Origin of the sequence: Leptospira bourretii, from assembly GCF_004770145.1 — a bacterium.
GTDB classification, from domain to species: domain Bacteria; phylum Spirochaetota; class Leptospiria; order Leptospirales; family Leptospiraceae; genus Leptospira_A; species Leptospira_A bourretii.
On sequence record NZ_RQFW01000012.1, the window covers coordinates 344,890 to 400,498 of the forward strand.

The 55,609-nt window shown below is 37.5% G+C and carries 62 protein-coding genes and 1 other RNA gene (2 of these 63 running past the window's edge); 23 read left to right on the forward strand and 40 right to left on the reverse strand.

The window, feature by feature from the left end; all coding sequences use genetic code 11:
- Together EHQ47_RS09050 and EHQ47_RS09055 are read right to left on the reverse strand one after the other, a co-directional pair.
- Positions 1–1,204, reverse strand: the 5' portion of a protein-coding gene (locus EHQ47_RS09050; RefSeq protein WP_135749048.1) for a methyl-accepting chemotaxis protein. 788 nt of this gene lie to the left of the window's left edge; 1,204 of the gene's 1,992 nt are visible here — the first part of the coding sequence; its start codon is at positions 1,202–1,204; its stop codon lies off the left edge, out of view.
- A 243-nt stretch (positions 1,205–1,447) separates the two neighbouring features.
- Entirely contained in the window at positions 1,448–1,858 is a 411-nt protein-coding gene (locus EHQ47_RS09055) for a DUF3052 family protein (protein ID WP_135749049.1), read from the reverse strand.
- A gap of 276 nt (positions 1,859–2,134) precedes the next feature.
- On the opposite strand from EHQ47_RS09055, the gene EHQ47_RS09060 reads away from it, so the two are divergent.
- A complete protein-coding gene (locus EHQ47_RS09060; protein WP_135749050.1) occupies positions 2,135–3,700 on the forward strand; it encodes a methyl-accepting chemotaxis protein in 1,566 nt (521 codons plus the stop codon).
- Positions 3,701–3,783: 83 nt separating this feature from the next.
- On the opposite strand, the gene EHQ47_RS09065 is transcribed toward EHQ47_RS09060, so the two are convergent.
- Both EHQ47_RS09065 and EHQ47_RS09070 read right to left on the reverse strand, forming a co-directional pair.
- Entirely contained in the window at positions 3,784–4,644 is an 861-nt protein-coding gene (locus EHQ47_RS09065) for an alpha/beta hydrolase (protein ID WP_135749051.1), read from the reverse strand.
- Between the two features lie 41 nt (positions 4,645–4,685).
- Positions 4,686–5,282 (reverse strand): TetR/AcrR family transcriptional regulator, encoded by a 597-nt coding sequence (locus EHQ47_RS09070; RefSeq protein ID WP_135749052.1) that lies wholly within the window; start codon positions 5,280–5,282, stop codon positions 4,686–4,688.
- Positions 5,283–5,605: 323 nt separating this feature from the next.
- Here EHQ47_RS09070 and EHQ47_RS19915 point away from each other — a divergent pair, with 323 nt between their 5' ends.
- Positions 5,606–6,922 (forward strand): AAA family ATPase, encoded by a 1,317-nt coding sequence (locus EHQ47_RS19915; RefSeq protein ID WP_135749053.1) that lies wholly within the window; start codon positions 5,606–5,608, stop codon positions 6,920–6,922.
- Positions 6,923–7,016: 94 nt separating this feature from the next.
- Positions 7,017–7,595 (forward strand): LURP-one-related family protein, encoded by a 579-nt coding sequence (locus EHQ47_RS09080; protein ID WP_135749054.1) that lies wholly within the window; start codon positions 7,017–7,019, stop codon positions 7,593–7,595.
- 180 nt (positions 7,596–7,775) lie between these two features.
- Here the strand turns inward: EHQ47_RS09080 and EHQ47_RS09085 are convergent, their stop codons facing one another.
- The 3 genes from EHQ47_RS09085 to EHQ47_RS09095 form a co-directional block, all read right to left on the reverse strand.
- Positions 7,776–9,134: a Fic family protein gene (locus EHQ47_RS09085; RefSeq protein ID WP_135749055.1), complete on the reverse strand. Its 1,359-nt coding sequence runs from the start codon at positions 9,132–9,134 to the stop codon at positions 7,776–7,778.
- A gap of 114 nt (positions 9,135–9,248) precedes the next feature.
- A complete protein-coding gene (locus tag EHQ47_RS09090; protein WP_135749056.1) occupies positions 9,249–9,749 on the reverse strand; it encodes a DUF1579 domain-containing protein in 501 nt (166 codons plus the stop codon).
- A gap of 42 nt (positions 9,750–9,791) precedes the next feature.
- Positions 9,792–10,343: a dihydrofolate reductase family protein gene (locus EHQ47_RS09095; RefSeq protein WP_135749057.1), complete on the reverse strand. Its 552-nt coding sequence runs from the start codon at positions 10,341–10,343 to the stop codon at positions 9,792–9,794.
- Positions 10,344–10,920: 577 nt separating this feature from the next.
- Between EHQ47_RS09095 and EHQ47_RS09105 the strand changes: the two genes are divergently transcribed.
- Positions 10,921–11,616, forward strand: a complete 696-nt coding sequence (locus EHQ47_RS09105) for a DUF1554 domain-containing protein (RefSeq protein ID WP_244290275.1) — start codon at positions 10,921–10,923, stop codon at positions 11,614–11,616.
- Between the two features lie 138 nt (positions 11,617–11,754).
- On the opposite strand, the gene EHQ47_RS09110 is transcribed toward EHQ47_RS09105, so the two are convergent.
- Positions 11,755–12,510 carry an SDR family NAD(P)-dependent oxidoreductase gene (locus EHQ47_RS09110; RefSeq protein ID WP_135749058.1) on the reverse strand — a complete coding sequence of 252 codons (756 nt, stop codon included), beginning with the start codon at positions 12,508–12,510 and terminating at the stop codon, positions 11,755–11,757.
- 268 nt (positions 12,511–12,778) lie between these two features.
- Here EHQ47_RS09110 and EHQ47_RS09115 point away from each other — a divergent pair, with 268 nt between their 5' ends.
- The 3 genes from EHQ47_RS09115 (at position 12,779) to EHQ47_RS09125 (ending at position 14,906) form a co-directional block, all read left to right on the forward strand.
- Positions 12,779–13,660 carry an AraC family transcriptional regulator gene (locus EHQ47_RS09115; protein WP_135749059.1) on the forward strand — a complete coding sequence of 294 codons (882 nt, stop codon included), beginning with the start codon at positions 12,779–12,781 and terminating at the stop codon, positions 13,658–13,660.
- Positions 13,661–13,720: 60 nt separating this feature from the next.
- Positions 13,721–14,197, forward strand: a complete 477-nt coding sequence (locus EHQ47_RS09120) for a GyrI-like domain-containing protein (RefSeq protein WP_135777026.1) — start codon at positions 13,721–13,723, stop codon at positions 14,195–14,197.
- Between the two features lie 406 nt (positions 14,198–14,603).
- Positions 14,604–14,906 carry a hypothetical protein gene (locus EHQ47_RS09125; protein WP_244290276.1) on the forward strand — a complete coding sequence of 101 codons (303 nt, stop codon included), beginning with the start codon at positions 14,604–14,606 and terminating at the stop codon, positions 14,904–14,906.
- 72 nt (positions 14,907–14,978) lie between these two features.
- Here the strand turns inward: EHQ47_RS09125 and EHQ47_RS09130 are convergent, their stop codons facing one another.
- From EHQ47_RS09130 to bufA2, 3 genes are read right to left on the reverse strand one after another with little or no spacing between them, the layout of a single operon-like run.
- A complete protein-coding gene (locus EHQ47_RS09130; RefSeq protein ID WP_135777027.1) occupies positions 14,979–15,743 on the reverse strand; it encodes an HvfC/BufC family peptide modification chaperone in 765 nt (254 codons plus the stop codon).
- Positions 15,709–16,569, reverse strand: coding sequence for an MNIO family bufferin maturase (bufB, locus tag EHQ47_RS09135; protein WP_244290277.1), 861 nt, complete (start codon positions 16,567–16,569; stop codon positions 15,709–15,711). The genes EHQ47_RS09130 and bufB overlap by 35 nt, the downstream gene beginning before the upstream one ends.
- Before the next feature lie 5 nt (positions 16,570–16,574).
- Positions 16,575–16,829, reverse strand: a complete 255-nt coding sequence (gene bufA2 / locus EHQ47_RS09140; protein ID WP_135749063.1) for a BufA2 family periplasmic bufferin-type metallophore — start codon at positions 16,827–16,829, stop codon at positions 16,575–16,577.
- A 128-nt stretch (positions 16,830–16,957) separates the two neighbouring features.
- Between bufA2 and EHQ47_RS09145 the strand changes: the two genes are divergently transcribed.
- Both EHQ47_RS09145 and EHQ47_RS09150 read left to right on the forward strand, forming a co-directional pair.
- Positions 16,958–17,515: a sigma-70 family RNA polymerase sigma factor gene (locus tag EHQ47_RS09145; RefSeq protein ID WP_244290278.1), complete on the forward strand. Its 558-nt coding sequence runs from the start codon at positions 16,958–16,960 to the stop codon at positions 17,513–17,515.
- A complete protein-coding gene (locus tag EHQ47_RS09150; protein WP_135749949.1) occupies positions 17,512–18,156 on the forward strand; it encodes an NrsF family protein in 645 nt (214 codons plus the stop codon). The genes EHQ47_RS09145 and EHQ47_RS09150 overlap by 4 nt, the downstream gene beginning before the upstream one ends.
- 524 nt (positions 18,157–18,680) lie before the next feature.
- On the opposite strand, the gene ssrA is transcribed toward EHQ47_RS09150, so the two are convergent.
- Positions 18,681–19,032: a transfer-messenger RNA gene (gene ssrA, locus EHQ47_RS09155) on the reverse strand.
- A 97-nt stretch (positions 19,033–19,129) separates the two neighbouring features.
- Here ssrA and EHQ47_RS09160 point away from each other — a divergent pair.
- Genes EHQ47_RS09160 through EHQ47_RS19760 form a run of 4 tightly spaced genes read left to right on the forward strand, consistent with a single transcriptional unit; the run spans position 19,130 to position 22,312 of the window.
- Positions 19,130–20,272 (forward strand): LIC13341 family surface-exposed protein, encoded by a 1,143-nt coding sequence (locus EHQ47_RS09160; RefSeq protein ID WP_135746969.1) that lies wholly within the window; start codon positions 19,130–19,132, stop codon positions 20,270–20,272.
- 6 nt (positions 20,273–20,278) lie between these two features.
- A complete protein-coding gene (locus EHQ47_RS09165) occupies positions 20,279–20,932 on the forward strand; it encodes an FFLEELY motif protein (protein WP_135777029.1) in 654 nt (217 codons plus the stop codon).
- Entirely contained in the window at positions 20,929–21,666 is a 738-nt protein-coding gene (locus EHQ47_RS09170) for an OmpA/MotB family protein (protein WP_135777030.1), read from the forward strand. Before EHQ47_RS09165 ends, EHQ47_RS09170 begins: the two co-directional genes overlap by 4 nt.
- Positions 21,667–21,679: 13 nt before the next feature.
- The gene (locus EHQ47_RS19760; RefSeq protein WP_244290279.1) at positions 21,680–22,312 is read left to right on the forward strand and encodes an LA_2478/LA_2722/LA_4182 family protein; all 633 of its coding nucleotides are present in this window, start codon (positions 21,680–21,682) and stop codon (positions 22,310–22,312) included.
- A gap of 146 nt (positions 22,313–22,458) precedes the next feature.
- On the opposite strand, the gene EHQ47_RS09180 is transcribed toward EHQ47_RS19760, so the two are convergent.
- The 5 genes from EHQ47_RS09180 to EHQ47_RS09200 all read right to left on the reverse strand — a co-directional run bounded on the left by EHQ47_RS09180 (position 22,459) and on the right by EHQ47_RS09200 (position 26,940).
- A complete protein-coding gene (locus EHQ47_RS09180; protein ID WP_244290280.1) occupies positions 22,459–23,718 on the reverse strand; it encodes an SH3 domain-containing protein in 1,260 nt (419 codons plus the stop codon).
- A 185-nt stretch (positions 23,719–23,903) separates the two neighbouring features.
- Entirely contained in the window at positions 23,904–24,485 is a 582-nt protein-coding gene (locus EHQ47_RS09185; protein WP_135777031.1) for a DJ-1/PfpI family protein, read from the reverse strand.
- A gap of 9 nt (positions 24,486–24,494) precedes the next feature.
- On the reverse strand, positions 24,495–24,965 hold the full coding sequence (locus tag EHQ47_RS09190) for a hypothetical protein (protein WP_135746964.1): 471 nt from the start codon (positions 24,963–24,965) through the stop codon (positions 24,495–24,497).
- 29 nt (positions 24,966–24,994) lie between these two features.
- The gene (locus EHQ47_RS09195; RefSeq protein ID WP_135777032.1) at positions 24,995–25,582 is read right to left on the reverse strand and encodes a hypothetical protein; all 588 of its coding nucleotides are present in this window, start codon (positions 25,580–25,582) and stop codon (positions 24,995–24,997) included.
- Positions 25,583–26,223: 641 nt separating this feature from the next.
- Positions 26,224–26,940: an MIP/aquaporin family protein gene (locus EHQ47_RS09200; RefSeq protein ID WP_135747452.1), complete on the reverse strand. Its 717-nt coding sequence runs from the start codon at positions 26,938–26,940 to the stop codon at positions 26,224–26,226.
- A 134-nt stretch (positions 26,941–27,074) separates the two neighbouring features.
- On the opposite strand from EHQ47_RS09200, the gene EHQ47_RS09205 reads away from it, so the two are divergent.
- Positions 27,075–28,367, forward strand: coding sequence for a malic enzyme-like NAD(P)-binding protein (locus tag EHQ47_RS09205; RefSeq protein ID WP_135747451.1), 1,293 nt, complete (start codon positions 27,075–27,077; stop codon positions 28,365–28,367).
- Positions 28,368–28,493: 126 nt separating this feature from the next.
- Here EHQ47_RS09205 and EHQ47_RS09210 read toward each other — a convergent pair whose 3' ends face one another.
- On the reverse strand, positions 28,494–28,937 hold the full coding sequence (locus tag EHQ47_RS09210) for a DoxX family protein (protein ID WP_135777033.1): 444 nt from the start codon (positions 28,935–28,937) through the stop codon (positions 28,494–28,496).
- Positions 28,938–29,012: 75 nt separating this feature from the next.
- Positions 29,013–29,912 (reverse strand): AraC family transcriptional regulator, encoded by a 900-nt coding sequence (locus EHQ47_RS09215; RefSeq protein ID WP_135777034.1) that lies wholly within the window; start codon positions 29,910–29,912, stop codon positions 29,013–29,015.
- A 242-nt stretch (positions 29,913–30,154) separates the two neighbouring features.
- On the opposite strand from EHQ47_RS09215, the gene EHQ47_RS09220 reads away from it, so the two are divergent.
- Together EHQ47_RS09220 and EHQ47_RS09225 are read left to right on the forward strand one after the other, a co-directional pair.
- Positions 30,155–30,526, forward strand: a complete 372-nt coding sequence (locus EHQ47_RS09220) for a phasin-related domain-containing protein (RefSeq protein WP_135747448.1) — start codon at positions 30,155–30,157, stop codon at positions 30,524–30,526.
- A gap of 176 nt (positions 30,527–30,702) precedes the next feature.
- Entirely contained in the window at positions 30,703–31,539 is an 837-nt protein-coding gene (locus tag EHQ47_RS09225) for an LBF_0142 family lipoprotein (RefSeq protein ID WP_135777035.1), read from the forward strand.
- A gap of 85 nt (positions 31,540–31,624) precedes the next feature.
- On the opposite strand, the gene EHQ47_RS09230 is transcribed toward EHQ47_RS09225, so the two are convergent.
- A complete protein-coding gene (locus EHQ47_RS09230) occupies positions 31,625–32,011 on the reverse strand; it encodes a PIN domain-containing protein (protein ID WP_135777036.1) in 387 nt (128 codons plus the stop codon).
- Entirely contained in the window at positions 32,008–32,199 is a 192-nt protein-coding gene (locus EHQ47_RS09235; protein ID WP_135747445.1) for a type II toxin-antitoxin system VapB family antitoxin, read from the reverse strand. Before EHQ47_RS09235 ends, EHQ47_RS09230 begins: the two co-directional genes overlap by 4 nt.
- A gap of 230 nt (positions 32,200–32,429) precedes the next feature.
- Here EHQ47_RS09235 and EHQ47_RS09240 point away from each other — a divergent pair, with 230 nt between their 5' ends.
- Both EHQ47_RS09240 and EHQ47_RS09245 read left to right on the forward strand, forming a co-directional pair.
- Positions 32,430–32,669, forward strand: coding sequence for an AbrB/MazE/SpoVT family DNA-binding domain-containing protein (locus EHQ47_RS09240; RefSeq protein ID WP_100719865.1), 240 nt, complete (start codon positions 32,430–32,432; stop codon positions 32,667–32,669).
- On the forward strand, positions 32,666–33,061 hold the full coding sequence (locus tag EHQ47_RS09245; RefSeq protein ID WP_135747444.1) for a type II toxin-antitoxin system death-on-curing family toxin: 396 nt from the start codon (positions 32,666–32,668) through the stop codon (positions 33,059–33,061). Before EHQ47_RS09240 ends, EHQ47_RS09245 begins: the two co-directional genes overlap by 4 nt.
- Before the next feature lie 150 nt (positions 33,062–33,211).
- Here EHQ47_RS09245 and EHQ47_RS09250 read toward each other — a convergent pair whose 3' ends face one another.
- The 9 genes from EHQ47_RS09250 to EHQ47_RS09290 all read right to left on the reverse strand — a co-directional run bounded on the left by EHQ47_RS09250 (position 33,212) and on the right by EHQ47_RS09290 (position 40,929).
- Entirely contained in the window at positions 33,212–33,808 is a 597-nt protein-coding gene (locus tag EHQ47_RS09250; RefSeq protein ID WP_135747443.1) for an energy transducer TonB, read from the reverse strand.
- A gap of 1 nt (position 33,809) precedes the next feature.
- On the reverse strand, positions 33,810–34,232 hold the full coding sequence (locus EHQ47_RS09255) for an ExbD/TolR family protein (RefSeq protein WP_015677138.1): 423 nt from the start codon (positions 34,230–34,232) through the stop codon (positions 33,810–33,812).
- 1 nt (position 34,233) lies between these two features.
- A complete protein-coding gene (locus EHQ47_RS09260; RefSeq protein WP_004787714.1) occupies positions 34,234–34,653 on the reverse strand; it encodes an ExbD/TolR family protein in 420 nt (139 codons plus the stop codon).
- Positions 34,654–34,673: 20 nt separating this feature from the next.
- On the reverse strand, positions 34,674–35,513 hold the full coding sequence (locus EHQ47_RS09265; RefSeq protein WP_135777037.1) for a MotA/TolQ/ExbB proton channel family protein: 840 nt from the start codon (positions 35,511–35,513) through the stop codon (positions 34,674–34,676).
- 85 nt (positions 35,514–35,598) lie between these two features.
- Positions 35,599–36,375 (reverse strand): cobalamin-binding protein, encoded by a 777-nt coding sequence (locus tag EHQ47_RS09270; protein WP_135777038.1) that lies wholly within the window; start codon positions 36,373–36,375, stop codon positions 35,599–35,601.
- Between the two features lie 3 nt (positions 36,376–36,378).
- Positions 36,379–37,074 (reverse strand): potassium channel family protein, encoded by a 696-nt coding sequence (locus tag EHQ47_RS09275; RefSeq protein ID WP_135747439.1) that lies wholly within the window; start codon positions 37,072–37,074, stop codon positions 36,379–36,381.
- Between the two features lie 7 nt (positions 37,075–37,081).
- Positions 37,082–38,899 (reverse strand): TrkH family potassium uptake protein, encoded by a 1,818-nt coding sequence (locus EHQ47_RS09280; protein ID WP_135747438.1) that lies wholly within the window; start codon positions 38,897–38,899, stop codon positions 37,082–37,084.
- Positions 38,896–39,588, reverse strand: coding sequence for a hypothetical protein (locus EHQ47_RS09285; protein WP_135777039.1), 693 nt, complete (start codon positions 39,586–39,588; stop codon positions 38,896–38,898). The genes EHQ47_RS09280 and EHQ47_RS09285 overlap by 4 nt, the downstream gene beginning before the upstream one ends.
- Positions 39,589–39,618: 30 nt before the next feature.
- Entirely contained in the window at positions 39,619–40,929 is a 1,311-nt protein-coding gene (locus tag EHQ47_RS09290; RefSeq protein ID WP_135777040.1) for an amidohydrolase family protein, read from the reverse strand.
- Between the two features lie 56 nt (positions 40,930–40,985).
- Between EHQ47_RS09290 and EHQ47_RS09295 the strand changes: the two genes are divergently transcribed.
- Positions 40,986–42,302, forward strand: coding sequence for an MATE family efflux transporter (locus tag EHQ47_RS09295; RefSeq protein WP_244290282.1), 1,317 nt, complete (start codon positions 40,986–40,988; stop codon positions 42,300–42,302).
- A 15-nt stretch (positions 42,303–42,317) separates the two neighbouring features.
- A complete protein-coding gene (locus tag EHQ47_RS09300) occupies positions 42,318–44,069 on the forward strand; it encodes a patatin-like phospholipase family protein (RefSeq protein ID WP_135747434.1) in 1,752 nt (583 codons plus the stop codon).
- A gap of 17 nt (positions 44,070–44,086) precedes the next feature.
- On the opposite strand, the gene EHQ47_RS09305 is transcribed toward EHQ47_RS09300, so the two are convergent.
- The 5 genes from EHQ47_RS09305 to EHQ47_RS09325 form a co-directional block, all read right to left on the reverse strand.
- Positions 44,087–44,542 (reverse strand): PIN domain-containing protein, encoded by a 456-nt coding sequence (locus EHQ47_RS09305; RefSeq protein ID WP_135747433.1) that lies wholly within the window; start codon positions 44,540–44,542, stop codon positions 44,087–44,089.
- Positions 44,532–44,750 carry a hypothetical protein gene (locus EHQ47_RS09310; RefSeq protein ID WP_004787168.1) on the reverse strand — a complete coding sequence of 73 codons (219 nt, stop codon included), beginning with the start codon at positions 44,748–44,750 and terminating at the stop codon, positions 44,532–44,534. The genes EHQ47_RS09305 and EHQ47_RS09310 overlap by 11 nt, the downstream gene beginning before the upstream one ends.
- Positions 44,751–44,942: 192 nt before the next feature.
- The gene (locus EHQ47_RS09315; RefSeq protein ID WP_135777042.1) at positions 44,943–45,938 is read right to left on the reverse strand and encodes an SPFH domain-containing protein; all 996 of its coding nucleotides are present in this window, start codon (positions 45,936–45,938) and stop codon (positions 44,943–44,945) included.
- 26 nt (positions 45,939–45,964) lie between these two features.
- A complete protein-coding gene (locus EHQ47_RS09320) occupies positions 45,965–46,492 on the reverse strand; it encodes an LIMLP_15305 family protein (protein WP_135777043.1) in 528 nt (175 codons plus the stop codon).
- A gap of 1 nt (position 46,493) precedes the next feature.
- Entirely contained in the window at positions 46,494–47,564 is a 1,071-nt protein-coding gene (locus EHQ47_RS09325) for a zinc ribbon domain-containing protein (protein ID WP_135777044.1), read from the reverse strand.
- 76 nt (positions 47,565–47,640) lie between these two features.
- Here EHQ47_RS09325 and EHQ47_RS09330 point away from each other — a divergent pair, with 76 nt between their 5' ends.
- From EHQ47_RS09330 to gmd, 3 genes are all read left to right on the forward strand, one after another.
- Complete coding sequence (locus EHQ47_RS09330) at positions 47,641–49,479, forward strand: DUF1553 domain-containing protein (protein WP_135777045.1); 1,839 nt, start codon at positions 47,641–47,643, stop codon at positions 49,477–49,479.
- Between the two features lie 9 nt (positions 49,480–49,488).
- Complete coding sequence (locus EHQ47_RS09335; protein WP_135777046.1) at positions 49,489–50,778, forward strand: DUF1501 domain-containing protein; 1,290 nt, start codon at positions 49,489–49,491, stop codon at positions 50,776–50,778.
- Positions 50,779–50,926: 148 nt separating this feature from the next.
- Positions 50,927–51,943 carry a GDP-mannose 4,6-dehydratase gene (gene gmd, locus EHQ47_RS09340; RefSeq protein ID WP_135696004.1) on the forward strand — a complete coding sequence of 339 codons (1,017 nt, stop codon included), beginning with the start codon at positions 50,927–50,929 and terminating at the stop codon, positions 51,941–51,943.
- A gap of 213 nt (positions 51,944–52,156) precedes the next feature.
- Here the strand turns inward: gmd and EHQ47_RS09350 are convergent, their stop codons facing one another.
- The 5 genes from EHQ47_RS09350 to EHQ47_RS09370 form a co-directional block, all read right to left on the reverse strand.
- Entirely contained in the window at positions 52,157–52,462 is a 306-nt protein-coding gene (locus EHQ47_RS09350) for an STAS domain-containing protein (protein ID WP_004785107.1), read from the reverse strand.
- Positions 52,463–52,510: 48 nt separating this feature from the next.
- Positions 52,511–53,722, reverse strand: coding sequence for a Crp/Fnr family transcriptional regulator (locus tag EHQ47_RS09355; protein ID WP_020776694.1), 1,212 nt, complete (start codon positions 53,720–53,722; stop codon positions 52,511–52,513).
- 78 nt (positions 53,723–53,800) lie between these two features.
- Positions 53,801–54,331 (reverse strand): tetratricopeptide repeat protein, encoded by a 531-nt coding sequence (locus EHQ47_RS09360; RefSeq protein ID WP_208727417.1) that lies wholly within the window; start codon positions 54,329–54,331, stop codon positions 53,801–53,803.
- Between the two features lie 5 nt (positions 54,332–54,336).
- The gene (locus EHQ47_RS09365; RefSeq protein ID WP_135777048.1) at positions 54,337–55,428 is read right to left on the reverse strand and encodes a vWA domain-containing protein; all 1,092 of its coding nucleotides are present in this window, start codon (positions 55,426–55,428) and stop codon (positions 54,337–54,339) included.
- A gap of 32 nt (positions 55,429–55,460) precedes the next feature.
- Positions 55,461–55,609, reverse strand: the 3' end of a protein-coding gene (locus EHQ47_RS09370; protein ID WP_425269568.1) for an NUDIX hydrolase. Its footprint extends 475 nt past the window's final position; only the last 149 of its 624 coding nucleotides appear in the window; its start codon lies off the right edge, out of view; it ends in the stop codon at positions 55,461–55,463.

The following is a 55,609-nucleotide window of genomic DNA, read 5'->3' on the forward strand; positions in this document are numbered from 1 at the left end:
TTTCTTCAACTGTAGCTGACATCTGTTCGGTGGAGGCTGCTGTTGCTTGTGCCCCTCCGGAAAAACTATCAGAACTAGAGGAAAGTTGTCCTGCACTGGAAGCAAGTTCCTGCGAAATAAATTGAATCTCTGAAACACTTTTGCGAAGGCTCTGTAAAAAGAGATTGGTATCGCCACTGAGTTCTCCAATTTCATCATCGTGGATGATGGCGAGTGACTGGCTTAGGTCACCTGCAGACATTTTTTTGAAAAGATCTCTAAGTCCGGCAATGGGTTTCAGTCTTTGGGTGATCAATCGATACAATACAAAAACAGAAAGAGCCAAAATAAGAAAGGCAAAGATTCCTATCTTCAATAACATATCATGAACAACGGTAAGGATTTCACCTTTTGTGGCAATGGTAGCCAGTCTTATATTGTATTGGCCAACATCCATCACTGTTGCAATTTTTTCTTTGCCGAAAAAATATTCCATATGTTCATCGGATTTGAGAGAGAGTAATTTTTTTCCCCAATCTAATTTTTGGAGATCCAACTTTAAGATTAACGACTTATCCGGATGTCCAATCACTTGTCCTTCTTTATCTGTAATTGCAATAAAACCTTCTTTTCCAATTTTTACATCCTTTACGACTTCATCAGTTAGATGGTTGAGAGAAATCGCAAAGGCAAAGATTGCCACCACTTGTTTTCCTTGGAACACAGGCATGGTCAATACGGCAACTGGCTCTTGGGTCACAGGGGAGCGATTCACTTTACTCAAAAGAGGTTTTCCCTCGAGAACCGCTTTGATATTGGCATCAAAACCTGTGTTGCCCCATCGAAATCCAATGGCCTTACCCGTGGCATCGGAAAAAACCATTGGGTTCTCTTCCGCCGTGGACAAAAAAACATTTTCGTAAAAACCGAATTTATGACTGATATTGGCTAGGAGAAGATCTAGGTACTTTCGATCTTTTTTAATACAACGTTCTGCAAATTCAGGATTAGAAGCAGTTAGTTCCGCCAAAAGAAATTGTTCGTCAAAAAAATTCTGAATGTGTTTGCCGGAGAGCCTTGCGACGTTTTTCATTTCGCCGATATAGGCATTGACAATGTATTCTTTGCCAATGAAGTACGCAAACGACGAGACCCCTACAGTTAAAACCATAATGACTGAAACACTCAGGGTGATGATTACGATCTTTAGGCTATTGAATTTCATTTTCTCCTATCCTAACAAAAACAAATAGAATCATATGTCATGATCTTTCGAATTCATTTGTCAAACCACATATAAGGACGATTTGTACTAATCATTTCTATCCCAAATCTTTTTGGATTTTTTTGGAGATATGTTTTTGTGAACTATCTCTATTTTCGGAATCATTGGGTTGATTTTGAAATCTTAAAACGAATATAATTCGTTTTTGAGCTTTTTCACAATAGGAGGGGTAGGTTTTCTTTTTTATCGATTCTCTTTTCGGATGACCAATTTTAATCCAGACCAAGTTTCATCCACGGCACAAACTTTAATATCCACAAGTCCCAACTCCAAGGCAAAATCTCGGATTAGATTTTCATTCATATCGGAAGGAATCTTGGATGTTTTTTTCGGCCAAGAAATCCAAATCATCCCATTTGGTTTTAGGAATTTGATTAGTTTTGGTAGCTTTTCGTTGTACTCTTTGGATGTTGTGGTGAAAAAATGAATCATATCCATTCCGGATTTTGGTTTGTCTAGGATCTGGATTTGTTTGGGAAAGCTGCCCCAGGTTTTGGTAAAATCTCTGGAGGGAAGGTTGATAAAATGGAGGACCATATTTTCTTTGATCCCTAACTTTTCAACGAGTGGTTTTCCGGAATACCCTGCTGACATAACTTACTTCACCTTCCTTTTCATTTTTAGATGAGTCAATCATCTCGTATTTTCCCGAAAAGAGAAAATTAAGGTTTTAGATTCTTTCTAATGTCCCCACAAATTGGTGGAGGTTTGTCTGCCCGTACGGTTCGTTCCCGTTTAAAAAATGTAAATTTCTTAGAAAAATAGCAAAAATACAGATCATTTATAAGTGTTTTGATCCGTAGATGAATATTACCAATAAAATATTGCGCCTAATCACCATTCTGGTGATGTAATGAATCGAGGTATTTAGTGTTATCAATCGCAGATCTTTGGAAACAAGGGAAAATCATCATTAACAGAATCAGATTTGGTTTGGTTCTTTTATTCCTTCTCGCTATGATCGGGGCCAAGGACGAATTCCAACCAAAGATGTTTTTGATCCATATGATCGGAACATGCACCATGGGATTCTATTGTGCCGTTGCCTATTTTTTAGAAAGAAAATCAAACCCTCCTACTTGGTTCCATAAATCTTTGATATTACTTGATACATTAGTCCTTGGTGGAACCATCATTATGGACTGTACTCTTAGTTTAAAAGAAGCACAAGCGGCTCTTGCAAATGCTGTTGTGTATTTTATTTTCTTTTTTAACGCCATCTATTCTGGATTTTTAGGTGATCGAAAATTCGTTTTGCTAAATTCTTTTATTGGGGCCACCACTTCGGCTATTGCTTTGTACTGTGCTGTAACGATTGGGGGAATCAAACTTTCCGTTGACCCTGAACTTTCTCGCCAAATGGGTTATGTGGGTATGGCTGGTGAGGTGATGAAGCCGATTTTTATAATGATTGCCGGTTATATTGTAAGTTTATTGGTTCAGCTACTAACAAAAATTAGTTCCCTTGCTGAAATCAAAGCAGATGAAGCGGAACTTCTCTTAAACCAAACCAAAGAAAGAAATAAAATTTCAGCCAATGCAGCAGTCAAACTCGAAAGTTCTATCACCAACTTCAGTAACTTTGTTTCGCAAACTTCTGTGAAATTAGAATCGCAGGCCGCTTCCCTAGAAGAAATTACTGCTGTTATTTCCGAACTCTCCAGTTCATTCGAATCGAATGGATCTTCCATTGAAGAACAAAACAATAAAGTCCAAGGAATGGTAGCAGATACAGAAATTCTAAAAGAAACCGTGGACCAAATTCTTGTTCAAAGTGAACGACTTGTGGAAATTGCGGAGATCAACAAAAAAGAAAGTATGTCTGTAACAGAAGTAGCTGACCAAACGGCAAACCATTTGGAATCTATTCAATCTTCTTTTGACCAAGTAAACGAAATCAACAATATCGTTGCAGAAATTGGAGAAAAGACAAACTTACTAGCGTTAAATGCATCGATTGAAGCAGCAAGGGCTGGAGATGTTGGAAAAGGTTTTGCCGTTGTGGCAAATGAAGTGAGTAAACTGGCTGAGTTTACGAAAAACAACGTAAAACGAATTTCCGTCGTGGTTAAAAGTTCCAAAGAAATCATAACCAATGCTAGAAATGCATCCAAAGAAACAGGAGAGTTGGCAAAGTCACAAATTGATCGTTTGAACCAAACTTTGGTTGAAATCCAAGACATGAACCGCTTGTACATTGAACAAAGAAATACTCTCTCTGCCATTCTAACAGAACTGGGACAAATTCGCGAACTATCCAAACAAATTTCCGAATCCACCAAAGAACAGTTACTTGGTCAAAAAGAGGCTTCTAAAGGGATTGTCCAACTTGAAATGGAGGTCAACGAAATCAGCCGTGCCTCCAAAGACCTTGAAGAACATATCGAAATGATCAAAGATGAATCTAATAAATTGGCATCTATGAGCCAAAGTTAGATCTAAATTTTAAAATTTTGATCTTAACCAAGTGAAACCTAACTTTATTCTTTTAAGATTAGGTTTCACTTATTAATTTTACTTCATACTTCTTTTAAAAATCCAATGATTTCATCTTTTACACTTTCGGTTCGCAAAATCATTTTGTGACCAAGGCCTTTTGTCTGAACTAACTTAGAATTTTTCCAAGCCTTCGAAACCGCAAGCCCCATTGCAAAAGGAATCTCCAAATCATCTTCATCATGAATCACAAGAAGGGAATTATCAAATTTTGGACCCGCTTTTCCTAAATCCAAACTACTGAGAGGTTGTTTTACCTTTCGTTCTAAAATAATTCGCATGGATTCACTTTCATCTTCAGTCAACTGATAGTATGTACTAAAACTTTTCCTAAGAATTTCCAACCGTAAGGGTGGAGCAATGTAAACCAATTTATTGGCATTTACACCTAATTCTTGTGCTACGGTTGCGACAGCTCCACCAAAGGAATGTGTAATGATATAATCTGGATTTCCAATCTCTTGTACGAGTCTACGTACCATCTTTGCAGATAATACAATATTAGAATATCGACCAGAAGAAAAGCCGTGTCCAGGTAAATCAATTCCAATGACATTATAACCTTCTTCTATGAGGGCAGGAACAATTCTTGCAAAATTTCCAGTATGCCCATTCCAACCATGGACAAGAAGTACGGTTTCTTTCTCTCCCTTCCAGTGAAAGTATTGGATACGATGTTCTTTCTCTTGAAACTCTTTTTGTTCTGCTAGAGCTAACACATCCATTTCCTTTCTGGAAGGTTTTTGTTTTTGTGTGGATAAAAAATACCCAGCAGCCACATAACCTAAGAATTCCGGCCTCCTTCTTGCAAAGGCCCATTTTTCTTCCATGCTGAATGGGTAAGACCTATTTAAAGTACGAACGATCGTGCTATTTGTTTCCATAATTCAAAACCTCTTGTAAAAAATTCTCTCTCAATTCCTTTTCAAATATCGTATTGGTGTCGTTTGATTAATTCGTTAAAACTTTGTTTGGTTCTTTTTTCAGAGTTTTTGTCTTCCAAAAGTCGGTTATAAAAATGAAAACCTAAGATCAGTCCCCAGATCTCTTGCACCATTTTGTCTACATTTGTATTTGCATCTAACTCTAAAGTGTCTTTCGCATCTTGTACAAATTGTTTTAATGTTTTTTGCCAACTGAGTTGTGTTTTTTTCAAATGATCTCTTACCACACCGGGCCTGTCGTCAAATTCCGAACTAGATGACAAAAACAAACATCCTCCGGGTAGGCTATCCGTATTTGCCCAAGACAACCACATCTGAAATGCTGTTTTTAGTCTGGCCAATCCGGGTTTGGTTTTCAGTGCAGGATACACAACATTCCTTCGGAATAGTTCGCTTCCAACCCTAAGGACTTCGATTTGGAGATTTTCTTTGGATGCAAATTTACCAAAGAGTCCACTTTTGGACATTCCCAATTCATCAGCTAGGGATCCTATGGTAAGTCCTTCCAATCCTTGGATGCTTGCCATTTGGACCGCTTTGTCCAAAATCATTGATTTTGTGTCCTCTCCCTTACCCATAGATAAAAGTACGATCGTTCGTTTAATTATGTAAAGTATTTTTTGGAGATTCGGGAGCCTTAAATTGGTTTTTTTAACCCAGTTGGGTAAGCAAACAATCGAGCTTTTCGGGGTGTGCGTTCGCTCCCGTCTTAGTTTTTTAGATTTGGCATAGATGAATTTTTTTGTAACGAAATATAATCTTTAACTGCGGTAAGTGGAAGTAAATTTCTTGTTTTAATTGAATGGCAGGTTCCGATATGAAAGAAAATCAGTAAATTCGGTTCTTCTAAAGAATGTAATTATTTTTTTCACTGATAGATTTATAAGTTAATGGAGATAGAATGGTAGCAAAAAAAGAAAGTGAGTTCCCATCCATTATTCGTTTTTTAAAACAAAACGGGCGTGAATCAGAAGTAGAAACAAGACTAGTTCTCCCTTTAATCAAACATTTAGGTTATCAAAGAGAAGATTTTAAAGACAAAGTAACTTTAAAAAAATCAGGAGAAGCGGATTTTGTTTGTTTTGTGAATCAGAGTCCTTATTTAGCAATTGAAGTAAAATCCAATGTTGTCAATTTATCTGATCCTTCTGCCAAAACATACTTAGAAGCAAAGTTTCAGTTATTTGACTATATGAACTCTGGTGATTTACAAAAAGTGCAATTTGGTTTACTGATCAATGGTAAAAATGCCCAAGTCTTTCAACGTAAAAATAAAGTAATTTTCTCACTGACTGAAATTTTAAGCTTAGAAGAGGGAACTGACAAAACCATCGCTCTTCTCAAAAAACTTTTAAAAAAACCTTCCCTTTATGAAGATAAGAAGAGAGCTCTTATCGTTGCCATTTATAACAATAAGGGTGGGGTGGGTAAAACAGTTACAACTGGTAACTTTGCTGGTGTACTTTCTGAAAAAGGAAAAAATGTTTTACTGATTGATTTAGACCCACAACAGCGAGATCTAACAGATTCCTTTAAACTTGAAGTTAAAAAAACAGAAACACCGACAAGTGTCTTTGATATTTTGTTAGGGAAGGAAATTAAGGGAAGTATCAATACCATTCGAATCAGGAAAAATCTTCATATCATAAGGGGAGACGAACGTTTTGATAGTGCTGCTCATGCCACTAGAGCAATCACACAGACAATGGTAAGAAAATTTCGTAAACTACTCGATGCCTTTGGTGCAAAAGGAAATTTTGATTACATATTAATCGATTGTCCAACAAACTGGAGTTTCTTTAGTAAAATTGGAGTTTCTGTCTCCGATTCTGTATTAATTCCCGTAAATTACCAAGCAGCACAGGCCATTCATAATGCCGTCCAAGTATTGGAAAAATTCATTCCAGAAGTTTGGTCTGAAAGAAAAGGAAATGGACCAGAGGTTTTACCTATCCTTTTTAACAATGCCTACACAGATCCAACAAGTAAAAAACATTTTGATAATGTAAGAAGGGATGAAATTCGAAAGTTAACTAAAGACAAATGGTATACAAAACTATTTGATGAGGCTATAGAAATTAAACACCATCACGAAATTTCTACGTCTTTATTTTTGCATATTGATGAAGCCGGACCAGCACCTTATACATTAAAGAATAAACAGTCAAAAGTATTCAAAGAATATGAAGAAGTCTTAAATCAAATTTTCGGAATTTAAAACGATAAAGGTTGTATGGTTTAGTAATCAAAGCCGACTAATTTGAACTAATTTTTGACTTGAATTTGCTAAGGTTTTGATACAATCGAGGCCTATGCAACAGTACACTTTTAACAAATATTTTGCTAAAAAAAGTTTTTTGAAAATCTTTGGTGGTGAAATTCGTATTTTTGATGAAAACAAAACGAACCTTCTTTTTTTTGTGAAACAAAAGGCTTTTAAATTAAAAGAAGATATTACGGTTTATGCAGATGAAACAAAATCAAAAGAACTTTTAAAAATAAAAGCACGCAGTATGATCGATTTTTCTGCGATTTACGATGTTGTGGATGTTTCCTCGAATGAGCCGATGGGAGCACTTCGCCGAAAAGGTTTCAAATCAATACTAAAAGATTCTTGGGAAATTTTAGACACAAAGGACCAAGTGATTGGCTCTATTGATGAAGATAGTATGTTGAAAGCAATTCTTCGCCGTTTTTTAACTAATTTAATTCCTCAAACTTTTTTCATCACAATCAACAAGAATCAGGTGGGAGTATTAAAACAGACTTTTAATCCTTTTGTTCCACAGTTCAATATTGATTTTTCATCCGATAGTGCAAATGCACTAGATCGAAGAATGGGAATTGCAATAGTCATTTTGTTACAAATCATTGAGGGTAGACAACAATAGTATTTGAATTTGCAAAATAATTTTTTATCTCACGTTAAGGATAAGGTGGGACCTATCACCTGCTATCGTTAGATGGCAGGGGACGGGAGCGAAAACGCACCCCGAAGGAGCCTGGACCTTTGCAGGAAGAAAAGGGAGGGATTGGGATCGCCCAAAGCAAAAGAAAAACGGTTATTGGATTTAAGACTTACTGATTGCCTCAAGCATCGTAACCCATTGGCCTAGTAAATTCTTTGAAAAGGTCTTGATTTGTTCTTTCGAGATCCTTTGACTATATGGTAAAATAATTTCATTGATTTGGTGATTAGATAAATTCACTTTGTAGTTGTATTCATTAAATTGAATATATAAATAAGTTTGGATATTAAAGTCAGCTTTTTCGGCAGAATGTTTGTATCCATTTAAGTTGATTGAAACTGTAATCGACTTAGGAAATGAGTCGTCTAGGTTTCTTGCATAAGTTTGGTATGATTCCTTTAGTTGACTTAAGTTTTTAAATGTTTTTCTTGCGGATGGATCTAAAGGTATTGTAATCTCGTTAGAGATATTTAAAAAAAAGGAATTCATTTTAGGTAAGTTTGAAATTACTTCCTCGATCAATGGGACAATGGATTGAGCAACTGTTTCGAAAACATGGCTCGGGTCTCGTTTGACACGTACTACATTTTTTTTGTTTTCCTCTATCTGCCCAAGTAACAGTTTCAACCGTTTGTCGATATCATCATCTTCGTCAATGGATTCACCATTGGCACCCTTTAATGTCAATTCTAAAGAGTGAATTAATTGTTGGCCTATGTATTCAATAAATGGATTTAATTCACCACCGTCAGCTTGTCTTAGTGCGCGAAAGTAATTTTCTTTATCCTCTGTTTTAATGACCACAGGTGGATAACCGTTCATCATCAAAATTAAATTCATGAGGATTCGTGACATCCTTCCATTTCCATCATCGAAGGGATGAATCCGGATAAATTTGTAATGAAAGGTCGCAGCTAATATTAAGGTAGGGAGTTCGTTTTTTGTCTGATTTTCTTCAAACCACTTGAGGAGTTGTTCCATCTCCAGCGGAACAAGGTTAGGTTCGGTAAAATAAAATGTTTCACCTGTAGAAGTTAAAACATGATTGGGTTGCGATTTGTATTTACCTGGAACTATCTGTTTCGTTGTTTCCATTCCATCTTTAGTAAGTGCCTTTGTAGTGTATGGTTCTCCTAAAATCAATTGGTGGAAGCTGCGAATTTTATGTTCTGTGAGTTGAACCTCCCCTTTTACCATATCCTCTAAATCGAGTATTGCCTCGTTGTGACCTTTAATTTCAAGGTGATCTTTTAATGGTTTGCCTGAAGCGGTGTTTCCATGTAGTAAAAAGGTTTTGGTTTCACCGAAAGTGAGAGAGTTCCCTTCCATCGAATTGGAATGGTAGTTCCAATCGAGTCGAAACTTTTGCATGACCTTTGCCATTGTTTCCTCAGGAATGGGACGAATGGCATCTAACTCTGCTTTCAGTCTTAAGATTCTATTTAAATCTTCACTTAACATGTACAAATTATTTTTGGTACTGTTTTAAGTTTGTAAATCATTAAAAAATAGATCCATTTTTGAATTCAATTACGGATCATTTACCTATTTAGGAATTAACTCATTACTCTCCCCTTATCCCACTTTCCTATAAAATGTTTCCGTTGCTTTTGTTTCTTCGCCTTCTGGCGAAATATTAAAAGCCGTTAAGGAGAATTCTTGTTCACTGATAAACTGAATCTCAGTTCTCCAACCCCAAAGAGCTTCTCCATACTCAGGATTGCCATAAGAACCTAAGAGAGAAAATCCGTTTTCTTTTGATTCTCCGCTCGATAACATGATTTGAGTTCCCATATGAAAACTATCAATCCAAGAGCTTGTGTATCTTTTGTAAGGAATATCAAATCCAATGATCATCTTACCTTCGAAGGGTTTTCCCTCCAGGCTACTGCGGTAATCCAGAGAAATGAAACGACCACCAAACAAACTAGTGATGGTGATTTCTGCAGCCGATTCATCTACTAAAACATCTTTTTCAAACCAGGTTTTTGTGTTTCCTTGCCAATGGCCAAGGAGCCGTTGTAGTTGATGATGAGGTCCTTCTTTCAGAGAATCTTCAAATTTATTTGTCGTCATAGTAAAACTTCCTTTTAGCGAATCGATCCAGATTTTTTTTTCTTACGGTATATAGGTGAGAATTACGCCACCAGTTGAAAGTGGTTTTGTTTCGATGAGTTTCAACTCTTTGTTTGGAATTCCTTCTAGAAAAAGTCGCCTTCCTTTTCCTAAAAATGTAGGTGCAATGCAAATACGGTATTCATCAAATAAACCTGCTTTCATCAGTGATGCAGAAAGGATCCCACTTCCAAATACAAACATATCCCCACTCCCTTCCTTTTTTAGTTTAGAAACTTCGCTCACCGCATCTTTGGTGATGGTGGTATTTTTCCACTTGGTATTTTCAAGAGTGGTGGAGCAGGCAAGTTTCGGGAGTTCGTTCATGAATTTGGCAACTTCTCCCTCATCTTCTGGAGCGTTCGTCCAATAATCGGCCATACCTTGGTAGGTTGTGGCACCAAACACAAGCATGTCGGCTGAGCGAAGTTGGATTAGACTAAACTCTTCTAGTTCTTTTCCCCAAACAAGTCCATGAAAACCTAAGTCCCAGTTCTTTTCACCTTCGAAGTAGCCATCTAGTGTGATTACATTCCACATAATTAGTTTTCTCATCGTTGTCCTCTTTTGTTGTTTACCCTAATGGATGGAACGGGATTGAATTGAATCCGTTTTTTGGGGAGATAACTCTGGTTTGAAATCTCCTTCTGCCATTCGCAAATCACAGATATTGTTTTGAACAGTAGTGCTTGAGCGATCATTTCGGAAGTTGTATTGCCCTTTTCTGATTTGGTCAAGAATTTTGTTAACATCGTCTTTCTGAAGAATTGGTTTATATACTCTTAAAACTGCGTTAAGGATACGGAGGGCTTGGTCACCTGCCATCGTTAGATGGCGGGGGACGGGAGCGTAAGCGCACCCCGGAGTAGCCTGACCCTTTTAAAAATAAAATGTTTTTATAGATAGGGATTGGGAACGCCCCAAAAGCCGAATTTCTTTTTCAGGTTGGAAGGACTTTTGGTTTATGTACTAATTTTCAAAATTCATATAACATGTATTTTGTTATGAACAATGATCTTGGATTGAATGAATGAAACTTCAACTGATTCTATTGATCAATTGTTTTAGTATATAAAATCTTTCCAAACACAAGTTGAGAAATTCTATAGGAATGAATGGAATTCTTGGTTGATTGGAAATACAATCAGGATACAATGTAAGGATGCGTTTCGGTCTTCTCATTGTAATTGTTGCTTTCATCCATTGTACTGAACCAGAACTCAATAATCCAAAAGATTTTGAATCTGATTCTTTCCGAGCAAACGAAACACTACTTTGTCTCACGGGGCAAAGTTCTGGTTGCCAAACAGCGATTCCCGTTTGTACCGAATGTAGGTTTTATTCTACAGGCAATACCTATGATGGAAATAGAGGCGGGATCGCAGGAGCGGATGCGATTTGTATGAGTGATCCTAAAAAACCACCATTTCCAAGACTGGCGGTCTACAAAGCGTTTCTGGTAGATGATGTGAATCGGGTTGCCTGCACGACTTCGAATTGTAGTGGTGGAGTTTCCGAACATGTGGATTGGATTTTAAAGCCGAATACATCCTATTTTAGAGCTGCAGATTCAACAAAGTTTACAGTTACCGATAGTGTCGGAATTTTTAATTCACAGCTTGTTCATGTGGATGTGAACGTACTCACGAATACCTTAACGGGCCTTGCGACAGGTGGTTGGACAACTCGTACAAATAACCATTGCAATCGTTGGACAGATGGAACAGGAACTGGAAATGCAGGTGTTGCGGCAAATAGCGTTTCAGTCTTTACTTCTACATTAGGAAGTTGTAATGCTGCATCCGTTATCTTATGTGTGGAGCAGTAAAATCAACTTCGAAATCATAACAAAATGAAACCAAAGTATTTCCTGCGTTTAATCTGGAATGTGGTATGTTATCGATGAGCATTTAACAATTGCAAAAAACCCTCTCATCTAAAGAGGGCTTGTGATGTTTTAATCGTATTAGAGCAAATGTCCTCCGGAAACTTCAATGTCTTGAGCAGTGACCCAACCAAAATCTTCTGAGAGAAAATTGACAATGACCTTCCCAATGTCTTCGGGAAGTCCAATGCGTCTAAAAGCAGTTTGATCGGCCAAAGGTTTGATGTATTCAGGATATTTGTCAAATACTCCATCTCCGAAGTTACTATGTGTGGGGCCAGGCGATACAGCATTCACACGAATTTTGCGAGGTGCTAGTTCGTTTGCTAAATAACGAGTCCAAGTAGACAATGCTGCTTTTAAAGATCCGTAAATGGAATAACCTACAAAGGCTTTTGTGCTAGAAGAACTCGAAGTGTTTACAATCGCACCTCCATCTTCCATAAGGCCAATTAACTTTTGTGTTAAAAAGATAGGGCCTTTGTAATTGGTATTTAAAATTTGTTCAAAGTATTCTTCGGTTAAATCTGTAAATGCCATTGGCCCACCAATCCCACCGTTGTTGACAAGGTAATCAAAGCTAGTTCGGTTCCAAATGGTTTTAAGTTTGTTTTTTACCTCTTCAACAAACATGGGAAAGGTTTCCTTTTTAGTTAGATCCAACTTCAAAGCAATGCCTCGAACTCCCTTGTTCTTTTCAATTTCTTTGACGACTTCTTCTGCTCGGTCCCTATAAGAATTGTAAGTAAGGATTACACTGATTCCTTTTTTGCCAAGTTCAAGAGCTGTTGCTTTCCCGATCCCATTGCTACCACCAGTGATGATTGCTATTTTCATAATAAACTCCTTTTGTAAACTTGATTACCAATAAACACTTGTGATGTGGAAAAAGGATTTAGTCCGTTTCCATTGAAACAAGAATTCGTTGTTTGCAAGTTTTATGATAAGAAATATAACCGAAGGGAAGTTTCGTAACAAGATCCGATTTTACCAAATAATTGCCTAAAACTACCGATCCTTATTTTTTTGGTTTAAAAATATTCCGAAAAAGTGAATTTTTTTAGGAAAGAAGTGCCTAAAAGAATCTTTTGTGTTAGGATGGGTTGTGCAGAAAATATTAAATGAAATTGTGGGGCTTTGCCAAGGTGCCACAACCGAACCTACAAAAACAGGGCTTCCGCGTGTTCTCATGATCCAAGGGGAAGTGCCGACACACCAACTAGCGGCCGTCTATGAACCGTTAATTGGTCTTGTTGTCCAAGGTGGAAAAACCATTTCGATTGGTACACAGGTGGTTCACTTGGAAGGGCCATCCTATTTTGTCATCCCTACAGAAATGCCTGCAACGGGTTATGTAAGACAAGCCACCAATGGTTCTCCTTATTTGTCTGTTGCGATCCAGTTGGATCAAAAAGTGTTATTGGATTTATTAAAAGATATACCAAACACAGTCGGTGATAAAAAAAATCAAAACGAATTTTCTGCCTGTCCTGCCACCCTTCCTTTTTTAGAAGCTTGGTTACGAATGTTACGGTTAATGAAAACACCGGAACATATCAAAGCATTAGCCCCCGTCTACGAAAGAGAAATTTTATACCATGTGTTGATTGGCCCAGAAGGATGGCGGCTTAGGCAATTATTTCATTCCCATCAAAAAGGTTCGAGCATTCACCAATCAATCCAATGGGTCAGACAAAATTTTACCGATAGTTTTGAAATAGACCAATTAGCAAATAGAGCTTGTATGGGAATTACAACCTTTCATAGACAATTCAAATTCATTACTGGCCTAAGTCCGATTCAATTTCAAAAACAATTACGGCTCCTGGAAGCAAGAAAACTTTTAACGTATAGTGGTTATTCGGTCGCTGATGCTGCCTTAGATGTAGGTTATGAAAGTACATCGCAATTCAATAGGGAATATTCTCGATTTTTTGGAGCCTCTCCTGCGAAAGATGTTAAAAAATTAAAAGAAATGGAAGTATAGAGATTTAGAATTAAGGCAATAAGATATTGCTAAATAGGATTAGAATTTTATGTTATGTTTATGGATTCAGAAATAGTAGAAGTAAATCAAAAAATAATTGTTGGAATGAAATTAGAAATGTCTCTTTTGGAGAATCAAACCCAAACTTTGTGGCAAAGATTCATGCCAAAATTAAATTCTATTTCGAATCGATTGGACAACAATTTGATTTCCATGTCGATTTATTCTTCTGATTATTTTCAAAGTTTCAATCCATTGAATCGGTTTATGAAATGGGCCGGGGTCGAGGTGAGTGATGAGCAAACTTTATCCGATGGATTGGAAATCATAAAAATTCCACAGGGATCTTATGTTCGATTTTTGTATCAAGGTTTACCAAGTCAGGCAGGTCCTTTTTTCCAATCGATATTTCAGGAATGGTTTCCTAAGTCGGGATATAAGTTGGACCAACGCCCTCATTTTGAAGTGATGGGAGACAAATATAAAAATAATGATCCGAGTTCTGAAGAGATGATTTATATTCCTGTAATGAAGTAATTGGTAGCTGGTTCTATTTATGAAAAAGAAGATATCTTTTGTATAACTGGTTCAGTGGAATGTTTAGGTCATGGTTAGGACATGTGAAAGACTAAAATTCGATCGGCATATAAAAAGACATTTCAACTGTCGTAAAAGAAATCTTGTATCCGTTTTGTGATTGGGGACGATCGATTGGAGGAACCAGATTCTCCTTCACTTGCCATATTTATTATTTGCATCTGAGCCGGATTGAGTCAGCTAAAGTTCAATTTATGAGTATTGTTACTTAATTTCAAAAAATCATACTTGCCAACATGGTTTGGATCTTTAGATTTTATTCCATGTCTACTTCATCGAAACAATCCCTCTTCCATCGGTTTTTAGGTTTTTAGGTTTTTATTTTCGTTTAATTTGTATACTTGCAGTGGATTTAATTGTAACAATCATCAACGGAAGAGTATTGGGTCTTACGAGCGTATATGAAAAACCAGTTGTGACTTTGATTGGTATGGCTGTGATCTTATTACTTTTTTTCTTTTTGTTCTCTATCATTGATAGGCTCACTAAGATCGTTTTGAAAATGACTGTGGAAATGGGAAATCTTTTGGTCTTTCGGAAAACAGCCGTCTTTTTTATCTTATGCGGGATTTCATTTGGAATCTATATTCTTTATTATCATACCTGGTTTGGAGTATGGCCAAAGATTCAGTTTGGTTCTTTCCTTTGATGGAATTAAGATTAGGTTAAATCACTTTTTAAATGAAACGTTTTTAGAAATCAAAAATTCAAACTTGTGTTTTTACGTTTTTATAAAAATGTTTTTAATGATTCCTGAAGTTGATATTTTTCCAAAAAGATTGGATATGATTTCAGGATTTAATTGGAAATTTGAGTCTATTTTTTTCAATGAAACATTGATAGTTTCACCTTTATGTAGTAATTCCATAAAAAAGAATTCAAAAGGTTCTAGTGTAAGAACATAAATATTCGAATTTTGTTTGTATAAAAGTAGAAATTCTTGATTTTCGATTTTGGAAATATCTGGCTGTAGTTTTGATTTTCTATTTTTCCAAATTGAATAAATCGAAAATTGATTTTGAATGAGTTTTACTGATTCACCAAACTCAAAGACCGAATTTTCCAAATCGTATTGATTTTTAAGAACACTGAAATCATAACTCCGATGTTCTTTTGCGTGAAAACAATCAGTAAATTGAATTTCAAATTCAGCTAAATTTTTTAAAAAAGGGAATTCAGGAAACATTTCACTCAAAAAGGAGGGAAAATTTTCTCCGTATTTGGATAAATCATAAGACTTATGATTGTTTATTTGTATAAATTTTTCGATAGCTAAATCAAATAAATTTTCACCTAATACAAAATTGACGGCTTCAAAATTGTCAGCCATGACTTCCTTCATTCGGTATAAATAGGCATTCTTATAAACAGATGTAGCTTCCGCTAAGGACAAATTCCCACAGGCATTGATTTGGTTATGGAAAGGGGAATCAATATTGGACAAAATGCATTCACGGTATAAATTCTGTAGTTTTTCTAGTTTCATTTTTAGTCCCCTTACTCATGATTTTCCGTGCCTTGTTTAGTTCAGCTTCCAGTTTATGAAACTCAGGAACATTCTCATCCCATTCAATCATGATCGGGACATTTTCTGGTATAAGTTCTAAAGATGTTTCAAATAAATTCCAGACTTCCTGATTTACTGGTTCTGCATGTGTGTCGAACAGGTAAGTTCCCATATCTGTAAAACCTGCTAAATGAACCTGAGCAATACTCTTTTTAGGAATTGTTTTTATGAAATCAATTGGATTGAATTGAAAGTTTTTTGCATTAACGTAGATATTATTTATATCTAGTAGAATTGAACAACCTGTCTTTTGAGTTAGTAAACTTAAGAATTCACTTTCATTCATTGATGAAGTTGTATAATTGAAGTATGCTGAGATATTTTCTACTGCAATCTGCCTTTGCAGTTCATTTTGTACGTGATCTATATGATTCGCTATAACCTGTAGAGATTCTTCATGATAAGGAACAGGGATTAACTCATGTAATCTGGTTTCGTTCAAATGATTCCATGCCAGATGATCCGATACTAGAAATGGTTCCAATCTTTCAATCAATCGTTTTAATTCTTTAAGGTAATTCGGATCAATTTCATCTGAGCTTCCCAACGACATACCAACTCCATGGCATGCGATGGGATAGTCTTTTCGAATGGATTCCAATACAGACATAGGTCGTCCTTCAGTGTTCATATAATTTTCACTGATGACTTCAAACCAATCTATGTCTGTAATTGGTTTTTCCGTTAGATATTGATAATGCTCTCGTCTGAGACCAACACCAAATATGGAAGTTTGATTTTCCAAAAGTTTTACGTTTTTACGAATTTTCCACCTTTTTCTGCACATTCCTTTTCGGAAGTTCCCTTCCAACCTTGCCCTTTGCATGAATTTTTGCCTGCACAAGCATGGCCCTTTCCTCCGCAATCTCCCTGACCTTTGCAGGCATTGATTCCGTGACATTCACCCTCTGCTTTTTCCGCCATTTGGGTTTTTGCACTCATACAAGATGTAAAAGTAAGTCCAGCCAATGCTGCACCTAAAAGTATTCCTGATTTGTAATTCATATTAAACTCCTCGTTTGATTTGTATTTTCTTTCGTTTGAAAGATGAAAAAGTTACATCTGCGAAAAAAAAAATTGGTTTTTATAAATAAATTGATTTATGTACGGAACATTCAGAAGAAAGAAGAGTGTTGAAACTATCTAAGAATAGGATCTCACCGGATGAATTATCCGGTTTGATGCGTTCTTCCCAAGAGGGAGATTCATCATCTTATAAGAAATTATTGGAAGAAATAAACTTTATTCTAAGAGGAATTCTGGCCGTAAAAATTTATGATTCAGATGACAGAGAAGATGTTCTTCAGGAAATTCTCATCGCTGTACATTTGTCCAAACATACTTTTTTACCTGACAGATCCTTTTTACCTTGGCTGTATGCAATTGCAAATTATAAGATAATTGACTACATTCGCAAAAAGGAACGTAAGAAAAAAAGAGAACTCATTTTATCGAATGAGTATTTGCCTGAGGATCAAAATTTTTCATTTGAAGATGATTCTAAGGAACAAATTGAGAAAATAATGAGTTATCTTTCCGAAAAACAAAGATTGATTTTTCGTCTTTTAAAGTTGGAGAAAATGTCTATAGCTGAAACTGCAAAAATTATGTCCATGTCTCAGTCCGCAGTAAAAACAGCAGCACATAGAATCTATAAAGTCATTCGTTTGCGTCCGGGAGGCGATTCATGAAAACTGAAGAATTAATTGAAGTCCTTACACAAGACAATAAAAAAGTATCTCCTTTAAAAAGTCCTCAGCATCGGTTTTTGATTTGGGCTTTCATTTCTTTATTCACTGTGTTTCTGGTATTACTTTTTTCGATTTTCCTTCGAAGCCAATATCACATTCCCCGATTTTGGCAATCCAATCTTGCTTTAGTGGCAGTTTTTCTTTCTTGTGGAATTGTTTTATTTAAAAGAAACATTCCGGGACAAGAATCAAGATTTGACTATTTATTTCATAATTTAATTATCATTAGCTGGTTTTGTTTTTTGATTTTATCAGTTTCATTTTCAGATATGGGTTTATTTTCATCTATTTCTGAAGAGCTGAAAAACCACGGTTCGGGTTGTGTAGAATTTATTCTCTTGATCACAATTTTTCCGATGATTCTATTAAATTTTTATTTAAAAAAGGGATTTATCGAACCTTCCATTTTCTATCGAGTATCCGTTTATGTTTTGCCTTTTACACTTGCCCAAATTGGAATTTCTTTTTTTTGTCCTAATGAAACTTCCACTCATATACTTACATGGCATAATTTAGCTTTGTTACCAATTTATAGTTTCATTTCATTTTATAGCTTTAAACTGATTCAAAGTAAGGATTAGAATTCGTCATATTGTTTACAAAGATGTATTAGAAAGTTTAATATTTTCGAAACTCAGATCTTATTAATCATAAGCGAAATTTTATATTTACCAATTATTTCAATTTCTTTGGAAGCAGATTTATTTCAACTTTCATCGTAAAACATTGATTAAGCAAAAATTAATTCTCTCTCTACACCAACCAAACATTTCTATACGTTAGCGTGATAACCTAGTGGAGGTGTTTGCTTCGAAAAGCACCTATGGATGGGTGCGGGCGGGAACTCTGGCCAAGGATGGCCAGGCGAACGCGAGAAGCGAATACTGAAACTTTAGAGACGCTCGGTGAGTCGGTCTACGGTGCCTTCCCGTCCGGGTCAGGCAACCTCCGACCCGTCCTGCTCGAGGTCTCAGGCATCCTGCCTTCGACAGAAACAGCTTCACGCTCCCTATGGGTCGCTACTGTTTCTGACTCTCGCAGTCGTTCGACTCCCGTCGTAAAATATTTGTTAGATGAAAATAGCTAAACGATTACTAAAAATGAATGGTGGAGACGCCGGGAGTCGAACCCGGGTCCTATCATCCTCAAATGCAGCTTCTACACGTTTAGTTTGCAAATAAATTTCGGAAAGACTTACCCTACAAACGGGGGACTAATTCCTATCCTACTTAATGTTCAATCCGGTTCGAAGCGGGCGACAAATCCGAAAGGTCCTTAGAGAGGTGTCGGTTTCTTGGCCACCTAAGGAAACAGCCAGTGAAACCGTAGAGCTTAAAATTAAGCTGCTAGAGCAAATTCGTTGTTTGCAGTTATTGTTTTGAAGGTTTTTAAGAGGTCCCTCACCCCTACGTGCCACTGAATCCAAGCCAACAACAGTCGAAACCAATGTCGTCCCCAATTCTTAATACTTAGACGAGTAAAACACAGGAGTGAGAAAGGAAAAGCAAAAAAGGTTGAATTGGAGTTTTGTTGTGCTGGAATGAAAGAATTCCTATGAATTTATCCATTTTGTTTCGAATTACAGTCACTTTACTTTTCGCATCTGTTTCTTTCGTATCCTGCTCACAAAAGGAAGTCCCTTCCGATTCCGAAATTCGACAAGCCGTCTATGGAGATGATCAAGACAGGCAGGTTCGTGTATTAGGCCAAAAACAGATCAATCTGGATGAAACTCCGGAAATGGAAACTTTGGTTTTATTCCAATCGGGGACAAGTGAGGTCCTTGCCGCTTTTCGTAAAGATGGATCGAATTGGGTCTTTCAATGGAAGTTGGAATTCTTTTTGCAGAATTTAGGTGCGATGTTTTACGATGGAAAACTCAAAACTTGGGTTCCTGGATCAGCACCCGGAAAGGAGAAAGTTTCCTTTGCTGGTGATTGTATACGTCGGATTGTGCTTTCGGAACTTCCGGGAGACAACTTTAATTCCGTGTTTATTGAAGTATTGGCCGAAGAACCTCCGTTAGGTTTATTTTCTGTTCCTATGGGTTATCGCAAAGGTAAAAAAATTTGGGACGGATTTCAACTCAAAGAACACGAAGAATTAAAAAGAAGTAAACGAGTCGACTTTGAATACAATAATAAAGACAAATCCTTTCGAATTTTTCCAACGAATCCAAATTACTCTCAAGAATTCGTTTTTAATGGTTGGGAAATGATTCCAAACCTTCCCATGCAACCGGTTCCTTCTTTCGTATCTTTAGAAGTTGTTCCAAAATTTGAAGTCGGGAAAGAATCACTTGTCACTTTGCAACTAAAGAATCGTGGAAACTATGTTAGTTTAACATACTTATCATTGTCCTTCCCTGAAGCTGGCAATGTTCGATTGGCAGGTGAAACGCAAGGAGTTCGGTTGTATAAAAAAGGTGACATTGTTTTTAATGTAGTCCAAAACAAAAAAATCCCAGCCGAATATCCATTGTTAGAAGTTACAAAAGAAGGATGGGCAAATAACTTCCGTTATGGAGTAAAATTCTATTATACTCCGAAAGAATCTGCGACTCCAAAGATTTTATTTCGTTCCACATACAAATTCTACCATGAAATTGTTTCTATACCCAATCAGTTTTCGATTGCACCCTTTGAACGCGACCAACAAGGGTTTCCTTCTTATCTTTTAGGAACACCGGTGAACTAAGCGGAAATGAAACACCAATTAACGGAAGAAGTTGCACTAGCTAGAAGGGAAATCGTTCGTGTGCAAGTGGATCGATTTCATCTTTACTATTATGATTTTTTTCACCGTAACGAAACAAATGGGATGGCAAAATTCTTTTTTGAAACCGTATATAATTTGGATGGAAAAGAAGAATGGGAAACGTTAGCTTTTACTACGTATGACAAAGTAAAAAACATGATGAAGGAAGGGACAAGAGAAAACGTCGAACGTCTCATGGAACTCAATACAATAACAGATGAGTTAGATATCCAAATGGCAGAACTTCTTCTCAATAAAGGTTGGGAATTGGGAAAGGAAATCAACCAAGACGAGTATTTTTCATTATTTTGTGAGTTAGACCAACGTGAAACTCGCAGAAAACAATTAGAAGTTGTACTTTTTAACCTAAAAAAATTTTATGAATTAGCACATAAACCAGTAAGTGCATATATCATTAAACCTGCAGCTATGATGTCAAGATTACTTGGAGTTTATCCCTTGTTCAAAAAAGTAGAACAGGGTTACTATGCAACGTTGCCAGTAAAACAAGAATTATTTAACGAGTTTTATGCGATAGTCCAAGAAAAGGAATGGGAGTTTTTACATAAAGCATTTCCGGCCCTCAAAGAGGAAGTATGAGAAGACGTTCTAGATTTGTATCAAAAGAAGAAGAACATGTTGAAGCACATGATCGCTGGTTGTTAACCTATGCTGATATGATCACGTTGTTACTTGGGCTTTTTATTATTTTGTATGCCATCAGTAAAGTGGATGCTAACCGATTAACAGAAGTTGCAAAGGATATCAAACGTGGGTTTGGTTTAAATGTCAGCTCTGTTGGTGCACTTTTGGATGGTGGATCGGGAATTTTAGAAGATGATACAATGGAACCGAAGTCACAAGTGTTTCGGCTTTGGGAACGAATTGGATTCGCTTTAAAGACTCTTCGCGAAAAAGCTAAATTGAAATTGGGGCTTGCGGAAACAGAAGAACTTAAATTAACGTTTGCTGGATCTGATTTGGCTTCCGATGATATTTTAAAAGCGGATCCTGATTTAAAATTTGCCTTTGAACAGTTGGCTGAATTATCCAAAGGAATGGATATAGATATTGTGGTTCGTGTTCAAATCCCTTATGAATCACAAATTGATAAATCAAAATTTCAAAATTCATGGGACTATCATTCCCATAGAGCCTCTTTACTTGCAGAAAAATTGGTGAATGAATATGGAATTCCTGAAGAACAGGTCTCTGTTCAAGGTTATGCTATGTTCCAAAAAGCAAAAGACTCAGATACGCCAGAAAAAAAAGCCAAAGAAGAGAGAATTGAAATTCTCATTCGCAAAAAAGAAACAACCGAAACTGGAAAATAACAAAGGAAAACCAATGGAACTTATAAACTTACTAAATTTATTTTTTTCGAAATTGGGTGGGGGAATTAAAGGCAATGCGCATATAACCATCCAAGACTTTTCTGCAGATATGCGTAATACAATTAACTCCCTTATCCGTATTGTGGCGAATATACGCACTACGAATAAATCCCGAGCGACGACGGATGATAAGCGAACTACGATTAACAGCCAAATATATCTTTCTCTTCCTAAATTGAATATGAAAAATGGAGTAAGTATCTTCTTATCTATCTTAGTTCTAGTAACAACTGTATATTGTAAAAAAGATAAAGGGATTATGAACTTAGAGTGGCAGAATGAATCGTTAAGTTTAACTTCGGAGATTTGCGCAAAGTATAGAGAGTGTGCTGACAAAGAATGGAAGTCCATTCCTGAAAATTTAAAAAAGTTTACTGAAGGCAGACTAGATGAAACACAATGCCAAAAACGATTTCGTGAAAGTAATGCTTACAAACTAATTGGTGCGGATCCGTTAGCAATTCAAACGGCATATAAAGAATGTCACAAACAAATAATGTTATTTAGTTGTAAGGACTTACAAGAAGGAAAAATCGAAACTATAAATGCTTGTGTTGCATTTCAAAAGGTGCAGAACGGGAATTAAAGAATAGGAGCGAAGATATTTCCTTCCCATCTTCCTTGGATTATCTTAAATTGTTAGATGGAGTCAGAAAAGATGGTGGAATGGAGTTTTATCGATAGCGAATATAAATTGTCTAATTTCGCTATCGGTTGATTGAGTCAGTATTTTTATTCTTCCAATTCCAATTCAAAATTACTTCCATCAAATTTATATGTGCTGTATTTTATGATACTTGGAGACTCATCTCCTTCAGGAAGAGGACTAGTTGCTATTGTAATAAAAAACTTTTTATCTTCCTCGACGAAACTTGCGCTTCGATTTCCACCTTTATCGAAAACTTTTTTGAATTGGTTATCTTTCTCTTGAAAAACATAAACTAAATTGTAGTCTTCGCTATCAAAACAACCGCGGCATTCATCATATTCACTTTTAATGGAAGTAATAATCACATGAAACTTATCTTTTTTTGACCTAAATGTATAGAAGTAGGACTTTTCAGGATCAAATTCATATTTTGCTTGTTGGTCTAAAAATTCGATCAGTTTGCGTTTTGTTTTATCTGTTTCTTTTGTTTGTGAGTATAATGGAGCATAGCGATTTGAAACTATTACTTGGCTTGCTGGAATATAACAATCCGTAGTGTATTCAACTTCTATATCAGAATACCAATCGGCTTGACTGGCGGTTTGTTTATAGATATAAAAGAATACCTTGCCATCCTTTGTGATGTATCTAGACTTTATTAAATAAAATTCATTCTCACGAACTTGATTATTATCTACTGAGTATAACTTTCCTTTCTTTTTTTGATAGATTATATTTGGAGAGGTTGTGATATAAGCCCAACCTTTTTCATCTGCTTCTATATCTTCGCCAAAAACAAAATTGTCTGGCGATTTGTTTAACATCAAATAGGGAGTGAATACAAAACCTATATTATTGTTTTTTGTTTTTACTTTGGCCCAACTTCCAGTTTTTCCATTGACCGTTACCTGATTTCTTCCTTCCTCTAAAATCTCTACAATTTCTTTCGTTGCAAGCTTTTCAATAGCGGCACTTGTAGTATTTGGTTGTTTGCGCAAAACTAAAGATGAGGCTACTACGAATCCATACACTGGTTCGTTTAAAGTAAGAAATAATTGCATTTGGAAATTAGTATTTTCTCCTGCATCCTCTTCAATATAGCCGATCGTGTTATTTAGTTTTATTTTATGCCATAATTTCCCCTTTTGATTATTTTTCAAAAAATTATAGGTTATGATGTCAAAGTTTGAATCTCTTTTAAGTTCCAAAACGATTGGGCTTTTGTTGTCTGGCATTGAATAAACAATTGTTTTTTGCCCCGAAGTGTAACCTGTACCAATTGGAAAACTGGAACAAGAAATTATGGCTAGTGACACTGCTGAAAAAATAAACTTTGTTTTCAATCTCGTTAGAACTAACATTGAATATTTGATTCTCCAATTATATTTAGAACCTTAATAAGGAATTTATTTTTTCCTTTGTCTATCATCTTTCTGGTTTATTGAGTCCACTTTGTGGAAAATGAAGAGATTCTCCCTGCAATTTAGAAATTGTTATTTTTGATTTTCTGATTACTCATGGTCAGAAATCAAAAACCCATTATTTCTTTGATATAATTTGCGTTTTTTTCTGAGGTTAATATTTTCAAAAGAAGTAAAGCAACTCCCATTGCAGTCGCAGGACTCCAACTTGTGATGATATTTTTATCCAAAACGATCGGCTCCTTTTGAACATTGGCACCAAAGTCCGCCAGTTGTTTTTGCCGAGTACTGTTTTTGTGATTATAAGTAGTTGCTTTTCGATCCTTTAAAACACCTGACTTGGCAATGGGTAAAGCTCCCACACAAATAGAGGCTATGATTTTATTCTTTTGGTCAAACTGTTTGATTAATTCTAGAAATTCTGAGTGATAAGCTTCTTCATAAAATCCATATTCTTCAAACCCACCAGGTATTGCTAAAGCATCGAAATCGTTACAATCAATTTCGTTGATTAGATAATCAACATGCAATTTTAGACCAAATGATCCGGTGACTTCTTTGGTAAATCCACAGGTATATAGTTTTGTAGTTTTGTCTCCATCCACAAGATTCCAACCAATGACATCAATGAAAACGCTAGCTTCAAATGATTCGAATCCTTTGGCCAGTAGTAGTAGGACTTTTTTCATTCAATTCCTCTAATCTACCACTTTGATTTTACCGGACTTTATCTTTAAAGATTCAAATGAAACCATTTTGAACGGTTCCTGTCCATCAATGGTACCGTCCACTTCGGCAATGAGGACAGGACGATCTGCGACTCGAAGGTCAATCATCAAAATTCCTTCTTCTTGGTAATCGTTTCCCGTGGCACCGTCATCGACAATGTAAGCAAAGGGAACAACACCTTCCCGTAGTTCCGGTGCGAATATCTCATCGTCTCCATTGTCGATAATGTATTTACCTAAAACATTTTCTTCATCAATGTCACCAAACCGATCATAGAATTCGATTTTTTTGTTTTTACTTATGTGAAACCAATCGAAAAGACGAACGTTCTTTTGAATTTTTTTCTGACCTTCAAATGGGATGGTGACATTTGCTGATTTGCCGAAAAGATTTTTATATTCCTCGATGATTTGATTGAATGTAGATTCGTATTGACTCATAGATTTTCTTTTTTAGTGCGATTGGTTTTTCACTTTGTTTTTGATTCAATGTTGATACTGTTTAAGATGAGAAACGAATGCATTAGAATGTCCTGCCATTCTTCCTCTGGAAATTTTGGATGATAGATTAGATTCATGGAAACTCTATAAGTTTCATTGGTATCTTTCATATAATAAAATGCGTTTATCTTGGTTCCCAGTAGTTCCCCAGGCCCCATTAGGATTTTGGTTTTTTCTGTTTTAAACGAAAGAAGTTCCACCCATTTGTTCACTTCGTACGGTGGATTACCAAAATCAGCAGCCCTTGATTCTTCCACCAATGTATCAAAGGATTTGATTGATTCTGATATGACAGATACAGCAATGAGTAAGGAAAAACATTCTTTTTCTTGGATGCAGTCTGCTTTAAAGAAAGTGATTGGATACTTATCTTTCAGATGGGTGGAGTCGGACCTTTTTGCGGCCTGTGGAATGAAAATGGACATGGCTTTTACTTTTTGTGCTTCCGTTGTAGAAAAATTGATTCCACGAAAGGTATCTAACGTTTCTGATTCTGTAGCGAAAATCGTGAGGAAGGGGAGGGCAAGGATGCTTAAGAAGATTAGTTTTTGTTTCATGGTTTTTGATTGATTAATTGGCATATTGAATCTAAAGAATATTCTAATGAATAAGCTATTATTTGTATTAATTTCAATTTAATTTACTCGAATATCTGCTGTTAGTAATTAATTTTCCAATACAAATCTGGTCAATATTTTATCATGTTGATTTTTGTTTATGGGTTATTATTATATCTTTGAAAAATTAGAATTTATTCGAAATTAGGTGGTAAAAATGAGAATGGTAGTTGTTATAAAGGAATCAAAAAATACAATTATAAAAAGATCGGAACACCTTTTTCGAGAAAATATTCCTATAAAGTGATTATTTCTTTACCTTGTTAAATAGATGAAATGAAAGCAGTGAAATCCAAAATCCAAGAGATGGAATCCACAAGTAATAGAATTTAATATTTGTAAAGAGACAGATTATGTAGATTGGATGTAAGAGTGATGTAAAAAAAATAGTAATTTCTGGTGCTGGGTTGTGAACTTGCTTTTCATCAAACAACAACAATGAAAAAACATTGAGGATATAAAAAAAAATATAGATTACCAAGTTTGGATATGACATTTTCTTAATGATTAAGATCTCCCATACGGTTGAATTCCTTCAGCAGAAATATCAATCTTATGGAAGACAATACCACTTACGCCTGTTACCCTATTCCCCACCGAATCACAACCGCCGCAAGTCCACCACCCACTAACGGAATCACAACGGGAAGCCATGCGTATTTCCAGTTCGAATTTCCTTTGTTGGGAATGGGCAAAAGCCAATGGGCAATCCTTGGTCCTAAGTCGCGTGCTGGGTTAATTGCATAACCAGTCGTTCCTCCCATAGAAAGTCCAATGGCCCAAACAAGGAGTGCTACAAATCCCGTTCCCACAACACCTGTGGCACCACCGTTGAACGGAGAGAAGATGGCATGAATTCCGAGGATGAGAAGAAAGGTCCCAAGTCCTTCACTAATGACATTGGAAAGAGTGTGTTTGATCGCAGGTTCAGTAGAGAATACCGCTAGAATCTTTCCAGAATCTTTGGTTTCTTTCCAATGGGGAAGGTAATGTAAATAAACAAGAGTGGCACCGAGGGCAGCCCCTGCGATTTGGGCGAGGCAATAGGGGAGAAAATTGGAAAAATCACCTGACTGGATGCAAACAGAAAGGGTCACAGCAGGATTCAAATGGGCACCAGGACTTCCCAAGGCCTTTGCCACCAAAACTCCAAAACAGACTGCTAGGGCCCAAGCTGTGGTGATCGTGATCCAGCCGCCGTCTTTTGCCTTTGACTTTTCTAATAAAACACCGGCAACCACACCGTCACCCAGTAGAATGAGAACCGCAGTTCCAAAAAATTCTCCAACTAGTTCCAAATTTGCCCCCTATGGCTTTTCGTAAGGTCTTTATCTAAAGGGACATAGAACTTCCATCAACCTTTTTTGAAAGGCCCTTCCTCCAATTTATTCTAGGATTTTCCATTGAATCATAAATCGTGGGAAAATAGACCATGAAAAATAGCGCACTTGAGTATCACTCTAGGTTTCCGAAAGGAAAAACCAAAGTAGTTCCGACAAAACCAACGGAGAACAGTTACGACCTGTCCTTGGCCTACTCACCGGGAGTCGCTTACCCTTGCCTCGAAATTGAAAAACAACCTGATCTCGTTTATGAATACACAAACCGAGGAAATTTAGTCGGAATCATCACCAATGGAACTGCCATTTTAGGACTTGGTAATATTGGAGCCTCCGCTGGAAAACCAGTGATGGAAGGTAAGGCAGTTTTATTCAAAAAATTTGCCGGCATTGATGTCTTTGATATTGAAATTAATGAAACCGATCCTGAAAAATTCATTACAATCGTAAAAGCCCTCGAACCAACGTTTGGTGGTATCAACTTGGAAGACATTCGTGCCCCAGAATGTTTCCATATCGAAAAAACTTTAGATGAAAGTATGAAAATTCCCGTGTTTCATGATGACCAACATGGAACTGCAATCATCTCTACTGCTGCCTTATTAAACTCATTAGAGATTACCGGTAAAAAAGCTGGTAACATCAAAGTTGTGATCAATGGAGCAGGTGCTGCTGCCATCTCCATTGCTGAGATGTTAACACATATCGGAGTCAAACATGAATCTATATTTATGTTGGATTCTCGTGGTGTGATTAATCACAAACGAACCAACTTACATGAATCGAAACTTCCTTTTGTTCGTAACACGGAAGCAGAAACGTTAGCAGATATCTTTCCTGGAACGGATCTATTTATTGGAGTGTCTGTTGCTAATGTGGTAACAGAAGCAATGGTAAAAACAATGGCTGAGAAACCAATTATGTTTGCTCTTGCCAATCCTGATCCAGAGATTCCTTATCCAGATGCAAAACGTGCAAGACCAGACCTCATTATGGCAACAGGACGCAGTGATTATCATAACCAAGTCAACAATGTACTTGGGTTTCCATTTATTTTTCGCGGAGCTTTAGATGTTCGTGCAAAGGTTGTGAATATGGAAATGAAATTGGCTGCGGCTTATGCGTTAAGCGAACTCACTAAACTTCCGGTTCCCATCGAAGTTTCAGAAGCTTACAACGAAAAAGAAATTCGATTTGGTGCTGACTATATCATTCCAAAACCTTTGGATGCAAGGGTTCTTTACCATGTGGCTCCGGCCGTAGCAGAAGCTGCTGTCAAAACAGGAGTCAACCAAGTAGAGTATCCTGGTCGCGCCGCTTATGTAAAGTTTTTGGAATCCATCATGGCCCAACAACAAGAGCCAATCAGCGCTTTAGAAATCTAAATACAAAACATTAAAGATTCTCTCTGTTTCGAATGATCGAAACGAAACAATTGAAAACTTTGTATTTAGATTCCATTTACTTTATTTTGCTAGTTTCACTTTCTGGTGTAATTGGTTTTCTTCAGTCTATTTAATCTTCTCTGCAACCCAACTATCAATTGCTAGTTGGCCACCGCCAGTGAACATCAAAATCACAGCAATTCCAATGGCTAAGATATGGTATTCAAATCCTTCGCCCGCTTGTTGGTTGAACCAGTTCATAAAAAAGCCGTTTTTTCTCACATAAATCGCTGCTCCGATCATGGTAAGTCCAATCCCAAACGAGGAAAGCCTTGTGAAAAATCCGAAGATGAGCCCAAGTGCCCCGAAAGATTCTGCCACAATGACTAAAAAACCAATGGCGTAGGGGATCCCTTCCGATTTAAAAAAAACCAAAGTGGCAGAAAATCCATACCCTCCAAACCATCCACATAACTTCTGTAATCCGTGCGGCAAAATCACAAAACCTAAAACCAATCTGAGTAAGGTAAAAAACCAACTTGATTCTGTGTAGAATATCTTTTCTAACATTTTCATTTCCTTTTCTAAGTGTTGGTTTTATCTTACGGAAAAAGAGAAAGTTAGTAAATGGAGAGAATTTGATTTTTATGGTAGTTTTCGTTTCAGGCGCCTAAAATTTTCAGGTGAGTTGTCGGTATGGTTTTTAAAAAATTTACTGAAGTAGGAATTGTCAAAGAAACCCAAAGTCAAAGCAATTTGGTTGATATTCAAATCAGAATGTAGTAACAGTCGTTTGATTTCTAAAATAAGCCTTTCTTGGATGATTGCTTTTGCCGATTTTCCATATTGTTTTTGGCATAATTGGTTCAGATTTCCAGAGGAAGTTCCAATTTGTTTTGCATAATACGAAGTTGTTTTTTGGTCTTTAAAATGATTTTCTAATAAACGAAAAAAATCCCATAACTTGGAATCGACGGTCACTTTGTCTGAAAAGGATGTATTAAATTCTTTCAGTGATTGTTGCAAAACCAACTGAATCAGAAGATAGATCATAGAAGAATTTGATTTAGAATTTTTTTCGGCGAGTAATCTTTCAAAATCGTTTTTTAACTGTTCTCTTTCTTCTACCACTAGTTTCGAATTTTCATTTCCCAATTGGAAAAAGGGATAGTTTTGAAAGTTTGTGACCTGTCCTCCCTGTTCGGATAAATAGTCAGGATAAATCTTTAAGGCAAAACCTTTCACAGGTTTTGAAAAAGTCCAAGAATGGACTTGGCCCGGCCTTAAAAAGAAAAGACTATTTTTTGTAATCGAATGGGAAGTGAAGTCGATGGAATGGTTTCCTTCTCCTTCTGTAAAAAAGAATAACGCATAATACGAATGCCTATGCGAACTATCAAAGTCTTGGAATTCATTTGGCAATTCTTCCAAACGACCGGCATAGAAATAGGGATTTTGGGCATCCTCATGAACATCTGTTAAGTGAACCATCGGAATGTTTTTGATTTCGGTTTGTATCTTGGATGGTGAATTTAGAGTTTTCATTTCTTTGTTTGATTAAAGTTACAAGTTACCCGGCAAAATCCAGAGGATTCGAATATAAAATGATGTGGATAGTGGTATTTTTCCCTTTAGGAAGAATTCTTTGGAATTGAATCGTAAATGGGCCTACGAAAAAAAAATCCAAAAATTTACAAAATGGGATAAAAAAGTTCTTGAAAGATTTTGTGCAACGCACATAATTGTGTTGTGCGATGCACAAATAGGTGAAAACCAGGAGCTAAATTATGGAAAAACAAATCATGGACATTCTTAACGCAGGAATCGGACTTTTCCAATCAGGAAAAGAAGGTCTTGATAAAGCAAAAACTCAGTTGGAATCAACTTACAATGAATTAGTATCCAAAGGTGCTTTGGACAATACAGAAGATTCTGTAAAGATTCGCCAATCCGTTGACAAAATCCTAACAGACATTAAAGAATTCTCTAGCGTTGCTGGAAAAAACTACGACGAAACTCGTTCTAAAATCGTAGAAAACTACAACAAAATTGCTGAAGAAATCAAAGCAAAAATGCCTGAAGGAAAAATCGAATCCGTAAAAGCAAAAATCAACGAAGTTGCTGAATCGATCAAAAAAACAGGTGCTGCAAAAGCATAAGTATCATTTAAAAAGAGAGGGTCGGGATTCCGGCCTTATCTCTCTTCTTCTTTAGTTTTAACTCATCTCATTCTCCCTCTTTCGAAACTTCAAACTTCTGATTCTTATAAACCTTGGTTTGTTCTGATTCACTTTCCCTATTGACAGAGGATCGTTTTAGCTTCATTCTGGAATCAATGTTTCGTTTCCATGTTTTACTCATTTCTATTTCTTTATTTTGTATTTCTTGTTCTTTGGCTGACCTACGCCCTCCCACCTTACAAAAAGAAGGTTTGAATCCTGACTTAAAAAAGAAGGGATTGTCGATCATTACAAATCCCCCTGTGAAAGAACTCACACCGGGTGATTGGAAAGGATACAAACAAATTCAATTTGTATTGAAAGATGTTTGGCATTCTAAGTTTGTTCGATTTTTTACACCGATTAAAGAATCGGAACAAAGGCTTCGTGTGTATTTGGATTTTGAAAAAGATGCAATGGAAGTGGAATTCCTTGGTGGTGAAAAAAAAGGCCTGATCCTTGGCCTTGTTAAAAAAGACACTTACCAAATTGCTGCTGATACAGGAAAAGTTTTTACCGGTGACGATGAAGTCCGAGTTTATTTGGAATCCCTTCGTTTGTACCTAACACTGCCTTGGCGACTGACAGAATACCCCATCATCCAATATGCAGGACCCACTCAAAAATTAGGCCAAGACTATGAAGTAGTTTATTTTACCTCTGTGCAGGTAGGTGCCACTCCAGACACAGACCAATATGTTGGTTACTTTGAAAAAACAAGTGGTGCCTTAGAATGGATGGAGTTTACCTACCGGGAACTTTTTAGTTTTTATAAAGGTGTGATCAAATACGGATACTATGAAGGTTGGAACGACAAACAATACCCGAGACGTATTAGTATTTTAGATAAGTTTGAAGATCCTGATTTTGTTCATGAAATCCGAATCGAAAAAATGGAAATTCCCAAACAACCAATGGAAGAAGAAGATAAGGTATTGGAATTACCGGAATAAGGAAAACTTCTTTATCGTATTGAGTCACCGAAATCCCGATAATCAAATTCAAAGTTTAATTTCGATTACTATTGATAGCAATCGCTTAAAAGAGACTCAGTTTGATGAATTTACTGATAAGTTTAAAGTGTTTGTCTAGAGTGAATAAAGTGGCTTGGTATTGAATTATATTTTGAGCTATGATTAAATCTGGTATTCCCACGCGATTGATCCCATTTCGCATGATTAAAGTTTGGTAATCGATCAGTTGTTTCCAGTCAATATTCAATTTTAAACATTCAATCGATTCTAAAATTTGGATTAACTGGTTTTGTTTCTTTAGCTTAAGAAAAGGAACTAATTCGGCCAATATTAATTCATTAGTATAAATATTTCCACTATCGATGAGTGAATCAACTTGAGACGAAATCTTTGTATTAGAATTTCTAAAATATTCAATCCAAATGGAAGAGTCTAAAACAACTTGGCTCATCTTTTTCGTAAAGTATTGAGATCGACAGTAAGATCAATGGTCCCTTTGTAATTTTTCAGGTTTTTTAGTTTTTCTTTTCTAATTAATGTTTGCAGGCCTTCTTTGATTACATCCGTTTTTGTTTTTAAATGGGTCAGTCTCATTGCTTCACGAACTAATTCTTCTGGGATATCGATAGTTGTTCTCATGATATGCATAAAGTACCCCTTTTTTATGCATAAGTCAAGTTTTCTTCGAGAGATAAAGGTAACGAGAATTTGGAGAGGAATGTTTGTCAGGTGAATTTGACATACGAAAAATGCAATCAAGTGTTATTAGCCCCTTCGGTTGCATCAAATTTTCAAGAAAAGCTATACCCAAAATTTCAAAACCTAGAAAATTCGATTGAATTTCCATGGTTATTACTTATGTTATAACCATGGAAAGTTCTGCGGTCAAAAAAACTACGATTCGAGCGATTGGAAATTCATCAGGGGCAACGATCCCAAAAGCACTCCTTGAGAAATATAATTTTCATGAAGGGGACACCGTCTTTCTTGTAGAAACTGAAAACGGCATTCTATTATCTCCTTACGACCCTGATTTTGAATCAGCCATGGAATTTTATCAGGATGCTTCTAAGAAATATCGAAATGCGCTTAAAGAATTAGCGAAATGAAACGAGAACCAAAGTGGTTAAATCGTAAAATTGCAGAAGCGATTCACTTAGATCAAATCAAACAACACGGCGGTTCTTTAGGGATTCGGGATATCGGTTTACTCGAATCAGCTTTGGACAGGCCTAAGAATCAATGGCATTACAAACCTGAGTCTACTATTTTTGAACTGACTGCTTCCCTTGGAATCGGCGTTGCTAAAAATCATCCCTTTATGGATGGAAACAAGAGAACGTCGTTTCTTTTGATGTATGTATTTTTAGCTTCTAACGGATTCACTATAGATACATCAGAGGAAGATGTTGTGAATGTTATGTTAAAAGTAGCAGATGGTTCTTTCAAAGCAGATGAGTTGGCCAAGTGGTTGAAACATTCATCTAAATCAAATCAATAGGAGAGACGAATTCTTTTGTTATATGATGTCGATTGATTTGTCACGTGATTTCTCCTAGCGAAAGGGATCGTAGCGGAAATCCTGCTTGCAGATTGCAGCGGAGAGCCCGGTCCACCACCGTTTGGTGGTGGATTCGCCCCAATGATAATTTTAATTCAATGTAAATCGAATGGGAACAAGCACCTTCACGGTGATGGCTTTTCCTTCTAGGATCGATGGAGAAAATCTTTTTCTTCGGTAAACTTTAATGGCTTCTTCTTCAAGACCACCACCTAACTGTTTACCTACGGAGCGGACTCTTAACACTTCGCCGGTATTTCCAATGATCACTTCCAAAGTCATAGTTCCTGTCAAACCAAGTGCTTTTGCATCAGAAGTATATTCAGGACGAACGTTAGGTGATAAATCCACTGGAGATGTTGCTCCCGAAACGATGGGATCAGAAGCACCGGCAATGCGTGGGTCTTCTTTTTTCTCTTCTTTTTCTTTGTCAGTTAGATCAAAATCACCATCGGTTGGTTTGGAATCGGTAGATGGTTCTTGGATTTGCACATTGTCGATGAAAGCAACTTCTTCTACAAGGTCATCCAAACTATCGGTTTCCAAATGTGGAGTGAACCAAAAGAGAATGATGATGGCTTGTAAAAAGGCAGAAATGGCAAGACCAGTTTCGATTCGGTATCTATCAATGAACCTATGGATTCTTTCGCGTTTGGATCTTTTCTGTGTAACAACTGTTCCGTTCACGTTACTTTCCTTTTAACCCGCCACCTTGAGTGGTCTTGGTAACGAGAGAAACCTTTAAGGCTCCAATCTCTCGGAGAGTTTCGAATACATTGTCCAACTCTTCATAAGTTAAATCTTGATCTGCGTGGATCAAAACTTTTAAGTCAGGTGTAGTGGAAATTTTAGCTCTGATTTCACTCATTGCTTCGTTAAGTTCCATCTTCACTGAGTTGAAATAGACAGTTCTCTTTTCATCAGCAGTTAGATAAAGATTAGCTATCTTTTTGTTTAACTGTTCTCCACCAGGAACATCTGGTAGATTGATGGGAAGGTCTGGATCCGAATCTAATACGGAGGTTACCATAAAGAACACGAGCAGTAAGAAGGCAATGTCTGCCATCGAACTTACGGGAACTGAAGGTGCGACTCTCTTTCTTCGTAACATATTATTTCTTCTTTCTCACTGAGATTTTTTCAAATCCACGAAGTTGAACTGCGGATAAGGCATCCAACATCTTTGCATATTTGGTATCACCGGTTGTAACAATGAGTGCTAGTTTGTTTTTAAGATCCGGGATTTCCATTTGGTTTAGGTCATCACGAAATTCTTTTAAACTAGAATATTCTTTGGTTCCGAATGCCGGGTTACGCATTTTGTATCTGTCTTGTGTTACCAAAATTTCATATACGTTCTTACGTAAAAAAGGCTGAGGTTCGGATTGTTTGCGAGGAAGTGAAATGTTAAGTCCTTCCTTTACAAAGAATACAGCAGTTACCATAAAAAATACCAAGAGTAGAAAGGCAATATCCGACATGGATGCTGCCGATATCTCCTCTAGTTCTTGTTTTTTCTTTAACTTAATCATGGTTAGTTACTTTCCGTTACTTACGCTCTTTTTCCAGCTTTGAGTTTTAAGTATTCTTTATAGATTTTGTTTGCAGCTTCTTCTACTTCAGAAGTAAAGAATGCAACTCGGCCTTGTAAGTATTGGTAGAATGTCATGGCAGGAATCGCAACGATAAGACCAGCAGCCGTAGTGATAAGCGCTTCTTTGATACCACCAGCAACCACTTTCGCGTTGACTTGGTCAGCATTTGCAATCGCATCGAATGCGTTGATCATACCTGATACAGTTCCAAGGAATCCAACAAGTGGAGCAATCGTTGAGACTGCAGAAAGAACAGTAAGACCTTTTTCGAGAAGTGTCATCACTTCACCAGCTTCTCTTTCGATACCAGCTGCAAAAATCTCTGGATCGTTTTGAGAAACTTCCATACCATTTTTTAATACATCAGTGATTTTTTGGCCTTCGTTTGCTTTTAAGAATTCATCAATTCCATTCATTCCAGAAGCATCAATGGCATCTTGTAAATCTTGGTTGTATCCTTTTCTGATTAGTTTTGCTGTGAAGAAAAAGTACATTCTTTCTAAGATCACACCAAATCCAACGATAGAAGAAAGGAGTAGTGGCCACATTGACCATCCACCAGTCACAAACAATTTAACGAGTCCGATTTCAGATTCTTGTTGTGGTGCTTCGGCAGGTGCATCTGCTACAGGAGCCGGAGTTTCCGCTGGTGCTTCTGTGGTTTGTGTAGATTCAGTCGTTGGTGCCGCAGGTGTTGCCTGTGCTTCGATTTTTTCTGCGAGAGTAAAGATTGTGATGAGTAGGGTCACAAAAGACAAAGCGATTTTCTTCTTTGTCAGGTTACATGAAAAGTTCATGAATGTCTCCATATCTAATTGATATGTTTCAAATCTAGAATATCTCTGTTACATTTATATGACAGCGGAATGACAAAGTAGGGAATTAAAGGGAGGAGAAGATCTCTTTCAGTTTAGGAATTCCTTCTAAAAACAAAGCAGGCCCTGGTTGTAATATAATACTTGGATCCATTTCAAAAATTCTGTTGGATTTGATAAAGTTTGTGGATACCCATTCGGGTTTGTTCCGCACCCAGTCCCAGTCCATTGCCTTTCCACACCAAGAGCCAACATAGACATCAGGATTGGCATCCTTCACATCAACCGCATTGATGATTCGGTCTTTGGCAAGTTTACGATCTTTTAAATGCGAAAAACAATCTTCTCCACCGGCAAGTTCTATGGCTTCGCTCACCCATTGGATTCCTGTGATGATGGGCTCATCCCATTCCTGGAAAAAAACTTTTGGTTTTTTGGATTTGGATTCGTTCTCTTGTTTCCAAGACTCTATTGCGTTTTGCCATTCTAAGATGAGTGTTTTGGCTTTTTCGGCCTGGCCCACAAGGTTTCCTAAGATTTGCATATTGGCTAAGATTTCTGTGATGGACCTTTGATTAAAGATAAGAACATTTAACCCTCGTTCAATGAGGTCTTTGGCAAGTTGGGATTGGATGTCAGAAAATCCAATGACGAGATCGGGTTCGAGAGCCATGATTTTTTTTAAGTTCCCACTGATAAAGGCAGAAACTTTTGTTTTTTCTTGCTTAGCCCGAGCCGGTCGTTCTGTATAAACCGAGATTCCTACAATCCGTTTTTCTTCCCCCAAAAGATACAACATCTCAGTTGGTTCTTCTGTAAGACAAATGATTCGTTCCGGACCCATACTTTATGTTTCCAGAAAACGAGTCAGGTCAGTTTGGGATCCAAAGAGAACAATGATATCCTCTTCTTTGAGGATGGTATTCCCGTGCGGAATTCCTAAGATCTTTTCTGATTTGGAATCAGAGGCACGTTTCGTATCTTTATTGATCGTGGGGCGTTTGATGGTGATGACATTGATATTGTATTTATGACGTAAGTCTGCGTCAGCGATGGTTTGGTTGATATAACGTTTGGGAACCGTGACTTCTACGACACTATATTCATCCGAGAGTAAAAAACTAGAACGCATTCCTGAAAAGGATAAGGTTTCGGCCATACTCCTTGCTGCTTTTTCTTCAGGATTAAACAAATCTTTGATTCCCAGAAGTGCCAAAACCTTCATTTGCAATTCGGTTTGGTAACGAGCGTAAATATTTTTAACACCACATTTTTTTAAACTTTCAGCACAAATGATAGATGTTTCAAAATCATCGGCAAGGGCAATGACTGCATAATCCACTTCAGATATTCCTTGGGATTGTAATGCATGTTCGTCGGTTGCATCCAAGGTAACAGCAATGGTAACATAATCTTTTATGGAATCGATGATGATCGGGTCTTTGTCGATCGCAATGACTTCATGTCCATCATCAAAAAGATAACGAACAAACAACTTTCCAAAACTTCCAATTCCGATGACTGCTATTTTTTTTCTTTGCATACGAAGTTCAACCTACAACCACATATTCTTTCGGATATTCATACGAGATACGATCTACTTTTTTAGAGAGTGCTACAAGTAGGGTTAAAATTCCAACTCTACCTACAAACATTACGGTACAAATGATGATTTTACCAGAATCACTCAAATGAGGAGTGAGACTACGAGTGAGGCCAACTGTCCCAAAAGCAGAAACCACTTCATAACACAAATCGATAAAGTTAGCATTTTCAGTGAGTAACAAACAAAAAATGGCAACAAATATTACAAATAAAGAAAGAACAATCGTGGCACTGGCTCTTGCAATAGAAGAGTTAGCAATCGTTCGGTGGTCGATTTCCATCCTATCTTTTCCACGAATTTCATTGGTTATGTTTAATAAAGAGATGGCAAAGGTTGTGGTTTTGATTCCACCTCCGGTGGAAACAGGAGAGGCTCCCACCCACATCAAAAAGAAAGAAATAAAGGTGATGGGAAATCCCATTTGGCTTAGGTCCAAAGTATTAAAACCTGCGGTTCTTGTGGTGACCGAATAAAACAAAGAATGAAAGATTTGTTCGGATGTGGTTAAACCTTTTAAACTAGAATTCTGTTCTAAAAAATAATAAGAAAGCCAGCCAAATAACAAAAGACAGCCGGTCGTCCAAAATACTAATTTAGATGTCACAGACCAACGAAACTTAAAATCAAATGGATTGGCAAACCTTGTTCGAATTTGGAATAAAACAGGAAATCCAAGCCCACCAAGAACTATCAGAAGCATAATCACCGATAAAAAACCTTCTGATCTTTGGAAGGCTTCGGTTGCTAGTCCATTTGGTAACAAACTAAAACCAGCATTACAAAATGCAGATATAGAATGAAAGATAGAATAATAAATTTTTTCAGAGAGAGCGATCGGAAAGTTCTTTGGAAAACTATAAAATAATAAGATCGCTCCAATGGATTCAATGGCAAGGGTTTGGAGTGTGATTTGTTTTAAAATTTCTTTGGCACGACCCATTGTTTCTTCAGAGAGGAGGTCTTTGATCATCATCGTATCACTTACCGATACTTTTCCAGCAAGGAAGATGGAAAAAAAACTGGTTAAGGTCATAAGCCCGAGCCCACCCACTTGGATGAGAAGTAAAACAACCAATTGTCCAGTCAATGTGAAACTGGAACTGATATCGACAGTGGAAAGGCCAGTGACACAAGTGGCGCTAATCGTTGTGAATACAATGTCAATCGAAGGAACAGTTCCATTAGTTGATTTTGGAAAATGTAAAAAACAAACACCCAGTAGTATGATAAAAGCAAAAGAAGAAACGAATACAATGGAAGGGTTTAGTCTTTTGGAATCATGATTTCTAGAAAGTCGATAAAAATGGGCTAAGTTAGAAAACAAAAACAAAACTTGGTTGGCTGATAAAAAGATCAGCGTGGTATCATCGCCCGAAATATGATAGGACTTCAAAATGGAAACTATATTTTTTTCATAAATAAACTCGAGTCCTAACATCAGTAAGATGATGAGTTCTATTTTGTGAATGGATACATATTCTTTCCAACGTTTGTTTGTAAAAATTAAATGGATGGATTCATAGAAAATAAAAAAACTTACGAGAGTTCGAATTGAAAGTGTTACATATTCTTTCCAGCTTTCTGGATAATAAAATCCAAAATCTAAAAGTAAAATGGTAACCGACAAAAATCCAAAGAATATATAAAACGTTCTTCCTAGCCAACGGAAGTGTTCTACATAGAATTTTCGAATTTCGTATCTTTGAACTTGTAAATAAAGAAAAAAACGTGATAGGAAAACGAAGAATCGTTTGAGTTTCAAGGGAAAACTTCAGCCAATTGTTTTTTCTTTTCTCGGTGTTCTTCTAATCTTTGTCTGTCTAGATAAACATTGGTTCCAGAAAGACCAGTGGTTCCGGTAATGAGAATCCCACTTGCTAGGGCAGATTTTTGTAAAGCTGGTGCTAGGAGAGCCACACCACCTGCTGAAACAATGAGAGCAAATGGTAAGGTTAAAAAGAAAATGATATATGCCCTTCGGAATTTTGTTTCTTCGTAGACTGCATCTTCATCAAACTCTTCTTTTTGTTTTTTCTTTAAATCTTGTTTGATTCTACTTTTTTGTAATTGGTTTTGTAGGGCTTGTTCGTTGACTTCCCCAGTGAGTGGGTTAATCGGTAAATTTTGTGAACCAGTTAGATTGTAGGGATTGGCTGCCGATTGGCTCGAGTTGGAAGTGGTTCTGGAATTCATTAAGGAACCAGCACCAGGAATGGACTCAATCCCAGTGTATTGGGTTTTTACATTTTTCGGAGTGGCGAGAACAGGAGTTTCAAACTTGGGTGGAAGGGTTACATCCTGTAGTACATTGGATTCAGGATCTGATTTAGGAAGATTTCTTAGGTCGTAGTTATTTGTGTCATAAAAACCTTCTTTGGTTTGTCCAAAAAGTGGTCCCATTGCCAAAGAAAAGACAATCATGGGCACAAAAACTTGGGAAAAAAACCGCATACTTTCCAGTTTACCTAATCTCTGTCAGGGTCAATCCAATTCACGGCCTGAAAGTTTAGTGGATCTGTAGGAAAAAGACTTCTCCCGGATGGTTTCCAAATCTTTTTCAGAGACTCCCGCCGTATGGGCATGGCCATATTCCTCAGGCATGGTGGTCCCAAATAAACCTGGGTCATCGGATCCTATGGTGAGTTTGACATCGTTTTGCAGAAACCTTGTGATGGGGTGATCGATGTGCGACTCCAACATCCCAATGTATAAATTGGAAGAGGGACAACATTCAATCACAGCCTCTGTTTGCGCTATCTTAGACATAACATAGTTTTGAAAGGTATGAAGGTATTGGGACTGTTTTGCATCAAACTGGATTTTTAATAATTCGGAATCAGGTTTGGTTTTTAATTCCCTTCGTTTGAGTTCGAGTTCTTCTTTGGGATAAAAAGGTCCAAAGGAAGAAATTTCATCATAAGATTCCAATTCACATTCGATTTGGTCTTTGGCTTCTGATACAAGTTCTGTCCTTTCATCTCCCAAAAAATAATCAGAATCAATTCCCAGTGCCAATGCATGTCCCAGCCGATGGGCACCATTCAAGGCAGATTCCAAAACCCAACGGGTCGCTGAAAAAGGAGTTTTGTCTCTAAAACTTTCTCCCACATGATAGAGGATCGATAAGGCAGTGTTTGGTTCTGCTTTGTTGTCTTTGATTACCGATTGGAAAAAAGTTTTTTTATCTTTCGGGGGATGGCCTTCTTCGATATGACAGAAATCGATTCCCACAAGTCCTTCTCGAATGATAGATTCTTTTTCCATCCAATTTTTCATCCAATCATAATGCCTTTCAAAATTAATATCTCTATGTAGAGACATCACAAGTTTTGATTGGATGGGTTTTCCTTCTTTTTTTGCGGAAGTTTCGCCTTTGGAAAGCCCTTCCAAACAAGCCATTAGTTTGCTATAAAAACTTTCTTTTGGTTCTTCTTTACCAAACATCAAACGATATTCGGCATAACTAATATCATCCAAACTATTGGAAAGAACTACATCATGAGTTACTTCTGTAATTTCTCTTTCATCAAACTTTACTAGTGCGATGATGAGATTGAACTTTGCTTGGAAATGTAAAAAAGGAGCCTTTTCTCGAAAGTGATAGAGTTTGGAAAAATCTTTTATGTCTGCATAATCTTCAAAAAAAGTAGAAGGTCGAATTTTTAACCCATATGCTTTTTCATAAGAATCTAAATAGAGATGCCATCTAGGTTCCGGGTTACTTTTTCCAATTCGATACAAAGTTTCAGGGGGTAAACATCCATAAAGGTGGTTGTGTAGATCGCAATACATATAAGAATGACAAAACTATGCTTCACAAAATTAGACGCATCTTGAAGCCAACTCGATTGAATCAGAAAATTCTTGGATTAGCAATCCCTGTTTTTTTTGGAATGATTAGTTATACAGCCATTATGGTGGCAGATACTGCTATGGTAGGGAAATTAGGTGAGGTTCCTCTTGCCGCAGTTGGATTTGGTGGAATGGTTTATTTTTCCATTTTCGCCTTTCTTATGGGTGGATCTATGGCTGTACAAATCATCGTAGCACGTCGATTTGGCGAAAAAAATGACAAAGGAGTCGGAATCACTCTAGTTAACTCCGTATATTTGTCCTTAGTTTTAGGATCTCTTTTGTCCTATTTTGGATTTCTTTATGCCCCGCAATTTATGGGTTGGATTGGAGATGATCCGGAAGTGATCGAAGTGGCTGGAGTTTATCTTTCCTATCGATTTTTAGGAACAGTTCTCTTTTTTGTTGGGTTCGCCTTACGCGGATTTTTTGACGGGATTGGAATTGTGCAAGTGGGGATGATTTCTTCCATTTTAGCGGCTGTCACCAATATCTTTTTTAATTGGTTACTCATTTTTGGAAACTGGGGTTTTCCAGCTTGGGGAGTGAAGGGTGCGGCCATTGCCTCTAGTTTATCTTCTGTTCCTGCACTTCTGATTGTGGTGTTTTATTTTTTCCGTAAAGATGTGATCAAGTTCTTTCAGTATCAAATCTTTACTCCTAGTTTTGAAATCATCAAAGAACTTTGTATGGTTGGATTTGCTCCCGCTGTAGAAGGAACACTCGTTAACTTTGCATTTTCTGGATTTTATAAAATTGCAGGCATGATTAGCACAACCACTCTTGCATCGGCAAGCGTAGTATTAACATGTCTTAGTTTGTCTTTTATGCCTGGATTTTCATTTGGGATTGCGGCCACTACCATTCTTGGCCAATCGATGGGACAAGGAAAACTACGATTGGCTTATGAAGGAACCATGCGTTCGGCCACTTTCTCTGCTATTGTGATGGGAAGTATGGGACTCTTTTTTATCATTGGAGGACCTTGGCTCATTAGTCTTTTTACTGATGTACCTGCTGTTGCCAAGGTAGCTTATCCTGCTCTCTGTATTGTGGCACTCATCCAAGTGGGAGATGCCTATCACATGGTGATTGGTTCTGCACTTCGTAGTGCTGGAATGATGTACTATGTGATGTTTGTTTATCTTATTGTATCTTTCATCATCATGTTGCCGTTGGCTTATTTATTCGGGATTGTCCTAGCGTGGGGTAATTTTGGAATATGGTCTGCGTTTTTTATTTGGATTTTACTCATGGCAGTGATTTTTGTCAGAAAATTTCGTAAGAAGGAGTGGGTGAACATACGAATTTAATAGAACGAGGGGAAAATGAAACGAACAGAGATTGAACGACAGGCCATACAAAACTTTTTAAAGTCTGTGGATTTGTTCAAAAAACTTCCCCCTGCAGTTCTCTTAAGACTGGCAAACAATGTCCAAGAAAAATTAATTCGAAGCCACGAGGCTCTCTATTATAAAGGAGAGTCCTCGGAATCGATTTACATTGTCAGATACGGTGAAATCCTTCTTGAGAATGTTGCTGGCCAAAGTCATGTTTATGTAGGTTCTGGCCAAGTATTGGCAGAGAACTCACTGATCTCTAGTTCCAACCACTCTACTTCCGCCATTGCTGTCATCGATTCCCTCGTTTATGTTTTGAATGGTAAATTGTTTTTACAATTGGCATCCCAAGAGAAGGTTTTTGCACAAAACATCATCCAAATGATGGGCTCTCGGATGCGAGAAAATTTAGACCGTTCTAGTCATAAAGATACATTTCCCGGCTTACGAAGGTTATGTGTCCATGTTCCTTTAGAACCAGAATATCATTTTGGTGAAAAAGTAAAATCTTTCTTAGACGAGTATGGTGAGGTCACCAAAAAATTATCATCAGCCATTCCTATTTCTACTTTTAAGGGAATGGATCCCACAAAAATTTCTGAGTATCTAACCAACTTGAGAAGTAAAACCCCCTTACTTCATATTTATTTTGATGAATCCACTTCTAGAATGGATTTGCATTATCTTGTCGTACAATCTGACTTTATTGTTTTTTGGGAAGATGAACCAGAAAAGTTTTATAAAGAAAAAGAAGAGATCATCGGTTTTTGGAAAACTAGAATTCGAAACTTTGAAGGTCGTGCCATTCGTATGATGGAAAGCGGTGTTCGTAAAAGTTACCTTCCTCAAGACCAATCACTCAAAACCTTTTATCAAAAAGATACATTGGCAAGGTATCTCGTCGCAAAAACAAGAGGTTTGGCGTTAGGTGGTGGTGGTGCCAGAGCTCTTGCGCATGTTGGCTTGTTAAAAGTATTACATAGAGAAGGAATTCATTTTGATTTTGTTTCTGGTGCCTCGATGGGAGCTGTGATTGCGGCCTTGTATGCGAGAAAAAATTCACCGGTAGAAATCGAAGAGATGATTAAAAACTTCTTTGGTGGATTGGAAAGTGCCTTTGATCCAACGATTCCGGTCGTTGCCTTTTTTAAAGGTGCCAGAATGAAACGTATGTTAAAAAAAGGGTTTGGTGACCAAAGAATTGAAGAGTTACCTCTCCCTTTTGCCACTTCTGCTGTGGATTTACAAACAGGAAAAGAACATATCTTTGACCAAGGGCCAATCACAGAAGCTCTCACCAGTGCGATGAGTTTGCCTGGTGCCTTTCCTCCTTACAGACTTGGTGAAAAATTATTAGTGGATGGGGGAATGATCAATAATGTTCCCGAAAATCTCATTCGTTCTAAAGGAGCAGATGTGGTGATGGGAATCAACGTTTCTCCTTTACAAGAAATTGTGCCGGTCAAACTCTTTGAAGACAGAAACACAACAGAAAAAGGATTCTTTCGTTATATTTGGGATACTTTAAAATACCCTCCTATCTTACAAATTATGACAAGAACCATTACTTTGGAAGGAAGAGAAATCACTCGCCTGAAACGACCTAAAATGGATCTTTTTGTGCACTTCCATTTGGAAGAATTTCAGTTATTTGATTTTGCTCGTTACCAAGAAATCATTGATAAAGGGGAACAGGAAGCAGAAGCAAATTTAGCTGAGATCAAACAATTGTTTTCTTAAACATCGAAATTTGGGAATTATAGAATTGAGTTTAGTAATTTTGCATTCATTTTATGGAATGGATTGATGATTTTTAATTTGTTAATTTTTGCGCCATCATTAAAGTCTTCAGACAATAAATAATCGCATTCGAGTTCTAGAGCAGCCAAAACAATCAAAGAATCATAATAAGATAATTTATTCTTCTCTCTTAATTTCAGAGCATTTTTGTAAAATTCAGTTGTTGGGAAAAAAGAACAAATTGGATCTAAGATTTTTTCTATGAAACTTGAAATATCCTGACCTTTCATTGGTGGTTGTCCTTTTGTAAGCATTACATTGCTAAATTCTTGGATGACTTGGTAACTTATAGAAAATCTATCAGATTTAAAAGAAGCTTTTATGATATTGGAAGAGATTTCCTTTTTTTCAAAATCCTTTGGTGAAAAGAAGTAAATAAATACATTCGTATCGATGAAGATTTTACCTTTCATTGGCTTCTTCACGGGTTATTTTTCGGTTTATCTTTACATATTCAAATTTTTTCAAATATGCATCTAAATCAAAATCTTTTGGCTCAGATTCAGAATAAGCGCGGAGCCATTCATTAAAAATGTCATTGAGTGACCTTTTTTGTTTACTTGCTTTTAAACGAGCTTTTTCAATCGCCCTTTCATCAGCTCTAAAAGTAATACTTTTCATATTTACTATTTTACACGATTTTCGTGCAATTTGTCAAATTGAAAATTTGTCTTTTTATTATTGTAAACCGCTTTCTGATTCATTTCCTAATTTTCTATTTATTTTGTTCCAATCTCCACCTAATAAAAGTTATAAACTTCCTCAAGGTGGAGTTTTTTTTGGTTTGCGAATGTTTGGTATAGGAGATTCGAATTACAAAGAAGATAAAATTTCTTTTTTCTTAGCTTCAAACTCTTCTGCGTTGATTAGGCCTTGGTCGAGTAATCCTTTCAGTTTGGCAATCCGTGCGGCTGGGTCATTGGCTGCTGGTGTCGCACCGCTTTGGCCTCCGCCTTGGTTCATCATATTGCCCATCATTTGGCCCATATTCATCCCCATTCCCATTCCCATCCCGGCACCCATCGCACCACCGCCTTGGCCTTCGTTTTCTGCAGCGGCTTGTCCAATATCGAACATTTTCTTTTGTTGGTATTTATCTCCAAGCATATCGATTTCAAATTTATCGGTAATGATTTTTTGGATTCTTTGGTAGTTGGGATCGTTTTGGTCAAAGTTCACCGAAGATACGTTAAACTCTGTTAAGTCGATTCCATATTTTTCAAATTCAGGTGCCAGTTTGACTTTTCCAGCAGTGGAACTTTCATCTCTGAATTTATTGATCTCCACAACGGATGTATTGTTATTTAAAATGACTTCCGAAATAAAATCACCGATTCCACGTACTATATTTGGTTTTAAAAATTCATCAATGGATTCGTTGGTAGTTCGATTTCCACCTTTTACTACGTTCAGTAAAAAGGATCTTGCATCTTTGATTCTAAATTTATAATCACCAAAAGCACGGATGTTTAAAACAATTTTGTATTTAGGATCTTCCAAAGGAATTGGAGTATTGGTTCCCCATTTCATCGCAAAGATGGCTTTGTTTACATAATATACTTCTGCTGTAAAAGGAGTTTTTCCTCCAAACGGAAGATTGACGAGAGCTTCTAAAATAGGAATGTTTCCCGTTTTTAAAGTATGAGTTCCTGGACCAAAAGTATCTAATGCCTTACCTTCTTTAAAAAAGATGGCTTCTTGGCTTTCATCCACCACCAGTTGTCCTGCCGTACTGATTTCATCAGATGGATACTTCCAAACTATTTCATTGGGGCTGCCTTCAAATTTAATTCTATCGATTAGTGCCATTGTTTATTCCTTATTTTCTGATTTTATTATTTTAAAAAAATTGAGTTTCTTGATTCAAATTGTGTTTCAAAATCTAACAGTAATTTGTTGATAGATTCGATGGCGACTTCTGGGTTTGTTAAAAAAGCACCGGGAAGGGTATCCAAAATTTCTTTTTGTATGTTCCCCACTTTTTCCAACATCGAAAAGTCATGGTTGAGTAATTTTTCCATTTCTTCTGCTGTGGCTTTGACCCCAGTGCCGAGTCCATTCAGTCCATACCCAGCAGAACCTACTTTCATAATGATTCGATCGAGTAGTGTCGTAGCAGGATTTGTTTTTCCAATGTTTTGGATTTGAGCTTTTGCCACAAAACCTTCTTCTAATTTACGAAAACTTTCTTTAAAAGAAGTAAGAATTCCTCCGAGTTCTTTTCGAATGAGAAGATCGGTTTTTTCATACTCTTGGTTGGCAAGAGCTTCTTCGAATAGTTTGGTTTCTTTTAAAAACTTACGAATGGGATCTTGTTCGTTCTTAAAACGTTCTAATGTTGTTTTTAACCAAGTTTGGTCCATTTTATTCCTCTGTTACGTTTCCTTCTAACGTCTGTATGGTGTCGCAAGTAATGTAGTTAAAGATGACACTTTTTTCAGTTTGGTAGAGCCCTTTGGCTGGTAATGATTTCCATTTAGCCATATCAAAATCACAGTCGTGTTTTTCTCCTTTGGTTTCTCCGCTAGACTCTGTGAAATGAACTATATATTTTTCTTCCTTGGGTCCTAAACGTTCACAACCAATACTTGTGCTCGCACATTCGCGAATTTGTGGAGTGGGCCAATAAGGTTCTTGTGTGGTTCCAAATCCTTTGGCCACAGCATTTCTGTCAAAGGCCCATTTGTCGATGCGGTAACTACAATGGTCATCATACACTGGTTCTTGTCTGTATTTGGTAGTACAACTTTCACTTTCCGAGAAAGTTCCATCTCCACGATCCGAACGAACTGTATGACAATCTTCTCCATCGGGAATGCTGTTATAACTTCTGATTTGACGACTGCGGGACACACTGTACGCACCCATAGGCATGGAGTCACACCATTCGGATTCGGAAACTGGTTTGAATTGATCAATGGCGATTGTGCGTGACCATTCATGGTGAGTGATTTGTAATTCTACTTTTTCAGTCCATAACACACCTAGACAAACAAATCCAATCCCACCAATCACAATGGTTCCCAGTAACCACAAAACCCATTTGGGAGTTTTGGGATGAGGTTTGATATATTCGGAATTGGGGAAGGCTAAATCTTCTTTGGCTTTTTGGACAGAGTCTTCTGAGATTCCATCATGATCGGATCTGAGTTTGACATTTTGTGCACCATCTAAGGAACCTCCGCAGTTTCCACAGAACGTGGCTTTGGCTCCATTCGGAGTTTGGCAAAAAGGACAAACCTTATCCACTCCGTAATAGATATGGTCTTGGACAGCAACTTTGTCTGCATCGTTTGGAAAGTAGCGGCGACTTGGGTCTTGTGTGGCTCCACAATTGGGACAATGCCTATGTGTTTTACCGAGTAATTTTTTTGACCCGCAAAATTCGCAGTCCCAAAGCATTTCATAGATTCTTTCTTCTGCCATCGCAACCAAGGTTTATCTGCAAAAAATTGACTTTTGCAAGAAAAATATTTTCAATTCACAAAATCCCACATAGAATCTTTCCAACATGAGATTGGTACTAAATCTAGTTCTTAAGTTTCGCTTTATCCTTTTTTCTTTTGTCGTTCTGATTTTCTCTCTTGGATATCTTCAGTCTCGATCAAAACAGAATGCAGTTCATCCATTAGATAGTTTGTATTTGAAATTATCACCTAATGTAGTTAAGGCGGATAGGAAAATTACTTTTCGAAGACTTTCCTTACATTTGCGAGGAGTGATTCCCAGTGTCGCCGAATGGAAAGAACTAGAAGCTCTACCTGCCGACCAAAGTTTAGAATCATTTGCTGTTAGTTTTTTAAAACAACCAGAGTTTGCCGAATATTGGGGAACTAAGTTTACTTCTATGTTGCGAGACAAATCCAAAGGTCGAAAAATTCCTACAGGGAAATTCTTTGAATACGTTGCGGGTTCTCTTCATAAAAACAAACCCTATGACCAATTGGTGCAAGAGATGTTAACATCCACGGGCAATGTAAAAGAATCACCTGCTACCATGTTCTATATTCGTGATGGAGCCGATCCTTTACAAACAGCTGAGTATGTAGGAAGGTTATTTTATGCAAAACGAGTGGCTTGTGCTAGATGCCATGACCATCCATATATTTCCGATTTTACGAGAAGGGATTATTATGCTTTGGCTGCTTTTTTTAGCCAACAGTTCTTTCGTGATGGATCTTGGGAAGCAGATCGTTATGGAAAAACATTCAGTTATGTTCCAAGAGAATTAGAAGTTCATCTTCCCATGGAGGATCAAAAAAATCTCCAAGACAAAAACAATGAATGGAATCGAGACAATTGGAACAAATGGACCGACGAACAACGAAAAGACTATCAAAAGAAACATGAAGTGGAATACGCCACGCTGTATTACCAACCAAAACTCGGTCTTCGATTTCCTCATACAGATGATGCCCCCGGTGGAGATTTGGTTCGGCCCAAGTATTTGGATGGAAAGGAAGCCAAACTAAAACCTGGTGAGGATCGTAGAAAGGCCTTTGCCGATTGGTTAACAAATAAGTCCAATGACAGGTTTCGCAAAGTAATCATCAACCGGGTGTGGACAGAACTTATGGGTTGGAGTTTTTTCACACCACTTGATGACTGGAATGAAGACACTGTGGTGACAGGGGAAGAGATCCTAAACCATCTCGATTCTTATTTTTTGACAAACAACTTAAAACTAAAAGAACTCATTTTATACATTGTCACTTCGAATGTTTACAATCGTTCGCTGACAAAAAGTACAAGCGACCAAGATCCCATTCGGTATTTTTCACCACAACGATTGGACAGTGACCAACTCCTCAACTCTCTCATTCGAGTTTCCGATTCCCAAAAGATCAGTAATATCCGCGAGAGGAATTTATCTTGGCTCTCTGGCCTTATGGATAAAAGACCCTATGATTTGACTGGTACGGGTTCTGTTCGGATTCCCCAAGACAATTTAAAAGAATTCTCAAATGCGTCTGAGGTGGAAAGACCAGCACCTTACCATACCATTTTATCGGTTTTTGGATCTGGTCCACGAGTGGATATTTCCGATGATATCTCTGAACTTACCATAGAACAAATGTTAACATTAATGAATGGTCGTGTGGTGGGAAAACTGGTTTGGGATTTCGGTAACAAAGAGTCTTTGGTGAAACAAGAGTTTGACCAAACAAAATCTATGAATGCAGTCATTTCTAATCTTTACTTTCGACTTTTAGGTCGTGAGCCAAGTTTAGGTGAAAAAGAAAAAATAAAAACGCTGATGTTAAAACCAGATACCGTTTTTGACAAAGACTTACTACAAGACCTTCTCTGGGCTCTGATCAATAGCCAAGAGTTCCAACATATCAATTAAGGAATCATCATGGATCGCAAAGAATTTTTAAAAAAATCAATCCTCAGTTTGGGACTCAGTCCCTTTTTGTTTTCTACAAATCCTTTTGGAAGTTTACATGCAGAAGAAGAAGAAGAGGAATCCATTGTCCTTCCTTCTAAAGTGAAGTCCGTCATCTTTATTGAAATGATGGGAGGGATGAGCCATGTAGATACATTAGATCCCAAACCGAATAGTGCGTTTGGAAAAGTAAGTTCTAGTATCTCAGGGTTATCTGTTTTAGAACCTTTTTCTCTTACAGCCAAACAATTACATTCGATTGGAATCGTTAGGTCTACTTGGAGTGAAGAAGGGGACCATGGGTTTGCGCAAATGTTACTGGGTACGGGATACAGAATGACAGAAGCTATGGGTTTTCCTGACATTCCTCATTTTGGTGCCGTAATAGCTTATGCTAAAAAATCAAAAGTCAAATCTTCGTATTTCCCAAGTTATGTGACGATAGGTGGTCGTGGTGGGAAAAATGGAAATTCTGGGTTCCTCGGAATCGATTATTCTGGTTATCATGTTGGGAATGTGGATGAACCCATCCAACACCTAAACCCATCCTATGGAAAATTTGCAGAGGATCGAATTCTTAGAAGAAAAGATTTGGTTTCTTTTATGAATGAGGAGTTTTCTAAAACTTATCCCACAAAAGAATCCAAACATTGGAAAAATATGCTCGTGGCAGCGGAAGAGTTTCGAAATTCCAAAAACATCGATAGTTTTCGCATCAGTTTGGAAGATGAAAAAACAAGGACTCGGTACGGAACCACTTGGCAAGGAAAAGCGATGTTACTTGCCAAACGTCTTGCGGCACAGGAAGTTCCTTTCATTCATATCTCTATTGGAGGATGGGACACACATACAGGCAACAAAGCACAAGTCACAAAAATTATGAAAGAAACCGATATGGGAATTGCTTCTTTATTAGAAGACCTAACAAATTCTGGACTCATCAAACAAACGTTATTTGTTCTTACCAGTGAATTTGGCAGAACTCCTGATGTGGGATCTAGAGATGGTCGTGACCACCACCCTAAAGTTTGGTCCACCTTACTCGGAGGAGGTCCCTTTTCCAAAGGATTTGTATTAGGAGAAACAGATGAGACTGGATCCAAACCAGTAAATCCCAAAGAAACCCTCCATCTGAGAGATCTCATTGCCACTATTTACCAAGCGGCGGGAGTCAACCCCGAAGGTGTACTCACCAATTCTTTTGGCCGTCCGTTTCTTTTGACGACGAAGAAAGCCAAAGTCTATGAAGGTTTGTTTTAGGACCGGACTTTGGAGGCGGTAATCCATAGAATGGATTTGGGAAGGGGGATTTCGCAGGAAATTGGTGCTACTTTTTGAGAATATTTACCTTTCTCAGTTCATTTTTCCTTTTCTTACGAAAGAAATTTAAAATACTGATCCCTGATCTATGAAAAAAGCACTTATTACCGGAATCACAGGCCAAGACGGTTCCTACCTGGCAGAACTCCTCCTCCAAAAAGGATACGAAGTCCACGGGATCGTTCGTAGAACGAGCCTTTTCAATCGCAATCGCATTGAACATCTGCACGGAAACCCAAACCTCCATCTCCACTACGGAGATATGACGGATTCCTCCAACCTAAACCGTATTTTAGAAAAAATCCAACCATCGGAAATCTATAACTTGGCGGCTCAGTCCCATGTTCAGGTTTCCTTCGAAGTACCAGAATACACTGCAGAAGTGGATGCTGTTGGAACCTTACGGATTTTAGATGCCATTAAACAAACAGGAATTAATACAAGGTTTTACCAAGCATCAACTTCAGAACTTTACGGACTTGTCCAAGAAGTTCCACAAACAGAAAAAACTCCTTTTTACCCACGATCCCCTTATGCAGTCGCAAAACTTTATGCATATTGGGCAGTTGTTAACTATCGTGAAGCGTACAATTTGCACGCATCAAATGGAATTTTATTCAACCACGAATCTCCTCGCCGTGGTGAGGCATTTGTGACCAGAAAAGTGACCATCGGAGTCTCTGAGGTAAAAGCAGGAAAACTCCCACACATCACTATGGGAAATATTGATTCCAAACGTGACTGGGGATATGCTCCAGACTATGTAGAAATGATGTGGATGATGTTACAAAAAGACACTCCAGATGACTACGTTGTTGCTACAAATGAAACACATACAGTTCGTGAGTTTATCGAAGAGGCATATAAAATTGCTGGATTCGAAGTGGTTTGGGAAGGAAAAGCTGAGAAAGAAGTTGGTAAAGACAAAAAGACCGGCCAAGTTCTTGTCAAAATCGATCCAAAATACTACAGACCAACTGAAGTTGAACTTCTCATCGGAAATCCTGAAAAAGCAAAACGTCAGTTAGGTTGGGAACCAAAGGTTAAATTCAAAGAACTGGTTCAAATCATGATGGAAGCAGATTTAAAAAACCAAGGTTTTTAAATCTGTAAAAAAGATTTCGTTAAGGAATTATACTGAGAGCAGAATAACGTTTCGTAAACTCTTGGTTAGGAATTTTAGGATGTCCTTCCCTTTGTAATTCGGGAAGGAGTCCTTCTACAAAATACATTTTAATATTTCCTTTGTGATTTGCGGGGATTTCTCCCCTGTATTCGCATTGGATTTGGTATTTTGAAACTAAAAACTTAAATTGGTTTAAAGACCAAAAAACTGATCCAACATCAATTTCTTCAAAGTTTCTTTCAGTTTTTCTTGGATATTGACAATCTTCACTGTCATTTTCTTTTCATCGGCTTTGTTTTTGAAAGAAAGTAAACGAGAGATCCCGAGAGAACTCACAATCACCACTTTTTCTAAATCCAAAAAGATTTCCTGAACGTTTTTCTCCAGAATCTCAGCTAAAATTTCTCTTAGCTCTGGAGCGTTTCCATCGAGAATCTGATCCATAAAACGAACACGGATCGTGTTTCCCTTCTCTTCCACTAGTATCTTATCACTCATATTTTGTTGGCCTCTAACATAAGTCAGGAGAGGAAAGCTGGCAAGAAGTTATTTCAGCTTCTTTAGCTTATTCTCCATGTTAGCCTTCTTATGATAGAATTGGACGAGTTTTTCCAGTTCTGCCATGTCCGTACAAACAATTTTTCCCATGTCCATACGAATAAATTTATTATTCTTCATGATATCAGAGATCAGGAGTTCATCTTTTGGATCCGTTAATCCCACCATTTTGAGAAGGTCTTTGGTCCCAATTTCAAAATTGTAAGCTTGTTTAGGAGCCACTTTGATTCGATTTTTTTCGGCCAAAGTCATTAGTGTATCTACGATGCGACCTTGTGGATCTTTGAGAAGTAGGTTCGCAAGTTGTTTATAAGCAATCCAAATTCGTTCTGATAAAAGAGTGATGAGCCGTGTTGCCAATTGTGGTTGGGCTTTTACCATCCCTTCAAAGTTAGCTTTGTTGATGGCAAGAAGTTCCACATCACCTGCAGCCACTGCGGATGCAGAACGAGGTTTGTTATCAAGGATGGCCATCTCTCCAAAAATGTCCCCTGCTTGGAGAACGGCGAGCATCACTTCGTTTTGGTTTACAATTTTGGAAATTTTAACCTTTCCACTTTGTAAAATAAATAATTCCTTACCCGGTTCGTGTTCACAAAAGATCATCTCACTATCTTTATAGTTTCGATTGAATTTATTATAATCGATGGGAGGTGCTTGGAATGGTTGGTTGCTTGTTTGCAAACGTAGTTTTGCCTGTGGCACAAACTGACCATTCGGAAGGTGTTTTAAATAACTTTGGTAAGCAAAGGTTGCATGCGATGTATTTTGCTGTTGGAAGTAGTATTCACCGATTTTGAAAAGTTCGTTTGGATCTTCTTCGACTGCATTTCGAAAGGACAATCGAGTAATGGTGGTATCAAATTGTCGTAACTTCATAGAGAAGAAACGAATGATATTCATCGCAACAGCTGTAGACTTTTGGATTAGGGTTCCAAATTGGTCATAACTAACAGAGATTAAAGATACATTGGTAAGGGATGTGGCAGATTCAATCTGAGGGTGTTGGCTCATGGCAGCAACCACACCGAAGAAGTCACCAGGCCCTAAAACTTGGTTTGGATCTTCTCCCACAACAGCAGTCTCACGAGTGACACGTACCTTCCCCTCACGGATGATATAGAAATTGTTCGCATCCTTTTTCCCCTCTACAATGATGTAGGAGTTCGCCGGGAAAGTAACCATTTGAAAAAACGACATTCTTAAATCTCTGAACCCTTTTTGCTCAACTTGCCTAGTTTATTATCGGAGATCCCTAGGGCAATATTTTCGTAAAAATTACTTATTTTTACTCTCTCCTAAAATTTCCATCTGAGTCAGTTCTAATTCCGCTTCTTGTGCAATTTTACTGGAATACGTATTTTTGATAATGTCCTGAAAAATCTGATAGGCCTTGTCTTCCCGACCCATACGGACATAGGCTTTGCCTGAAATTAAGTAGGATTCGAGTCCTTCTTCAGTATTGGGAAATTCTTTATAAATTTTCAGTTCGTTTTCAGCAAGAGCTAAAACATCACCTGTCATTCGGTAGTTGGAACTTAAGGTTTTTCGCACTTCGCGTGTTTTGGAATGCCCAGGATAGAGTAATAGAAAGCTTTTGCAGGATTCCACTGATTGGTAGTGGTTCCGATCTTCTAAAAATTCTTTGGCCTTTTTGTAGAGCAGTTCCCCTTGTTTGTTTCGTTCGTCTGCAAATATTTGGCTGACGGAACGGTCTGCCAAAAGAGGAAAAAACCCCATAGAAATTAGGATTCCTGAGGTAAAAATGACTCGGAGGCAACTCATCCAGACTGTAGAATTCTGTCTCATTACCTTCAGTTTCGGCCAGAACTTGGATTCTCGTGAATGGGTTTTTCTTCCGAAAGAGCAAGAATTTTCGGAACTCCCGTCAAATCCCAAAGTTCGGCGGAAGCTTTCATCCGTTTTCCCTTGGGCAGTGGGAAAACAAATCGTCCTTTTCCTTCGGGACCCGACTTAAGTTCAATTTGGAGTTTCGTCAGGTCTCCCATCCTTCGCTCACGGAGTGGGGGAATGGGGAAACTTCTTTGTTTTTCTTCATATGGATAAAGATACAACTGAACCATATAGGAAGAATTGGCTTTGGCTGTGTATTCGTAATTGAGAATATAACCTGATTCGGAGCCATCTTCATAAGGAAGAATGTTCAGGATTTTGATTTGGTTTGGGTATGAAGTGGGTTGGCTTGTGTTGGTTGTTTCCGAAACAGGGTTTGGTTCCAGATCTTGGGAAAAAAAGATTCGTTTGAAAGAAGAATCATAATCCTCCGGCCCCTTCAAAGAATAATAATGTCCGTCTCCTAGGATCGAAAGTCGTTTGAGGTCTTCTTCTCCTTTGGGATCAATATCAATTCCTAGAATTTGCATCCGAAATTTTTTTCCCGATTGTTTCCATTGGTACAAAACGGCTTTGGGATCTCCGTCGCAACTTTCCACTCCATCCGAAATAAAAATAATTTCTGTTTCTTGTACATCATTCAAAAGGAACTCACCAACCACGTTTAAGGTTTGGGCGATGGGTGTGGATCCGGCTGGGACAATGGAAGAAATTTTTTGGCTCACGATAGAAGCAGCACCGCGTTGGATGGGATGATACAACCTTGCCGAAGAACAACCAGCGATTCGGTTTCCGTAAGCAACAAGCCCCACACTCACATCCTTTGGCAATCCCCCAAGAACCTGTAATAATTTTTCTTTGGCAACAGCCATCCTTGTTTTGCCATCCCATTTTTCTGACATGGAACCACTGGCATCTAGAATAAACACATATCGTTTGTTAGGTTGTGATTGTGTGGAAAGGGGAAGGTAAGAAAGAAAAAATAAAATACAACCGACAAAGACAGAAGCTCGGCTCAATGGTTGTTCTTGGATTCTATTTTTTTCCCGCACCTGTACACCATCGGCGAAAATCCAAAGAGACCTTAGAGGGATTTAGGGTCCAAATAAGGCGGTTTGACTAGGTTTGGTTTCACGAGAAGGGGATTCCGATTGAAAGAGGAATACTCTCTTAGGAATCGCAAAATCATTTCGCAAGTGGCACCCCAAAGCAGGCCATCCCCCAAATCAAAAT

What these genes read in the sequence shown, in the direction of transcription:
- EHQ47_RS09055 (WP_135749049.1), bottom strand. Translation starts at nt 1,858, where the DNA reads ATGTCAGCAGGGTATTCCGGAAAACCACTCGTTGAAAAGTTAGGGATC.
- EHQ47_RS09065 (WP_135749051.1), bottom strand. Translation starts at nt 4,644, where the DNA reads ATGGAAACAAATAGCACGATCGTTCGTACTTTAAATAGGTCTTACCCA.
- EHQ47_RS09070 (WP_135749052.1), bottom strand. Translation starts at nt 5,282, where the DNA reads ATGGGTAAGGGAGAGGACACAAAATCAATGATTTTGGACAAAGCGGTC.
- EHQ47_RS19915 (WP_135749053.1), top strand. Translation starts at nt 5,606, where the DNA reads ATGGTAGCAAAAAAAGAAAGTGAGTTCCCATCCATTATTCGTTTTTTA.
- EHQ47_RS09080 (WP_135749054.1), top strand. Translation starts at nt 7,017, where the DNA reads ATGCAACAGTACACTTTTAACAAATATTTTGCTAAAAAAAGTTTTTTG.
- EHQ47_RS09085 (WP_135749055.1), bottom strand. Translation starts at nt 9,134, where the DNA reads ATGTTAAGTGAAGATTTAAATAGAATCTTAAGACTGAAAGCAGAGTTA.
- EHQ47_RS09090 (WP_135749056.1), bottom strand. Translation starts at nt 9,749, where the DNA reads ATGACGACAAATAAATTTGAAGATTCTCTGAAAGAAGGACCTCATCAT.
- EHQ47_RS09095 (WP_135749057.1), bottom strand. Translation starts at nt 10,343, where the DNA reads ATGAGAAAACTAATTATGTGGAATGTAATCACACTAGATGGCTACTTC.
- EHQ47_RS09110 (WP_135749058.1), bottom strand. Translation starts at nt 12,510, where the DNA reads ATGAAAATAGCAATCATCACTGGTGGTAGCAATGGGATCGGGAAAGCA.
- EHQ47_RS09120 (WP_135777026.1), top strand. Translation starts at nt 13,721, where the DNA reads ATGGATTCAGAAATAGTAGAAGTAAATCAAAAAATAATTGTTGGAATG.
- EHQ47_RS09130 (WP_135777027.1), bottom strand. Translation starts at nt 15,743, where the DNA reads ATGAAACTAGAAAAACTACAGAATTTATACCGTGAATGCATTTTGTCC.
- bufA2 (WP_135749063.1), bottom strand. Translation starts at nt 16,829, where the DNA reads ATGAATTACAAATCAGGAATACTTTTAGGTGCAGCATTGGCTGGACTT.
- EHQ47_RS09150 (WP_135749949.1), top strand. Translation starts at nt 17,512, where the DNA reads ATGAAAACTGAAGAATTAATTGAAGTCCTTACACAAGACAATAAAAAA.
- EHQ47_RS09160 (WP_135746969.1), top strand. Translation starts at nt 19,130, where the DNA reads ATGAATTTATCCATTTTGTTTCGAATTACAGTCACTTTACTTTTCGCA.
- EHQ47_RS09165 (WP_135777029.1), top strand. Translation starts at nt 20,279, where the DNA reads ATGAAACACCAATTAACGGAAGAAGTTGCACTAGCTAGAAGGGAAATC.
- EHQ47_RS09170 (WP_135777030.1), top strand. Translation starts at nt 20,929, where the DNA reads ATGAGAAGACGTTCTAGATTTGTATCAAAAGAAGAAGAACATGTTGAA.
- EHQ47_RS19760 (WP_244290279.1), top strand. Translation starts at nt 21,680, where the DNA reads ATGGAACTTATAAACTTACTAAATTTATTTTTTTCGAAATTGGGTGGG.
- EHQ47_RS09185 (WP_135777031.1), bottom strand. Translation starts at nt 24,485, where the DNA reads ATGAAAAAAGTCCTACTACTACTGGCCAAAGGATTCGAATCATTTGAA.
- EHQ47_RS09190 (WP_135746964.1), bottom strand. Translation starts at nt 24,965, where the DNA reads ATGAGTCAATACGAATCTACATTCAATCAAATCATCGAGGAATATAAA.
- EHQ47_RS09195 (WP_135777032.1), bottom strand. Translation starts at nt 25,582, where the DNA reads ATGAAACAAAAACTAATCTTCTTAAGCATCCTTGCCCTCCCCTTCCTC.
- EHQ47_RS09205 (WP_135747451.1), top strand. Translation starts at nt 27,075, where the DNA reads ATGAAAAATAGCGCACTTGAGTATCACTCTAGGTTTCCGAAAGGAAAA.
- EHQ47_RS09210 (WP_135777033.1), bottom strand. Translation starts at nt 28,937, where the DNA reads ATGTTAGAAAAGATATTCTACACAGAATCAAGTTGGTTTTTTACCTTA.
- EHQ47_RS09215 (WP_135777034.1), bottom strand. Translation starts at nt 29,912, where the DNA reads ATGAAAACTCTAAATTCACCATCCAAGATACAAACCGAAATCAAAAAC.
- EHQ47_RS09220 (WP_135747448.1), top strand. Translation starts at nt 30,155, where the DNA reads ATGGAAAAACAAATCATGGACATTCTTAACGCAGGAATCGGACTTTTC.
- EHQ47_RS09225 (WP_135777035.1), top strand. Translation starts at nt 30,703, where the DNA reads ATGTTTCGTTTCCATGTTTTACTCATTTCTATTTCTTTATTTTGTATT.
- EHQ47_RS09230 (WP_135777036.1), bottom strand. Translation starts at nt 32,011, where the DNA reads ATGAGCCAAGTTGTTTTAGACTCTTCCATTTGGATTGAATATTTTAGA.
- EHQ47_RS09235 (WP_135747445.1), bottom strand. Translation starts at nt 32,199, where the DNA reads ATGAGAACAACTATCGATATCCCAGAAGAATTAGTTCGTGAAGCAATG.
- EHQ47_RS09240 (WP_100719865.1), top strand. Translation starts at nt 32,430, where the DNA reads ATGGAAAGTTCTGCGGTCAAAAAAACTACGATTCGAGCGATTGGAAAT.
- EHQ47_RS09245 (WP_135747444.1), top strand. Translation starts at nt 32,666, where the DNA reads ATGAAACGAGAACCAAAGTGGTTAAATCGTAAAATTGCAGAAGCGATT.
- EHQ47_RS09255 (WP_015677138.1), bottom strand. Translation starts at nt 34,232, where the DNA reads ATGTTACGAAGAAAGAGAGTCGCACCTTCAGTTCCCGTAAGTTCGATG.
- EHQ47_RS09260 (WP_004787714.1), bottom strand. Translation starts at nt 34,653, where the DNA reads ATGATTAAGTTAAAGAAAAAACAAGAACTAGAGGAGATATCGGCAGCA.
- EHQ47_RS09265 (WP_135777037.1), bottom strand. Translation starts at nt 35,513, where the DNA reads ATGAACTTTTCATGTAACCTGACAAAGAAGAAAATCGCTTTGTCTTTT.
- EHQ47_RS09270 (WP_135777038.1), bottom strand. Translation starts at nt 36,375, where the DNA reads ATGGGTCCGGAACGAATCATTTGTCTTACAGAAGAACCAACTGAGATG.
- EHQ47_RS09275 (WP_135747439.1), bottom strand. Translation starts at nt 37,074, where the DNA reads ATGCAAAGAAAAAAAATAGCAGTCATCGGAATTGGAAGTTTTGGAAAG.
- EHQ47_RS09285 (WP_135777039.1), bottom strand. Translation starts at nt 39,588, where the DNA reads ATGCGGTTTTTTTCCCAAGTTTTTGTGCCCATGATTGTCTTTTCTTTG.
- EHQ47_RS09290 (WP_135777040.1), bottom strand. Translation starts at nt 40,929, where the DNA reads ATGTATTGCGATCTACACAACCACCTTTATGGATGTTTACCCCCTGAA.
- EHQ47_RS09300 (WP_135747434.1), top strand. Translation starts at nt 42,318, where the DNA reads ATGAAACGAACAGAGATTGAACGACAGGCCATACAAAACTTTTTAAAG.
- EHQ47_RS09305 (WP_135747433.1), bottom strand. Translation starts at nt 44,542, where the DNA reads ATGAAAGGTAAAATCTTCATCGATACGAATGTATTTATTTACTTCTTT.
- EHQ47_RS09310 (WP_004787168.1), bottom strand. Translation starts at nt 44,750, where the DNA reads ATGAAAAGTATTACTTTTAGAGCTGATGAAAGGGCGATTGAAAAAGCT.
- EHQ47_RS09315 (WP_135777042.1), bottom strand. Translation starts at nt 45,938, where the DNA reads ATGGCACTAATCGATAGAATTAAATTTGAAGGCAGCCCCAATGAAATA.
- EHQ47_RS09320 (WP_135777043.1), bottom strand. Translation starts at nt 46,492, where the DNA reads ATGGACCAAACTTGGTTAAAAACAACATTAGAACGTTTTAAGAACGAA.
- EHQ47_RS09330 (WP_135777045.1), top strand. Translation starts at nt 47,641, where the DNA reads ATGAGATTGGTACTAAATCTAGTTCTTAAGTTTCGCTTTATCCTTTTT.
- EHQ47_RS09335 (WP_135777046.1), top strand. Translation starts at nt 49,489, where the DNA reads ATGGATCGCAAAGAATTTTTAAAAAAATCAATCCTCAGTTTGGGACTC.
- gmd (WP_135696004.1), top strand. Translation starts at nt 50,927, where the DNA reads ATGAAAAAAGCACTTATTACCGGAATCACAGGCCAAGACGGTTCCTAC.
- EHQ47_RS09350 (WP_004785107.1), bottom strand. Translation starts at nt 52,462, where the DNA reads ATGAGTGATAAGATACTAGTGGAAGAGAAGGGAAACACGATCCGTGTT.
- EHQ47_RS09355 (WP_020776694.1), bottom strand. Translation starts at nt 53,722, where the DNA reads ATGTCGTTTTTTCAAATGGTTACTTTCCCGGCGAACTCCTACATCATT.
- EHQ47_RS09360 (WP_208727417.1), bottom strand. Translation starts at nt 54,331, where the DNA reads ATGAGACAGAATTCTACAGTCTGGATGAGTTGCCTCCGAGTCATTTTT.